Here is a 57671-nt window from a genome sequence, read left to right as displayed (position 1 = left end):
ACTAGCGTATCGATTCCAGAATGAATCCATCATTGAAAAAGAATTTATTAATTAATGAATAAATTAAGATCTCAAGTCAATGAAGGTGTTTTGGAATCGATACACTAGAAAAACATTATACAGAATTATATCTTGAGTTTTAGAGCCTGAAGTTTATAGGCTTAAAAATTAGCATAATCAGTTACCGTGAGAAGTTTATAGGCTTAAAAAAGCGGAATTTAGGTTACAGCAGGAGAAGGCGTGTATATTAATCAAATTATAACACTTATCTTATAATTATTAAATTATCATCTTGAACCAGCTACTATCATAGACAAGTACTGATCGGGGAAAATAGATGAAAAGTAAAATTATATCAATAATAGCAGTTTCCATATTTTCGTTTTCACCCTCATCTATTGTAATATTTAATAAAGCATGTAGAGGATGTAACATCTCAAAAGCTTTTGAAATAACAGCACTCTCGATTTTAATGCTATTAGGTGTCGCAGGTGCATCACCATTTGCATATGTTGCAAATATAGATGGTAACAATGTTTCTGTAATTGACACTGCTACAGACAAAGTTGTAGCTACGGTAAATACGGGAAGCAGTCCACAGGGAATTGCAGTTAGCCCGGACGGAACAAGAGTATATGTGACAAACTGCATGAGCAACAGTGTCTCTGTAATTGATGCAGTCAAAAATAAAGTAATAGATACAGTATACGTAGGAAGTTATCCTACAAGAGTTGCAGTCAATCCAGATGGAACGAAAGTGTATGTGACGAACGTTGAAAGCAAAACTATCTCTGTAATTGACACGGCAACAAACAATGTTACAGCCATAGTAAAAGTAGGTAACTATCCTATGGACGTTGAAGTCGCTCCTGATGGAAAAAAGGCATATTTGATGAACTTCGGCATTCCTCCTGACTACCAAGGTAACGTTTCTATAATTGATACAGTAACAAATACTATTACAGCGACGGTAAATGTGGAAAAAGCTCCACAGGGAATTGCAGTTAGTCCGGATGGAGCAAAGGTGTATGTGGTTAATTCTAACAGTTATCCTTACTACAAGGGTACTGTTTCTGTAATTGACACGTCGACAAACACTGTTACAGCAACAGTAAATGTGGGAAGCTGTCCTATGGGAATTGCAGTCAGTCCGGATGGAACAAGAGTATACGTAGCGGTAGATATGCCTGGTGGATACTCAGGTAAAGGTGATATTGATGTAACTTCAATTAAAGGCAGTGTTGATGTAATTGACACAGCCAAAAACGAGTTTATAGACAGAGTGAGTGTGGGATCAGCTCCTCACGAAGTTGCGGTCACCCCAGATGGAAATGAGGTTTATGTAGTGAACTATGGGAGTAACACTACTTCTGTAATTGACACAGCCACAAACAAAGTTAATACTACGGTGCCTGTAGGAGGATACCCCACTGTTGTTAAAATTGGTCCGGTAACAAAGTTCAGTTCTACTACTGAATCAAACAGTACTTTTTTTTTAAACCCTATAACTCGAACCCAGAACCAGACAAATGATACCGGGATGGCTGCAAACGTAGGAACAGTAGGTAATCAGGAACGAGAATCAATCCCTACTAAAGCATCAAAAGATGCTCCTTTTCTAAGCCCTATTTGGGTACTTGTAGCAGTACTAGGGACAGCTGTATTTGTAAAAAAGATGAAGTAATAATGCAATTATGTTGATACCTCTTGTTATTTAACCCACAGTCCTAAGCAAGGGAAATTTATTTTTTTCCCTTGCTTTTCAATCAGCCTCGAGTCTAACGTTCTAAAAATATTTATATATATTTAACACAGCCATTTGTTATATTGTGTTCCTTAATATCTTTAAAACATGCCTTATTATCCGTTTTCCTTCATCTGTGTCTTCTGGTATGCGTTTTTTACTTTTTTCAAATATCCGAGCTACTTTCCCAGAATTGGTTAGTTTTCTAGAACCCAGATTTTAGTTCGTCGCTTGAACTTGATCACTAACAGGAGAACAACCTTCTGAGAGTTAATCCCAAAGAATTACGAGGAAAATTTTTCAATTTAATCTTCAACAAGTTCAATGGCATCTTCCGGGCAGGCTTCGACACACTGATTGCATTCTATGCAGTTTTCCGGGCGGGCTACAACTGCTCTTTTCACCCTATCTATTTCTTCGATATCAAAAACTTCTGCAGGGCAAACTTCGTAGCAGGCAAGAGCCCCGGTGCACTCTTTATAGTCAATTACTGGATGCATTCTCCCTCCACCGTATTCTTTCCAGATTTAAAGCTCAATTTGCAGTGCTAATACTAATATCGATAATGGTTTCGTTACTCCGACTTTTTACTGAATTTCAACATTTACAGTCTCTGAGGTTTCCCTGTAAGGCACTATCACAAACAGTTTTCCATCACAATATCTGGCGACCGCTTTTTGAGGGACAACCCCACAGCAGAATGCGTAAGTTCCGGCGTATTCAACCCCGGTCTCTTCTCTTTTTGCTCTTATGAAAAAGCCTTCCTCAACCATCTTTAGTTCAATATTCTCTTTCTTTACTCCAGGCAGATTAATCTGGATTTCCAAGTTTCCCTTGTCATCAGAACACGAAAATACATCAGGAGACATTTTCACCATGGCCATACTACCCCCTCCCGAGGAATCTTTCCCCGGAAAACTACATAAAATAATTAATTTCGTCTGTATATCCGGGAATTTGATGTAAGGCGTTAAGGCATCTGCGTTCAGGATCTCATTTTGAAACATAGATGCTTTGACATCAGATATTTGAATATTAGATGTTACGGCACAAGATTTGAATCTTAGATGCTAAGAGATTAGATGTCAGGATCTTAGATTTACGACATTAGATCTCGATTTTTTTATTCAAACTCTTGTCCCTAACCGCCACACAAACCCAATAATAGAGTAAAAATCTCGATATTTATAATTTGTGAATTGATATATTGTTCAGAGACCGTGTCGGACCGTGTCATTCTATTTTTTGAAGGATAAAATCAACGAGTTACAAAGCTTTATTCCGGGATTCCAGAGGTGAGAACATTCAAGCTGGTAATTCTGTGGCTGGTAACTCTGTGGCTGGTAAATTTCTGTTACTTTGTTTGCAATGGCATAACTGTCGTCCGGGGCATTCAGCTCCATAACTCACGGTTTTTGTCAATGAAAGCACGCTGGGTCTCTTTCTTTGAAGACGTATAAATCAGGGCTGCAGGATGGTAAAGTTTCAGGATCATTCTTCCTTCGTGTTCTACAGGAACTCCCCATTCGAGTTTTCTTCCGGGGCAAAAGGACTTCTCGGCTGTATTGCCAAGAAGGATTATGATTTTCGGGTTAAGCAGGATTATCTGGGAAAGCAGGAAGGGTTTGCAGCACTCAATCTCGTTTGTCCTTGGCTTTCGGTTTTCAGGCGGGTGACATTTGACCGTATTTGTTACCATCCAGTCTTCTTCGGAAAGCCCCATGTACTCGATCATTTTATCCAGCTCTTTTCCTGCCCTTCCGTAAAACGGAATTCCAGTTTCATTTTCGTTTTTTCCGGGGGCTTCTCCTATGAAGAAAACTTTCGGATTACAGGATCCTTTTCCTATGACTCTTCTAATTGCACTTTTATGGAGCGGGCACCGGGTGCATTTAATTATCTCCCTTGCAACAGTTTCATATCCCGCTTCCACCATCATTCTTATTCTTTCTTCAAAATCTCTACGGTTATCCTTTTCATATGTCGTCGCCTTCTACCTCCTTTAATATTTTTTTTCTGTAATCCTATACATTATTAAATTATATGGCTAGTTTTTGCTTCAGATTTTTATCTAAAATTCGTAATCCATCTCATGAGACCTGTACACAAACAAACTTATTTATGGAAAAAATTCCATGACAAACATAAACACTATTATAATGATAAAAAATTCTCTAAAATTTACCGTCAAATTTTATTCTCTAATCTATATAAAATCTCATTCACAAAGGTGCGCTGAGGTATGACTTCTAGAAACTTTCTTACAATCGATGATTTTGACACACACGGAAAGACAATTCTTGTAAGGGTTGACCTGAACTCCCCTATGGATCCACAGGGTAATATTCTGGATGATATGAGGATCCGAAGCCATATTGCCACCTTGAAGGATCTTGAGGATGCAAAAGTTGTTTTGCTTGCACACCAGAGTAGGCCCGGAAAAAAAGACTTTACTACAATGAAGCCTCATGCCAACCTGATGTCCAAATACTTGGGAAAACAGGTTCTTTATGTAGATGATATTTTCGGAACTTACGCAAAGACTAGGATTGCTTCTATGGAAAATGGAGATGTCATCCTGCTCGAAAATGTAAGGTTCTATTCCGAAGAAAGCCTCGAAAGAACTCCAGCAGAACAGGCAAAAACCTTTCCGGTTAAAAAACTAGCACCTTTTGTGGATATCTTCCTTAATGACGCCTTTGCCGTGTCTCACAGGTCTCAACTTTCCGTAGTCGGATTTACTGAGGTTCTCCCGACAGGAGCCGGAAGGGTCATGGAAAAGGAGCTCACATCTCTTGATCGAGGGATCAAAGGAGGAGAAAGGCCAACGATTTTCGTGCTCGGAGGAGCAAAAGTCGACGATTCGCTCCGGGTGGCGGAAAATGTGCTTGCAAACGGAGGGGCGGACCGGGTACTCCTGACCGGAGTAGTAGCAAATGTGGCGCTTGCGGCATCCGGTGTAGATATTGGAAAAGTAAATCTAGACTTCATCAAATCTCAGGGCTATGAAGACCAGATCGAAAAAGCAAAAGGTATGCTTGCGAAATTCAAAGATAAAGTTGGCCTCCCCAGGGACGTGGCTTTAAATGACAATAAGAAACGGGTTGAAGTGCCTGTTTCGGAACTTAATTCCAATTCTCTCCCTATAAATGATATTGGGCTTGAAACCATTGTGAACTTTACAAGTGAAATCGAAAGTGCAAAAACTGTTATCTTAAACGGCCCTGCAGGGGTTTCCGAAGTTGCTGATTTTGCCCTTGGAACACACGAGATTATAAAAGCTGCTACTAAATCCGAGTTTTCAATCATTGGCGGTGGGCATATTTCGGCAGAAGTCGATCATCTCGGGCTTGCACACCGTTTCTCTCACATCAGTACAGGTGGTGGGGCATTAATCGATTATCTCTCAGGAGTAAAGCTTCCGGGTGTAGAGGCTCTGAAGGCTGCAGCTAAGAGATATGAGGAAGCTAAGAAATTCTAATTGCCCTGTTTCTTGCAAGTTCTGGTATTTGTGAAAATAACTTTCTATTTGGGAGTCCCTTTCTGCCGAACTCCCTGACTTTTCTTTTTTAAAACAGTTCTTCTCTTCTTCCAGTTCCTTTAAATTGAAATTCTGGAGATATACTTTAACCCGCTCTGATAAACATACTGTTAACTAGCTTCCACGTACATATTATCATACTAACCTTAATAGATCATAGCTGGCTTTGCAGCTAACAATGGTAATGCTGGTAATATTTACAGTTAGTACTGGTAATGATGGAATACTTAAAGTTGATACAAGTAATAATGGTAATAATTACATCTGATGCTGGTTAAGAGCTACAGGCAAGAATTCAAGATAAAATGAGGTGTTGGTTCAAATATGCTTACAGATGTTGAAGGCAGGGATGCAGTTAAACTTGCAAGGAAAACGATCGAATCATTCCTCTCGGAAGAAAGGCTACCGGAACCTCAGGAACTGGGTTTTGAGCTTTCGCCGGTTTTCGGGGAGAAAAGGGGGGTTTTTGTCACACTTACAGAAAGCGGGCTTCTGAGGGGCTGTATAGGGCATCCGTTTCCTGATTCGAGGCTTGAGGATGCGATTATGGATTCTGCAATTTCTGCGGCAACTCGGGACCCGCGTTTTCCTCCGGTTAGAGAAGATGAGCTGGATGAGATAGTTGTTGAGGTAACAATTCTTACCCCACCTGAAAGGATTAATGCTCCTGCAGAAGAGCTTCCTGAGCGTATAGAGATCGGAAAACATGGACTTATTGTAAAGCAGGGCTATTGTCAGGGACTTTTGCTTCCTCAGGTCGCCCCTGAGTATAATATGGATTCTATCGAGTTTCTGGGCCATACCTGCCTGAAAGCTGGCCTTTCGCCTGACGCCTGGCTCAAAGGGGCCGAAGTCTCCTGTTTCGAAGGGCAGATTTTCAAGGAAAAAGAACCACAGGGCGAGGTTATTGAGGAAAAATTGCAGTAAGGTCGAAAGTTTTGATCTCTATTTATTTGCCATGGCCCTAACTTCTACATAAATGACAGATTTAAATGAGGGGTTAAGAAGAGTACAGCTTATTAAAATGGGAAAAAGGTAACCTCACTCCTATTGATGATTTCTAGCGCAGAGGAAAACATTGCTCAAAGGATAATTTCTTGTAACATTACTTGTGGTCGAACTATTACTTTTCCTGCTTTATGGGTGTTTTTCTTGATGTATCCAAGCTTAGAATACAAGTGAATGTGACAGGGATCTCCAAATAGGATTTACGCAGTCGCCTTCTTTGCAGGTAACTCCCGAACTTTTCCATAATCTTATTCTAATGCACACTTCTGATTTTTAACTTCTGATTTTTAGCTAGTTCAAACTCAAAATACACCATGTAGACTCCACAGCTTTAACTATTCATTTTCTAAACTAAAGAAAAAAATTTATATTGTTTGAATATGTATCTTTTTTGTACTGTTGGCAGAGTTCCTGAAGGATTTCTATTCGAGCTTTCCCAAAAGCCATTTTATTCCTAATCATCAAGGATTTCCAGCATTAATTCCGTGATCATGAGCTTGATGATTATCCAAGATACGGGCTCAAGAAACAAATTTTGAATTTTGGGATAGGCTTTTAGCTCAACTGTCTAAAATGCTGCAGGTACTGACAAATATCATGCTATAACTTACCATGGACACATCAGGTAATTTCTAGCTAAGTGGGTCAGCCAACATTGGTATGTTTACTTGTAACTAGAGGAGACAAATAAATGAAAAACCGGATATTAATACTCTTTTTTCTTATGTGCCTTTCTATACTAATAAACGTCCCTACTGTTTTATGTATGACCCCCCCAACGGTCTACGTTTCGGTAGGTGGTGGCGATTTTAACTGCGATGGAACAGACGATCATGAACAGATCAATCAGGCTCTGAAGTTCGTGGCTGAAAACCCTGATTATACAACTGTTCACCTTAACGGATCGTACACGTACGTTATTAATGGTACACTTCTAATCGGCAACGATACCACTCTTGAAGGAGACTCAAATGCTGTTATCAAACTGGCTGATAACGCAGGCTGGAAACAATATGTACCCCTGATTCAGAATAATAGTTCAGGAAACCAGAATATTATTATCAGGGGCTTTGCAATTGATGGAAACAGCGAAAACAACACTAACAAAACTAACAAAGTTATTAGCGGAAATAATTATTATGACCTTATTAACTTGAGCAATTGTCAAAATGTCGATGTACATGATATGTATCTGACTAATAACCTTGGAGATGGTCTGAGAACCCATAATTGTTCTAACATAAAATTTCATGACAATGAGGCATATTTACTCGGACATGATGTTTTGTCTACCATTAAGTCTACAGATGTAGAAGCTTACAATAACAAGATAACCTGCAGTACAAACAGTGGACTGAGAGTTTACAACACAAACAATGTGTGCTTCTACAGTAACAATATTACATCTAAAGGTTCTGGAGGTGCAGGAATTCAGATTCAGAAGGAAGGAAATGGTTTTATTATGGATAATATTGAGGTGTATAATAATACTATATACAGGACTGCACTTTCTGGAATCTGGATTTTTGGATCAGGATCTTATCTCAATTCCTCGACAAATGTCCATGTTCACCATAATCAGATCTATGATACTGGAACCAGTACCAGCAGTGGTAACATTGGGGGAATAGTGTCCGATGGATTCAACGCTACTATTGAAAACAATGTAATCGATGGAGCCTATGGAGCTGGCATTGCACAGAAAAAGGTGTATTCTTCACCTCTGAATGGCTTAGGATATGTTATTATAGCGAGAAATAATATTATAACAAACACTCGAAATTCATCAGCCGGGTACGGAGTTGGCATATCTAATTTCTTTAACGATACACACTCTTTTGTTCTGCAGAACAATTGTTTATATAACAACCCTGGCGGTGATTATTCTTCAAATATATATGCAGGATCGGGGGATATACAGGCAGATCCGCAGTATGCAGACAGAAACAACCATGATTACCATTTAAAATCAAAAACAGGGCGATGGACTGGGGTCGATTGGGTAAATGACAGCGTAAGTTCCCCATGCATTGATGCAGGCTATCCTCTATCGGATTATTCTAAAGAACCGGAACCCAACGGAGGCAGAATTAACATAGGCCCGGATGGAAATACGATTTATGCCTCAAAATCAGAACTATTAACGCCAGTTGCATACTTTACTGCAGATCTTACTGTGAAGTTCATTGACACGTCCACCAACAGCCCAACCAGATGGGAGTGGGACTTTGGAGACGGAACTACCTCAATCGAGCAGAATCCTGAGCACACATTCAGTGAAGAAGGAGCGTACACTGTTACCCTAGTTGCAACAAACGATGGCGGTTCTAGCGATGTAAGATCAATGAATATCACCGTAAAATCTGTACTAACGCCACCAGTTGCAAGCTTCACTGCAAATCCGACCGTAGGAACAGTCCCTCTTACTGTGAAATTCACTGACACATCCACCCACCACCCAACCGAATGGAAGTGGAGTTTCGGAGATGGTCAAACATCAACAGTTCAGAATCCTGAACACACATTCAGTGGTGAGGAAACATACAAGGTTACCCTGATTGCAACAAATGGTGATGGTTCAAGTGCTGAAAAATCAATGGACATTAAAGTAAACCGCGTACTAACGCCACCAGTTGCAGGCTTCACCGCAAATCCAACCGTAGGAACAGCTCCTCTTACTGTGAAGTTTACTGACACATCTACCAACAGCCCAACCAGTTGGAAGTGGAATTTTAGAGATGGTCAAACATCAACAGTTCAGAATCCTGAACACACATTCAATGGTGAGGGAACATACCAGGTTACTCTGATTGCAACAAATGGTGATGGTTCAAGTGCTGAAAAATCAATGGATATTAAAGTAAACCGCGCACCGACACCGCCAGATGCAAACTTCACAGTGAACAAGACCGAAGGAACAACTCCTCTTACTGTGAAGTTTACTGACACATCCACTAACAGTCCAACTGAATGGAAATGGAATTTTGATGATGGGACTTACTCTGCCGATAAAAATCCAATCCATACCTATGCTACTGCAGGAAAATTTACTGCTACTCTGAATGTAAGCAACAAAGATGGTTATGACATCGCAAACAAGACAATAACTGTTACGGAAGTCCCTCTGGGTTCACCAATAGCAAGTTTTACAGCAACCCCTCAGACTGGACGTGCGCCTCTCACAGTTAAGTTCACAAATAAATCCAGCAACGCAGCTACAATAATGTGGGACTTTGGCGATGGAACTACCTCTACCGAGTTAAATCCAAGTCACACCTACACTAGAGGGATTTACGTAGTGAAATTAACTGTAACCAATGGCAAAGAATCAAATGCTGCAACCAAAGTAATAATTGCCGCATAGGAGCAGTAATACAAGAAGATATAGATATGTGCTAGCAAAAGTAATGGCAGGTTTGCCTGCCATTTTATTCTTATTTTTTATCTAGACAATTCTACCATTTTTCTGTAGTCAATCCAGATTGGAAATTTTTATGCGTGGCGAGCTTAGAGCCTATCAGAAAAAATTCTTAAAGTTTCTATAAATTCTTGAGTTTTGCAAAATTTTACGAGCCTGGGAGTGGATGCTCCGAATAAAATAGTAAACGAAAGAATTTTTGAACTTCTGTTTTACTGTGGGCAGTCTGCAGGCTTTCAGAATCCTATTCCTGAGCCTGCCTGCAGGTGTTTCTTGGAGCTTGAGGTTTTTTAGGCTGAAATCAAGTTAAAATCCGGCTTATCCGGATTTGTGGTACCGTGGTACTGAGTATTCTTATCCTGAGTGCCGGTTCATTCAATCTGGATTCTTTTTCCCTCTACGGCTTTTGTTTTCGGTAGGGTGACAGTTAAGACCCCGTTTTTGAGCTGCGCATTTGCTCCTTCTTCGGTTACACCGTCGGGAAGAGGAATTTCACGGTAATAGCGCATGAAAGACCGTTCTTTCCTTAGGTAACCTTCTTTTTCAGCCTCTTCTTCTTTTCCTTTCCCTGCACTGATTACTAGAACATTATCCTTTAGATTGAGCTCAACATTTTCCCTGTCAACCCCGGGCAGGTCGGTTGTCACAACTACCTTATCATCTTCTTCCATAACGTCAGTTAGCGGAGAGAAAGCTTCGGTCCCGAATCGGCTTTCCACTGCAGGAAAAGTCCTGAACATATGTTCCATATAATTCTGCATTCTCCGGACCTCATCAAATGGATCCCAGCTATACATATCACGGTCTGTTCTTTTTATTGGAAATTTCATATACAGATTCCTCCTTATACAATTCCAGGCTCTCTTGATCGCAAGCTTTCCCAATTTCAGATTTTTCGGATTTCAGGATTACTTTTCTTTCAGTTTTCCTGGGTTTTATTTGTCTTTATAGTGGTTTTGATCTGTAAATTTAGTCCAGAACAGTTGTTATCCATCTTCCCGGAGAACAGCCTGGATGAAACGGGAAAGAAACAACGGCGGAGGCCCGTTTTTACTCTTACCCGTTTTTACAGGCACGACAATGAGAGTTCAAGACTCCCACGCTCTTTTCAGAGGAAGGGACAAGTCCGTTTTTGAAGGCGGTACAGGTTCGCCTTCGGTCTGTTCGTAGATATCTATTACGTAACTGATGGGTAACACTTACAGTTCTTGTTTAATTATTCTGTAAGGGGGTTATTGTTCCCAAGTTACTATCCTATAGATAGTACTCTTAATATTTATAATTTTCTCCTAAGCCTCCCTAATAGTTCAAAAAATAGCTTATATTTCAGGAAAATTACAAAATTTTCAGGGGAAATTGATTCCAGAATATATTTCAGAACAAACTCAAGTGGTATATTTATTAATAATGTCAATCTTACCTCAAATTTCAGAGAAATAAAATTGGTACTAAAAAGTAAATCTCTTAAAAATTAAGAAATCTAAAAAAACTAATAAACTTTCACCTTTGCCTTTCTTTACCCTTATAGTTTTTTCCGTATTCTATCAGACAGTGACCTGTTTAATCAATGATATGACCTGGGAGATTATACCAATAACAGGTATAGGTCTGTGAAATCACAAACTTTATCTTTTATCTGAACACGAATTTTCCAGTCCCGAATCAATTATCCTGACGCCACCTAGTTTGTAGGGATTTTAGTTTTCATCCGATAACTCGAAATCAATGAATCGGTATTTGAATAGGGGCTGGGCGATCTTTCGATGAATGAGTTTATCTGGTAGTATATCGATTTTTTTCATCGAGCCAATTCCCATTCCATCAAAATCTGCGCGCAACCAGTATACTCATCAATCTCTTCGCCAGCCGCCACAAACCCACACTTTTCATAAAAGCGAAGTGCATTCTCGTTTTCCCTATAAACTTTGAGGGATAGTCTTCCTTTCAGAGTTTTTGCATATTCGAGAAGAGCCTTGCCAATTCCTCTACCCTGCATTTCCGGCGCCACGAAGAGGGCGCAGACATGTTCCCCAACAAGGGAGATGAATCCTGCGATCTGCCCTTCTTCCTCAAAAATAAAGTTTTCGGCTAGTGGGAGGTACTTATCTTTCATTGCACTCTTTTGCAAAGCCCAGAAAGAGGCCGGAATAAAGAAATGGGCGATGACGGAGGCTTCGTACCAGATCCTTACCATCTCTTCAAGATCGGTTTTCCTGTAGCTTCGGATCAATTTATCAACTTTCCTTTATGTTTCGGATCAACTTGCCGGTTTCCCTATAATTTCTAACATTTATGGATTTCCCTATATTGAAGATCAGTTTACTAGATTTCTGTTTTTTAAGATTTTTTTACTTATGTAAATTTAAAAGAATGCCTTCATAAATCAAGTACTCTAACTTGAAGGCGTCTGAAAATCCTGAAGTGTAGCAACTGTCTATGAAAAATTATGGAAAACACAAGTTATATATATAGTGAAAATAGTCTAAAAAATGACAGACCGAGAAAAGCTTCGGCCTGAAAAAAAGACTTTCATGAAAATGGCTCCGAATTAAAAAGAAAAAGTCGGAAAAGTTTAATTATTTCACTCATTTCACTCCATTGACTCGATTTGGTGGATCAAGTCACTGGTGTATTTTTCGGAGAACTCCACTTGTGGACTGAATGGAATGATCTTTACCAGTTTCCCATATCTGGAAACGTACATGTCAGATCCATGTGAAGTTCCCACTTTTGTAAATGTGTATCCATTCACAAAGGTCATTATTTTAACCTCCAGTAGTTATTATGTTGGGCATTCTATATTAAAATTTTTTTACCTAATAATCGTTATAAATCATAGCTTCTGCAACTGAATCTTTTCTCAATTAATTTCAATTTAGATCTAATTACGTACTTAATTAAAAAGGGCAGTTTTAATACTTTATTTTTATAAAGGTTATCTCAATAACTCCTTTTCAGGCCACATGATTTTCCTTTAATTTATTTCAATTGTTTTTAGTTTTGCTGCCTCAAGTATTTGCTTTTATATTTTGAAAATGACAATTTTGTATATGGTAAAATGTTCCTCCTACTCACCAGGACTGACATAGAAGTATTGAATGGCTCTATTTCAGCCAAACAGTACTGAGCTATGATAACTTACAGCACATAGCGATTTTTAAGGTAGTTCTAAGCTTCAGGGCCTTATTTGCTGATGTACGGAAAGAAACTCGACATATGGGGGATTTTGGGAATATTCGGGCAGAGAACCGGTGAAAACAAAAGCTTTTTTTTCAAATTGTGCATGTATATGGGAGATGAGCACAAATCCCATTTCAACTAAAAACTATAAAGGCAAGAGCGATAAAGGCAAGGTGGTCGTTTCATGGACAGGAGGAAAGGACAGTTGCTTCGCATGTTATGGGGCAATCTCGGAAGGTTTTGAGGTCTCCCACCTCCTGAACTTCAGGGAAATCCAGAGGCGTGGCTCCCATGACATTAATCCTGACCTGGTTTATGCACAGGCTGAAGCGCTTGGAATTCCCCTTATCCATAAAGACTTTATTTCATATGAACAGGAATTCAAAAAAGTTGTCCATGATTTAAGGGATAGTGGGGAGATAATAGATGGAGCGGTTTTCGGGCATATCGACACACACAAGAATCTTGTAGACAGGATATGCGGAGACCTGGGCCTCAAGTTAATAATGCCGATCTGGCAGAGAAATTCTGAACAGATCATAAATGACCTCATAGATTCCGGGTTTGAGGTGATTCTGCTCAGCGTCAAAGCCGATTTGCTAGGGAAAGAGTGGCTGGGCCGAAAGATCGATGAATATTTTATACGTGACCTGAAAAAGCACAATCTTTCAATCGATCCCTGCGGTGAAAACGGGGAGTTCCATACCTTTGTTACCGACTGTCCGCTATTCAAAAACAGGATAAAGGTCATGGAGAGTGAAACAGTTTTGAGGGGAGGCTATTGGTTCCTGGAGATCTCAAAGTTCGAGGCCGAGAAAAAATAAGCCTGCACATAGGCTTTGAAGGCCTGCACATTTTGCTTCATTTTATATTACGCCTTTTTCACTCCAGATCCTACCCTTTATGTATATCCGGTGACCTCGTCTTCAAGAGTAAGTTCTGGTAAATGAAAAAAGTAGTTTGGGGTCAAAAGTAGCCCCGATCAAAGAAAGCTAAGACCAAAAATAGTCCGGAACCAAAAAGTTCAGGAACAGAAATAGTTCGAAGCCACCTAAGAGTTACTTGAATTTTTCTATCATTTTCAACAGTTCGTCTTCATCACTTGCAAGGGCGACTATTGCCATCTCTACCATCAGGTTAACAATCCCGTCAGAGAGAGACCGAAAATCGGTTCGAATCCCGATGACAGGTTTTTCCTTTGCATAAGCGTAGCCTATTTCCCAGGCAGTTCCTGAGTCTACATCCACACCATCAAGGACTGCAACTACAATGTCAGAACCGTCCAGACCCACTACACATTTATTGAAAATGCATTCCTGATTTTGTTTTTCGCGTTCATCTATCGTATCCTCTGCGTCTTCCTGGGGCAAAAAAACCGAAAAGCCCTTATTGAGCAGCAAATCCTTTAATTTGCGGTTATATTCGAGTTCCGCATGGCTGAAGAGGGGGCCTGCAAGATAGATTATCTTCTTCCCGTTCATGATTTTTTTCTTCCTGACACTTAAGAGGCTATATATAGTAAATTTTCCTATAGTAAGAGAGGCTCAAAAGATAAAATCATTTACCTGTGAACTTCCCGTTTCCGGCGCTAAGTGCCTTAGCAATTCTCATTTGGAATATACTTATATATTAAAAAATTTAAGTCTTACTGATTCAAAATTAAAAATATGAATCAATCTCTATAGAATAATGAAGGAAAATCTGCACAATTTAATTTCCTAATAAATATGGAAAGTCCCTGTTATGTTATAAGACTTACTTATGATTTGAGGTTTCTAGCCGGACACTCTGAGCCGGGAAAAGTAAATTTCTGATTATTTACGAAAGTGGGTAGTCAGCAGGTTCGGAATCCGGGGAGAAGTTTTCAGGAAAAATTCTCGATTATCAAAGCAGATTTCCCTTGAGATTTGCTTATGATAAAGCATATCTAATTCACTTTGCAATTCGATTATGAAAGAGTACATTTAATTTCCTTTATAATTCGGTTATGAAAAAGGATATCTGCTGACATTGATTACGAAACTGATCTCTACTTTGAAAAACTGCGTTTAAGAAGAAAAAGGCATGGATCTACAGCCGGAACCAACTTTTCGAGCAGACCATGTAACATCGATTAATAGCAGAAACAGATTTTACATTTGGTTTTTCCAATAACAAATTTAATTATCTTGTGTTGGTATTACACAGACAGTGACACTTATGATCAAGGCTGGAATAATAGGAGCTTCGGGATATACAGGAGGAGAACTCCTGCGTTTGCTTGTCAACCACCCAAATGTCAAGCTGGAGCTGGCAACTTCCCGAAGCTTTGCAGGGAAACCTGTAACGAGCACGCACAGGTATCTTGAAGGTTTTCTCGACCTTAAGTACGAAAATCCGAATTCTGAAGACATCAGGGAGCGTTGTGACGTAGTTTTTCTTGCAGTACCTCACGGATCTGGTATGACCTATGTACCTGAGCTGCTTGACGGTAATACGAAGGTTGTTGACCTTAGCGCGGACTACAGGCTTGAAACTTTGGAATTTGAAAAAATCTACGGGATGAAGCATAGCGACCCAAGGAATGCTGTTTACGGACTTGTAGAGCTCCATCCTGAAGTTGCAGAAGAGAATTTTGTGGCAAACCCTGGATGTTTTCCTACAGGTGCAACTCTTGCAGCAGCTCCGCTTGCAGCGGCTGGACTTATCGATATTGCAGTTTTTGATTCCAAGACCGGAATCTCAGGAGCTGGCATTTCACCTACTCAAAACTCACATTATCCAAATCTCGCGGAAAATATCATCCCATACAAGCTTACAGCCCACAGGCACAGGGCTGAAATTGTCCAGGAACTGACAGGGCTTGACGGAAAGCTCAGGAACATCAATTTCACTCCTCACGTAATTCCATCTATCAGGGGAATCTTTACAACTGCTCACCTTTTTACAAAGGAATCTCTCTCCACGGACGACTTAAAGACAATTTACGAGGAATTTTACAGGGACAGGCCGTTCATAAGGTTCCCTTCGGGAGTTCCTTCCTTAACCGCAGTCAGAGGTTCTAACTTCTGTGATATCAGCTTTGAAGTGGATAAGGAAAATAACAGGGTTGTTGTGCTCTCAGCAATCGATAACCTGGTCAAAGGCGCATCAGGGCAGGCTATCCAGAATATGAACCTCATGTTCGGGCTGGACGAGACACGTGGGCTCTGGCTGCCTGCTGCGGCTCCGTAAACATGACCAAAGCAAGAAAATATAACTGGTGACGGATTAAATTAAAGAATAAAATTTGTCTCAAGGGGTATAGTCAGATGAAGGTAAAAGATGTCATGAACCCGAGCGTTGTTTTCTGCAAGCCTGATGATACAGTCCGGGAAGCGGCAAAAGTCTTGAAGGAAAACAATGTTAGTGGAGCACCTGTCCTTGACGGTGAAGAGCTTGTGGGAATTGTAAGTGAAGCGGACCTGCTAAAAATGCTGATACTCCCCGAAAAGGGGGAACTCTGGCTTCCAAGCCCCTTTGAGGTTATAGAGGTTCCTATCAGGGAACTCTTTGGCTGGGAAGAAACAAAAAAGATGCTCTCTGATGTGGGTTCCACAAAGATAGAAGAAATCATGACAAGGGACGTGTACACAATCTCTTCCGAGGCATCTATTGAAGAGGCATCCGAGCATATGATAAGGCACAGGATCAACAGGCTTCCTGTAACTGAGGACAATCGCGTAGTTGGGATCATTACTCGCGGTGATATTATCGAAGGTCTTGCAAAGCTCTGAGGAAAAAGGAGAGTCTTTCATGAAGGAAATCGAAGGTGGAATCTGTGCAGTAAGGGGCGTATCTGCAAATGGGATTAAAGCCGGTAAAATGGGACTGACTGTTATTCTTGCAGAGGGACCTGCCGCAGGCGTTTTTACAAAAAATAAGGTCACAGCAGCCCCGGTTACCCTGAGTAAAGAGGTAATCGAAACCCAGCACCGGCTTTCGGCCGTAATTGCAAATAGCGGCAATGCTAACGCCTTTACAGGGGATGACGGCTTTCTGGATGCTATGGAAATGGCAACTATGCTTGCCCAAAATCTTGGCCTTGAGGCTGACACGGTTGCAGTTGCCTCAACAGGAGTAATTGGCAGAAGGCTCGACGTTTCCTCAATCAGGGAACGCCTTCCTGAAGTCCTCAAAGGACTGGGCAGTTCTCCGGAGTGCAGCTGGGAAGCTACAAAAGCGATCATGACTACAGACAGGGTCGTAAAAGAAGTAGCTATCGAGATGGACTGCGGTATCAGGATAGGTGCCATTGCCAAAGGTTCGGGGATGATAGAGCCCAATATGGGAACCATGCTCTGTTTTGCATATACCGATGCGAAAGTGCCCGCTGACGTCCTGGATGCTGCTCTCAGAATCGCAGTGGATAAAACTTTCAATATGGTCGTGGTGGACGGGGATACAAGTACGAACGACATGGTACTCCTTACTTCTACTTGCAAGTCTGGAGTCAAGCCCTGTATGGATTGTCTAGATGATTTTGAGGACGGGCTGATTTACGTATTCACCGAGCTTGCAAAAAAAATGGCAAAAGATGGAGAGGGAGCTACAAAACTTATTGAAGCCAGGGTAGTGGGCGCAAAAACACACGATGACGCGAAACTTGCTGCAAAGGCAATTGTACGTTCCCCTCTGGTTAAATCCGCAATTTTCGGAAAGGATCCCAACTGGGGAAGGATTGTAGCTGCTGCAGGCTACTCAGGTGCGGAACTTGAACAGGAAAGGCTTTCCCTCTCTTTTTCAGGAGGAGGAGAAGAGGTTGAACTTGTAAAATCCGGCGAGATTTCCAGTTCATTGGATCTCGAGTTTTTGAAAAAGATAATGGCAAATGAAGAAATTATCATTAATCTTGACCTTAATCTGGGAAAGGAACAGGCAATAGCCTGGGGGTGCGACCTGACCTATGACTATGTCAGGATTAATGCCGAATATACGACTTAATGCTGAAATATCCTAATGCAATGTTGAATACAAGCTTAATGCCAGTATATGACTTACTGCAGTACAGGACTTAAAAAACAGGTCGAAGGAAATAAAAAATGTAAGCAAGATTAATTCTAAATTTAAGCAAGCTCACTTTGGGAAAAAATTCGGTCTCCCCTAATCCCTACAAATTATTTCAGGTTCAGATATATATTTCCAGGGGGTTTGTTAAGTGGATATACAAGAATGGGAACAGCGCTACAACGACGGTTTTTACAATGTCAAAAAGGCCCTTCCTTATCTGGATGGTATGTTTGTAGCTTACAATAGTAATATCGATGCTATCAAACACCTTACAGATAAAGAACTGTCCATGCTTATAGGGCTTTTTAATGAGGCTGACATTCAGGCAAGAGTTGAAACATATCCGAGAGAAATAAAAGAGCCTCTGGATTTCATGGCTCGCCTGATTATTTCTATGAGAGAAGGCAAAGCCGCTGAAATTCCTACTCATACCTCAGATACTCATGAATGGCTGAAAGAGCACCTGGGTTTTGACTATGCGCGCATGGGCGGCCAGGCAGGGATAATTTCCAATCTTCTTGCTCGCCTCGGAATAAAAAAGGTGGTGGCGTATATTCCCTGGCTTTCAGAAGAACAGGCAGAATATTTTGTGGCTTCTGACAATCTTGTGCACCCTAAGGTAGAAGGCGGAAAGGTCGTGCTTAAACCCCCACGGGAAGCCTTCAAAACCGGAATCGAATCAAAAGTCAACTGGATCTTTGAGTATTCCAGAGGCTTGGAAATAACTTGTGGTGGAAGCAAATTCCAGGTGCCGAGAGACAATCGACTTATAATATCCTCCCGCCCGAATTGGATCCGCCTGGATATGGACAGGGAAATCTATGAGCACCTTGACTCACTCTTCCCGATTGACGGAGCAATGCTTTCAGGTTATCAGATGATAAGAGAGCAGTACGAGGATGGGTCTACGTATAAGGACTACGTTTTTCATTCCGTAAAAGCTATTGAGAAACTTAAGGCTTTAAATCCTGAACTCCGTATTCATGTAGAACTTACATCCATTCAGAACCGGGTAATAAGAAAGGCTATCCTGACCGAAATTGTTGCCAAGCATGTTCATTCCCTGGGTCTTGATACTGTGGAAGTGGCAAACGCCCTGAACGTCCTGGGGCATGAGGAACTCTCTTATTCCGTGATAAGAAAAGAAGAGACCGGAATAACCTCGCTTTACCAGGGAGCTGTTCAGCTTTTAAAGGACCTGTCGCTTGAAAGGGTTCATGTGCATTCTCTTGGCTTTTACATCTGTGTCCTTGCAAAAGGTCATCCTCTTACACTTAAAGAACATAGGGATGCCCTACTTTTTTCCTCAACCCTTGCAGGTGCCAAAGCCCTTAAAGGAACAATTGAGAACCTTGAGGACGTAGAAGCAGGGCTGACAGTTCCGGTTTCAATTAAAGGCATAGAAGACCTCGAGAATTTCAAGCTTTACTGCGTAGGGAAGAAACTCTGTACCCCTGAAGAGTTCGAATACGGATATCTCTATGGGCCTGATCATGATGCGGTTTTAATCCCTTCCAAGGTGGTAGATAAGCCCAAAGCAACAGTCGGGATAGGCGATGCGATCTCGGCAGGAGCTTTTGCAGCCATGCTTGCAAGAATGAAGCAGAGGCAAGCGGGAGAATAAATTCTCCTTCATTTAATCCGAAGCCGCCCATTCCGCCCCTCACTCGTTTCCCACCTGCCATACCATTTGCTTCCCATTTGCCTCTCACGTGCTTTCTATTCCATGGATACAGGAACTGGTTAGATGAATATACTTTGCGGATATAATGTCAATATAGATTCAGTGTACCGGATCAGCGGGGCCGAGATTTCGAAACTGCTGGGAACTTTCGAAGCGGCTGAAATCCTTGATAAAATTGAGAACCCCCCCGGAAAAATCTTTTCGGAATCAGATTTTGTGGCAGGGCTTGCCTATTGTATGAAAAACGGGTGTGGTGCCGAATGGCTTGTTTTTGAGCAATCCGTTTTCGAGTTCCTTAAAAGTCACTATTTCGGAAAATCCCTCGTAAGAATGGGCGGAAACGCAGGAATAATGGCAAATGCCCTTTCCCAGTTAGGCGCTTCCAGAGTAATTCCGAATGTTGCAGTGCCCTCCAAAACTCAGCTTTCTCTCTTCTCAAAAAAAGCGATCTACTTTCCGGAAGCCTCCATGCAGATAATCGAAAACGCAAGGAAAGAGCCTGAAGAAAATAAAGGTGCTTTTTCCAGCAGCCAGGAACCCATACATTTTGTATTTGATTTTTCCGAGGGGGAAACATTTTCCTTATACGGAACCGAGGTAAGGGTTCCGAGGGAAAACCGCTTCATAGCGACCTGCGATCATTTAAACCTCAGGCTCTTTGTCAATCCTGCTTTTGAGCAGTATGCCCTTCAACATGCCTGCGAGCTTGACGGCGTACTCATATCTGGGTTTCATCTACTGCTTGAGAACTATCCCAATGGCCTTAATTATAAAGCAATTCTTGATAATACCCTCTCACAGCTAAAAAGCTGGAAAGCCAGAAACGATAAGCTTCAGATTCACCTGGAATTCGGGCACTTTGCAAGTAAAGAAATTGCAAATTCGGTTTTTCTGAAGTTTGCAAAGCTTTCCGATAGTCTTGGGATGAATGAAGACGAGCTTTCAATGTTTTACAATTTGCATGGAGTGCCCGGAGAAAAGCTTATGCATATGGATCCAGATGCTGTAGCCGACGCAGCTTTCAGACTGGCATCAAGGCACGGGATTAAGAATCTCATGATTCATACCAGGGAATTTGTGCTGGCGGTGTTTAAAACTGATTTTAAGTTTAATTCGCCTCTGGGTTCTGAATTTGAAATGGATGAATCCGAAAGTTCAATTTTGCAGACGGCAGCTGGAGAAAAGCTTGAAGCCCTGGAATTCGGAGTTCGGTGTGCTGGCGTGTATGCAGCCTCAGGCAGGCTTGAAGGGAGAAAATTCGTGGAAGAAGAAGCTTCGAAACTTGAGGAAAGCCCGTTTGGAAGAAAACAGATTGAAGCTTTCCTTAGAGCTTTTAATGGAAAAACTTTCAGACAGGGTGCTTATGCTTTCAGGGGAGGTTATACAATTTGCATGCTCCCCACATTGCTTTCCAGATCTCCCGTAACTACGGTCGGGCTGGGAGATACGTTAACTGCAGGGACTTTTCTCAGGGGGCTTGAGCTGGACGTACAGGCTTAAACCCGAAATTTTTGACCTAAATTATACGCTGGACTGCGGGCAGGTCTTCCGCTGGGCGCGGGACGGAGACTGGTGGACAGGCGTTGTCGGAGATCAGGTTCTCAGGCTTTCGCAGGACAATGAACAGCTGATTGTCGATTCAAAGCTTCAGCCTGAGTTTCTTTCTCGCTATTTTCGCCTGGACGACAATCTGCTTTCAATCTACGAAAGTATAAACCGGGACCTTCTGATCGACAGGTCGATCCGCAAATATTGGGGCCTGCGGCTGATCCGGCAGAATCCCTGGGAGTGCCTTATCTCATATATGCTCGCAACGGCCTCAAGCATCTCTACAATTCAAAAAAGAATTTCCCTACTTAGCCAGTTTTTTGGGCAGGAGCTTGAACCAGGTTATTTCAGCTTTCCTGACCCTGAAACCCTTGCAAATGCCGATCCCGCTGAGCTTGACAAATGCAAGCTGGGATTCAGGACCCAGAACATAAAAGCCGCAGCCGAAGAAGTTGCGTCGGGCGAGCTGGATCTTGATGTGCTTTTCCGCCTGGAATATAGGTATGCGCGGGAACGCCTTATGAGGCTTCGCGGCATAGGGGAAAAGGTTGCTGACTGTGTGCTCCTTTTCGCTTTCGAGAAAATGGAATCTTTCCCGGTAGATACTCATGTCAGACAGATCATCCAGCATTACCACATAGATGACAGTTACTTTGAAACCTGCAAAAACATGAGTTGTATGGGAGACTGGGGACGGGAATATTTCGGGCACTACTGCGGGTATGCCCAGGAATATCTTTATTATCAGAAAAGGGTCGAAGGGTTTGTTCAGCTTTATTAATTTACTTCACGGTTGGATCATTACTGGCGTTTATGGCATAGTTTCAATCAAAGTCCTTGTATAAGCAGCTGCTACAATTGCTGCATACTGCTGCCAGTCCTAATTCTCTTGGAATTTTTTGGGTAATCCTCAAGAATTTCTAACTAATTTCGTTAAAACGAAGACAATTTAATAAGTTATATATACAATAACATTTAACCGTTGTAAAGTATCAAACGTAGCTAATTAATTGTTAATATGGATATTTATAGATGCTTAATATCGTGAAACCTTTAGTGTCATCTGATACTACTAATTATTCTAAATTAATATTGTTTTCCTTTTTCTACTTTTAATAAATTTAGGAAAAACCTGATTCATGATGTGTACATTATGAAGAATAATTACGATAGGCAGATTCTGGCTTTGAATGACGAAGAATTGGAGCAGTTTGTCGATGACTGGATTAGTTGCAGGGCTAAGGGTTATATTGAAGTCGCTAGATTCTCTGGCGCTGGGGATTTGGGACGCGATGTAGTAGGATTTCTTTCAAAAAAACGGCATGAAGGGCCTTGGCACAACTATCAATGTAAACAGTATGGAAGGAAACTTCCTACGGAAACAGCGATTTTAGAAATCGGAAAAATGCTTTATTACGCTAACCAGGGAGAATTCTCAGTCCCTGAGCGATATTTCTTTGTTGCTCCCCGTGGTGTGAACCGAAACCTCGAAAAACTCATTTACAACCCCAGTCAATTTAAAGCCAAACTGATTGATGAGTGGGATAAATACTGTTCTACAAAAATAATTGATAGCTCGCAGATCTCTCTTGACGATGGCCTAAAGGCATTCATATGCGCCTTCGATTTTTCTACTATTGAGCGTTTAACCCTTAATAATATCCTGAAAGATGCTTGCATTAAGACTGTGCTTCATAAATGGTTTGGAGAGGAGCTGGGACCAGCTCCCAAAGGTCAGACACCAGCAGAAGTTCAGGATTCAGAACTTCCTTACATAAAGCAGCTTGTCGGCGCATATAGCCAGCGATGCGGACAAAATTTTGCTGACTATAAAGATATTGAAAATCATCCCGAATATAGTATCCATCTATTACGTCAACGTGAACGTTTCTACGATGCTGATGCTTTTAAGCGATTTTATCGCGACAATACAGAGCCGGAAGTTCTTGATTCATTTGAAAAAGATATCTATTATGGGGTTATTGATACTTTTAGTGCTGAACATACAGATTCTTTAGCCCGCGTAGATGCTGTTATGATACAGGCTTCGGTTGTGCACGCATCTGGACCACTAGCTAAGTATGCTCGTGTTCCAATTAAGCAAGGTGTTTGCCACCACTTCGCAAATGAGGGTGACTTGATATGGCATCAATAAAAGATTCGGATGAAACACAGAATACGGTTTTATTTAATAGCCCTCTTGAGACTGGTGTACGTGCGGTAGTTGTTCTTAATGCGGCTCATCCTAAAGCTTTCGACTTATCTCAGATTACATGGTTTGATCATCTAGTTGTCCATACAAGCGATATCGGAGGCCCAAAGAGTCTTCATCCAGATGTGCCATCTCGTAGCGGTGAATTACTGGTTCGTCGGAGCTTAATTGAAGAAAGTTTAACGTTAATGCGTCGTCTACACTTGATTGATGTTCTTGCTGATGAGCGTGGAATTTTTTATCAAGCCAGCGACGAAGCGTACTCTTTTGTTGAGTTGATGCGCTCTAAATATGCCTGTGATTTAAAAGCGAGGTCAGAATGGCTCGCAGAAAATTTCTGTAACATGGATAAAGAACAAATGAAGAAGTTAATTACAGACAAATTAGGTAGATGGAGTATAGAATTTCAACATGAAGAAGTATCTACGGGGTATCGAGCGTGACACACAAAGGATTGATTATTAAACATCTTGTGTTTACCGGACCTAATGTAGAGCCAGCTAGCTTAGATTTCCAGCCTGGAACAAACCTTATTTATGGAGCTTCGAATACCGGAAAGTCATTCACGCTGAAATCGCTTGATTTTATGCTCGGCGGCTCAAAGCCGCTATCCGATTTTAAAGAACGAAAGGGATACGAAGGAATTTGGCTTGGTTTCTCTCTAGAAGGTATAGGCGATTTCACCCTGTTCAGAGCAATCTCAGGGGGACAATACGAGCTTTATAACGGTCTCATATACTCAGCTCAGATTGAACAAAAAATAAGAATACTATCCCCAAAGCACGATTCCAAAACTGATACTAACCTATCTCAGTTCCTACTTAAATATCTAAAATTATCTGGCAAGTTTGTAGCTAATAATGCTGTGGGAGAAAAGCATAGTTTAAGTTTCCGTGACCTTGCGGAAATTCTACTGGTTGACGAGACTAGTATCTATATTGATCGATCACCCATTGAGAGTGGAAACCCTGTTAATCGCACGAAGGAGCGTAGCGTCTTCAGATTTCTTCTCACTGGCGCAGATGATAGTGCAATTGTGGCCAACGTCAAAGAAAGCACCTTCAAAACATCAAAGGCCGCTATGCTTGAAGTAATTGAGGAAATGATTTCCGATGTCGAGTTAAAATTGGCAGAAAACTATCCAAATGTCGATAATCTTCCAGCCCAGATTGAGCTATTAGATGAGAAATTTAAGCAAATTCAGGCAGAGTTGAAATTAGTTCAGGAGCCAATTCTGAAACTTGTTGAGGAGAAACGACTTTTGTCGGTTCAGATTCCAAGAATAAGTACTCGACTAGAAGAAGTTCAACTTCATATCGAACGCTTTAAACAACTCGAAGAAGTTTATCTTTCTGATATTGAAAGATTGAGGGCATTAGATGAGGCAAGTTTTATCTTGTCATTCGGTAGTGAATTGGATTGCCCGCTATGTGGTACACCTATTGAAATGCAAAAACATGCATATTCATTGGAAAATATTAAAAAGATAAGTCATGCATCGCTAGTGGAAATCGAAAAAATTGAACATCAACGCTCAGATCTTGTAGCTACCGTTAATAATCTTAAATATGAGAGAGATAAACTCAAATCCACTCTTCCAGATCTTAAGGAGAGGCTCGCGACAGTTGAGCAGAATATCGTTTCTCTAACTCCAGACGTCAATAAAAGTCACCTTGAACTGAATGAGATTATTAAGGCAAGAGATTATGCAAGACAGGGAGTGTTTCTTCTTGAAAAAAGGGAAGAGTTATTCTTAAAGCGAAAGGAACTGAAAAATCTTAAAAAACCTTCAAATGCAAACAATCCAAAATTAATCCTTCCAGCAGATGAATCGCACGAATTCTGCAAAATTGTCAGCGAGGTACTTAAAAGATGGGAATTTCCCGGCGATTGTGATGTGTCATTTGATTATGATAAATATGATCTGAGAATTGATGGGAAATTGCGTATTGACAATGGTAAAGGTGTTAGGGCTGTAACACATGCAGCTTTCAAGGTCGCACTTCTATTGTTTTGCCGCGATAGAGGACTTCCACACCCGGGATTTGTTGTGCTCGATACGCCGCTGTTAACTTACAGGGATCCTATGAAAGATACGAAATTAGGAGATCTTACAGAGGATGAAAAGGAACTTTCAAAGACTTCTTTAAAAGAAAGGTTCTTCGAACATTTAGCTTCGATACATCATCTCGGCCAGTTCATCATATTAGAGAATGTTGATCCCCCTGAAAACATAGAGAACCTCGCTCACGTGCACTTGTTCTCTGGAAACATTGAAGAAGGCCGATACGGCCTATTCCCAGTGCATACTAATAGCTAAAAACGGATGCAAATAGCAAAAAACGCATTCTGATCCAAAATGTAAACCAGCTAATTGAGCACAACTTCTTATTTCCCATAACAGGTTTACATCCATTTCCTCAAAAAAATCTTGAAATCTGTATCTTCTAACCTGCAAATTCCTGCATTCTCTATAATCTCAAAGCCCTCATTCACGCTTTTATGCATTTGTTTTCCAAGGGAGCAGGTCATGAGTCGGTCTTCGAGAAGCCCTTTTGCCGTCGGGTACTTGCGCCGGATTTCAAAAACATATTTTCCGTTTTCGACATATCCTTCGAAAACGCCTTCAGCCGCCTGATATTTTTCCTTGAATCTTTTGTATATCCTTTTAGAGTCTTCCATATTTCAGCTTCGGCCACTATTGCATGTATTAAGATTAAAGATCAAAGTCTTCTATAATCTTTAGAAATGATTTGTATTCGTCGATATATTTGAAGCCTTTCTTCGTAAGTTTATAGTGCTTTTTTGAATCAACGATCTGAGTTTCTATAAAGTCCTTTTCAAGAAGTTCTAAAATATACTTCTCAAACTGGATTGAACATAAATTGGATTTTCTAAGTAGTGGGGTAGGTTTTATCTGGTTGTGATTATTGCTTATCAGAACTAATATATCATATATTATCTCCAGTCTTTCTCGTTTTTTCATAAGCTTTAACCTCGCTCCGATTTTCACGTAGGCAATTATTTGGAAGGTGTGTATAGAATGTTAATTGAAAAATATTTATTGATCCGATAGGACTCGCTGAATGAAGTTTGTTGCATAAGACAGGATTAGTAGGTTAAATAATGAAATTATTTGAATGCTACTATTTTTCCATTTTCTGTAAACTTTATAAAATCCAGGCATATTAGTAATAAAGTTATAAATCTTAATTTTTGGAATAAAATTATTATTTACGAGCTTGAAAACAGAAAACTTAATCTTAATTTTTAATTAAAACCAGGTGAAACATAGTTAAAGATGATCTATTAATTCTTCAATAATTTCAGATACTAACAGGTTGTCAGATCCAAAAAACGTTTATGTAATTATATACACTGAATAAATATACAAATCGATGTCAATAAAAGAAGGATATAAGTAAAAGAATAAAGTCTTATTTCAAATAGTTCCTTATCCTTTTCAAACTTCACTTTGGGATTGGTTTAGATACTTCTTCACCAGCTCCGTATCTTTCAGTAATTTAAAACTCACAAATCCTCCGGCAATAATATTCGTATAAAATGTAATACCCCTCCATCCTGCCACTGTAATTCCAAGAATATTTGCTGGCACAAAAACTGAAAAGAGGGAAATTGCAGCAAGTTCCGCCACTCCACTTGCACCTGGGGTTGACGGTATAACTATAACAATCATAAGCAGAACCTGTGCTGCGAAAGAAATGAGTATTGAAGGAGCCTGATTAAGACCCATAAGAATTACCGGGAGAGAGGAAAACTCCACAATCCAGTATATAACTGTGTATATCAGCCCAGAATATAGGCCTGCACGCCCTTCTGTCAAAAAGATATTTATGCTTGCATGAAATTCGTCAATTTCCCTGTCAATTGACTTTGATAATTTATGTAATTTGTCTCCAGTTTTCTTACCAAGAAGACGCGCAGTCCATTCCACAAGCCGATGTATGGCGAGTTTAATATAACGAGGTTTCATGGTCGCATATATCATGAGGGCAAAGATAATTATTGAAAGGAATTCCCCTAATATGATCACGATATCCAGACTGGAATTTGACAGTAGACCATGGAGTAAATATAGCGAAAAAGGCACAGCTAACAGGATCAATAGAGCGTCCAGTACACGTTCTCCCAAAATAACTGCAGTAGCCTGTCCAACCGGCATTTTCCTCTGTCTTAAAAGGTGAATTCTCAAAGGTTCTCCACCTATCGAAGCAGGAGTAAGCGCTGCAACAAAGGTGCCGGAAATTACCATTTCGGCAGAAGTTTTAAGATCTATTTTATGCCCGAGTGCAGATGCCATTGACCTTATGCGCAGTCCCCAGATAAAGAAAGAAAACAGATGGATAAAAAGCGCAGCTAATATATATCCAGGCCGAATCTCCCTGGCAATCTCAATTGTTTTCGAATTCATAGTAAGGATGAGGACAAGTACTATTGAAATTATACTGATCAAAATTGAGCTTGCTATCCATTTTGCTTGGTTTTTCATGAAAGCACAATCCAGTTATTAAATCTTATTCAGAATTATTTCAATTCTAGTGTCTTGGCAATTTAATTGTTGAGCATAATCTTAGTAGCTTCTCATCAGAGTACAATGATTTTGAGCTCATTAGATTATCAATAACTAAATTTTCATGACACTAGTAGTCTAATTCTAGTAGTCTAATTCTAGTAGTCTGTTACAACGCCAAAATTATATCTCTTAATTTATTATCTCCAGTTATTATAACAATAATCTTATATTTTAATTTCTGGTATTGTTTGATTCAAGGAGCTTTTTGATCGCTGCAGTAGCATTCAGGTCTTTAGATAACTTTTTCATATCTTCAACTTTCTGATGGATCTTTTTATCTTTTAAAAGCTCTCTTATTGCCTGAAGGATCTCTTCTGGAGACGCATTGTAATCCATGCGTCTACCATAGCCTTCAAGGTCTACTATAGCAGCATTACTTTCTTGCTCACTATGATTTATATCAGGAAACGAAAGCATCGGAACCCCAAAAGTAAGAGCTTCCATTATAGTACTGTGTCCTCCTGGGGCGATCACAAGATCAGAAGCCTTGAGATAAGGAAATTGGTCATTAATAAAACGCTTAATTGTAACGTTTTCTGGAAGGTTTGAGAAAACATCAGGATTTAGGTTAGGTCCTGAAAGGAGAGTATAATTTATATTTCTGTCGAGTTTTGCAACTTCGATAACCTTTCTGAATATGGGCTCTCTATATCCAAATCCCCCTATTAAAGATAATACATGGGGTTTTTGCAAGACTTCAGCCTTCACATCATCAAATTTTTCAAGGGTGAGAGGCCCACTGAAAAACAGATTTTTGGAAACCTTTTCTTCAAAAACAAGATTTAGTCGGCATACGGTATAAGGCATTGGGAAATCCGGAATTATTATCCTGTTAACTATTCTGAAAATGCAGGTATAAAACTGTTTAATTATTCCGCCCATTGTTCTTAGGACAACACCTCCATTTTTAAAGAAAGTTTCCATGTTTGACTGATTAACCATAAGGTAAACAGGAATTACTCTGATTTTTGAGGCAACTACTCCTGTAAAATAACTATCTGTAACTACAATATCAGGTTTCTTTTCTTTTAATAAGCTCAAAACTTTAAAAATGCCAAAAACACTCCCGCTTTTCAGGGTGGATATTACTGACTTTTTCAGATCCAGAGACCCGGAATCGCCTACAAGTTTTATTTCCGGAGGTATCTCAACAGTCTTATATCCTTTTCTCTCAATAAATTCCTTTGAATAGCCATATGCTCCTAAATAAACTTCGTGGCCTGCAGCCAATAACTCCTGGCCCAATGCGGTACAGCGGCTGGTGTGACCTAACCCTTCACCGCATATAAAAATTAATACTTTCATCCTTGAACCTCTTTTTAAAAACTCGAGTAGCTACAAAATAAGAAATAAGAGCGAGTATAATTCCGCCAATCATATCCGTGATCCAGTGTATGCCAAGATATAATATTGAAAAAAGGATGAAAATGGTTGTTCCTACCGCAAAAACTTTGTAACGCCTGAGATCTGTCTTAAAAAGTATAAATATTGTTGCCATTACTGAAAGTGCGGCATGCAGGCTTGGAAAGCAGTTGTTAAGACCGGGACTACAGATAGTTGCTATCCTCAAGATAGCCGGATTTAGTTGATATAGCAAAGGAACCATACCTGGTAACACATGCCCAGTCACATTTACGGGGAAAAATATGTAAAAAATATAAGCTATCAGATATATGAGCATAAAAGTAATTGCATACTCCTTAAGAGCTTCATCATCCTGGCTAAACAGGAATAGTATAAATGTAAAGATCAAAAGGAAAGGAAATCCAAGCAAGTATACAACTCCGCAGAAATATGTCAGCATTGGAGTGGCTAAACTTTGAAAAATACTCACTCTAGTGCCTTCCAGCATTAACATATATTTATCATAATTGAGAGAGGGACTCAGGCCCAGGAGATTTGAAATTTCTCTTTGTGAATCCATGAGTATAAAGATAAATGTTGCCGAAACTGCATAAGGTAGAATATCTGAAATTCCAGAAGACCCAAGATTTCTATAATAATATTTGGGCCGAAGAGGTTCCGGCACAAAAATATAATAGCCTGCTGGCACTGAAAATATCAGAGACAGCATTATTATAAAGTCTAGTTTATTTGAGGATATCATTTAATATGCGCCTCAATGTTTGAATAAATTAATCTGAAAATAGATAATTATAAAATCTCTCTAACTGCTATTCTGTTTATTAGGTTTTTTGTATAGACTAAAACAACTATATATAAAAAGTGGAGAACATGTACACATTTTACTTTTTTTAAATATGCCCATTCACGTTAGCCGGTATAGATTATTTCTACAAATAATTTATTTACTTCTTGTCAATGCATAAAAGTTGCACTGGGCACTCGCTGAAGGAAATGGAACCTATTTACTACCCTGACTCTAATTGAGAAACAGAAAATTTGAAAAAGTGATACTAATTGAAAAATATATATCTTTTATAATAAATAAACCATGACACGTGTAGAACCCTATCAGTCAATGGGTATTAGTATAAAAATTAAAAGAAGAAGGGTTAGGAAACCCTTCAATCAGAAATTTTAGTTATTCCTCCTGACGAGGTAGACAACTCCAGCGAGTCCGACAATTCCAGACAAAACTCCGAATCCTGGGGATTTTTTGCCGTCCTGAGTTGTGTTATTCTCTTGGGTTGGTGCCTGAGTAGAGGTAGAGTTCTCTTCTGGAGTTACGTTTGCGTTCTCTTCTGGAGTTACGTTTGCGTTCTCTTCTGAAGTTACGTTTGCGTTCTCTTCTGAAGTTACGTTTGCGTTTTCACTAGTGCTTACATTACCACCACTTATGCTTGGGCCGGTGGCTGTGTTGTTGTCACTAGTAGTTTCGTTACCGACGGTCTTCTCAACGAATGGGTAGTACCTTAGCTGATCAGCTTGGGTATCAGCGACCTTAAAGGATATTCCCTGGCCGATTTCCACATCAGAGTCCCTGCTAAGAGTCAAGGAATCATCATTGGAAATTGTAATGGTTGAACCACTGATGCCAACATTGTTGAGTTTGCCGTATGAATCGTCAGTATTGATCTTTATTGCATTTGCGTAGTCAATGAGCCAGAGACCGTCGACCTGAGCAATGCTGTCGACTGCACCCTGGAAGACCTGGTTAACATGGACTTTCAGGACAGGAACATTGTCTTCGCCCTGAACACCGTCAACTTCACAGGTCCATACATGGTCGCCAGAATCAGTCGAGACGATCTGGTCATCTACATACTGTCCGTCCTTGTCGAACTCGAGCCAGACTTTCTTACCGTCAACGTCAACCTGCTTGGCTTCAAGAGTGTAGCCCTGACCGAGATCAAGTTTCTCGCCGGTCTTCAGAGTGTACTTGTCATCGCTGTCAACAACCAGTTTGGCGAGCTTGCTAGCGTCGCTGGCTTTGAGTGGTACGTATTCATCTGCAAAGAAGCCGAGAACAGGGTAAGATCCGTTGAAATCTCCAGACTGGTAGTCAACATTACCTACAGTGGTCTTGTAAACGAGATCATTCTTGGGGATCACATTTCCGTCAACTTTAGTAACGTTAAGGGATTCTGTCTGGACATTCTTTTTCAGGTCATAGAAGAAACCTGCAAAATTGGATGCGTCCCACTTAGCAGCGCCAGAAGCAACCTGTCCTCTGACCTGATAAGTTCCAGGTTCTGTGATCTGCTTGTATGCATAGAATCTGAGGTCGTCTGAGTCAGCAACTTTGAAGTACAATCCCTGGCCGATTTCCTGATCAGAATCCTTGGTCAGAGTCATGGTATCGTCGTTGGAAATTGTAATGGTTGGACCATTGATAGCAACGTTGTTGAGTTTGCCGTATTCATCGTCACTGTTGATCTTTATAGCATTTGCGTAGTCAATGAGCCAGAGACCATCGACCTGAGCAATGCTGTCGACTGCACCCTGGAAGACCTGGTTAACATGGACTTTCAGGACAGGAACATTGTCTTCGCCCTGAACACCGTCAACTTTGCAAGTCCAGGTGCTGTCTCCAGAATCAGTTGAGACGATCTGGTCATCCACATACTGTCCGTCCTTGTCTAATTCAAGCCAGACCTTCTTACCGTCAACATCTACCTGCTTAGCCTCGAGACTGTAGCCGTCACCAAGGTCAAGTTTCTCGCCAGTCTTTAAGGTGTACTTGTCATCGCTGTCAAGAACCAGCTTGGCGAGCTTGCTGGCGTCATTAGATTTGAGCGGAATGTACTTGTCTGCGAAGAAACCGAGCACGCTGTAGTTGCCCCAATCTCCGTACTTGTAATCAGTCTGCCCAATCGTGGTCTTATAGACAAGAGCGTCCTTCCCGATAACTCTGTCTTTAGTATCGGAAGTATTCTTAATGGAAAGAGACTCTGTTGTCACATTGTTGTCAATGTCGTAGAAGAATGCTGCAAACTTACTAGCATCCATTGTAATAGCTGTACCGTTACCATATGCATTATTTGCAAGGATATCGGTTAAACTTGAGCCATTGTACACAGGGCCGCGGATCTCAAGGGTATTGTTTGCTGAGGTTGTATTATTACCATCAGCCATTGCGGCGGATGCAAATACAGTCAGAAGCATGAGAGCCGCCAGTGCACTGGCTACAAATCTCTTCATCTTATTGTTTCCTCCATATTTGTTAAGATCTATTATATGTAAGAAGAATTATCGGGATCAATAATAAAAGGGGTTCACCATTCTTCATCAATCAAATTTATATATTTCGTTCATTGTCGAAGATAGTTTCACTTCTCCTCATCCCGAAAATCAGTTTACAGCCTCTTATAAAATAGCTCCTTATAAATCTCTTTTGGTCCTCGATTTATGTAATCTCAGAAACTTGATAAATTTTCGATAAGTACCGACGTAATCGGTAAATTAAATCCGTCAACTACACAAAAATATAATTATTCGAATATTGTACTAATGTTCGACAATTGTACTAATCTTCGAATAATGTACCAGAATCGTTATTATGCGTAACAAAGACTGAAAACTGAAGGTTATTGTGGTGAAAAATCGGGATCAACACTACAAAATATTTTGAACCTTCCTCCCTAGGAGAATGTGGCGGAACCTTCTTCCATAGGAGAATGTGGCGGGTTTCCCAAGTTTCTTCCATGTTTCCCGCCACCATAAATAATTTCAACTTTTGTTCAGTAAGCATAAAAGTTATCGTCCATTATTATCCGGTTGATTTTTAAGAACGTATAATTCAGCTGACCTCTTAATGAAATTTGAGCTCGCAATTCAACATTCTCTTGCAAGCGTATTTTGAATTTGGTGTATAGATCATCCACGTTAACTAACCAAGATATCTCAATAGAGTTTAAAACAAGTGAAGTAGGACTCTGATAACGAGACTAACCTAAAACTTTGATCGTCCAGCAATACCTGATTGATGTTTTCCTTATATTACCTACAGCATGGTTTGTGATCCAATTTAAGTGCCATATTATAAGTTTCTTAAAAAAGTGTTAAGTTTACCGGAAAAGAATAGCTGGAAGCTGTATTTTGATCACGTTGAAATAATATCAACCAAACGATGGACGACCAAACTACTTAGATTTCTTGAATTCCCACATTTCGATAAAACCATCAACCAGAGTATCAAGAAAGCTTTCTTTGTAGCTTATAAGGAGTTCTGCAATTGCGGGAGGGTCAATGATTGTGAATTTACTTATTCTGCCGGTTTTTTCCCTTTCAATTATTCCGGCTTCAACAAGTTTGTTCAGATTCCAGGAAATAGTTGAAGGAGAGAGGCCAACAGCTTGAGAGAGTTCTTTGTTATTTAGGTCTGGATTATTGAGAAGTTGAAGAAGGATGTGCCTGCAACCGGATCTTCTTAAGAAAGACATTATTTTTCTCTCGGTTTCGCTTAAGCTCCTGTCTTTTATGAAATAACGTACATAATCTCCATCATTCGAAGCCCTTATCAGATTTTTCTTTTCCATATACTGAAGGTGGTACTGCAGGTTGCCAACTACCATCTGCAACCTCCTCTCAAGTTCCCTGAAGTGAATCCCAGGAGATTTTTTTATTTGTTCATAAATTTTTCTTCGTGTTTCGAGTTCAAATTCCATTTTTACCCTACTCTTTTGTGATCATAGAAAGGAAAAATAAAGCAAGCACTACGAAGTTTAGTAAACTTCCCCAAACTTCGGGATATTCACCCGCGTGAGGGAAAAAAATATCTGCTGCATCCAAGAAATTCATTGTTGAATAGAAAAAAAACGCTGAAGATAAAATAAAAAGCTTCTTTCTACGCTCTCGACAATATGCAAGAAGGGAAATAACAAAAAGGATTAACGCTAATAAACTTGATACAAGTTGGATTATTTGATCGGGTTCAGTCAGCATAGATTTCAGTTACCTCCATCAATACATTAAATAAGATCAAAGATTGAAAAGTCAACTTTTGAAATGCATTCCATAAATAAGAAATTTGTAAATGTTTTTGGGGAAATTTTATTAATTTTATATATCTAGCCAAAATAGTTTATCATACCACAATGAAGTATTTGAAATCTATGCCATATTACTAATAATGCTTACACAAAAATAAAAACTTCAGATGAAGTCCTTTATAAATCTTAAGGTAGGAAACCCCTAGGTCTTTAGCCTAGGGGATGAATGCCGTCAACTTTAACCTTGATTTCTAATGTAAGCTTCAGCTGTTTCTTTACTCACGTTCCCTATAGTTGAGGCAAAATAACCATCACTCCATAATGTCTTTTCTCCCCAATAGAATCTTTTCAAATATTTACCTTGACTTCTCCATAATCTAATTGTGGTTTCTTGTTTCAGCTTTCTAACTATAGACAGTATAGAAACTTTTGGTTCACTTTTCACAAGTAGGTGTATATGGTCCTTGTCTGTTTCCATCTCCAATATTTCAAAATCTGACTCTTTTTCAATATCAGCTACAGTGAGCTTAAGCTCATTGCTAATAGGCTCTAAGACTTTTCTTCGATACTTGCAAACAAGAATAACATGATACATTAGCAGATATTTGCTATGGTTTTTGTGTTCATACCCTATATTTACCGAAATCTATATAAATTGATAAAGCATATAATAGTTTGTATGATGAAAGCGTACCGTTTTAGACTATATCCTACAGTAGAACAATCTATACAATTAGATCAACACATTGGTAGCTGTAGGTTTGTCTACAATTGGGCACTTGATCAAAAAATTAAAACTTATGAACAAACTAAAAAATCTATATCAAGATTTGACTTAAACAAATTAATGCCTTCTTTGAAAACAGAAAACCCTTGGTTAGCTGACGTTAACTCTCAATCCCTACAGGGAATGACTAAACAAGTTGAGTCAGCTTTCACACGATTCTTTAGAGAAAAGAAAGGTTTTCCTAAATTCAAATCTAAAAAGAATCCTGTTCAAGCTTTTCCAATACCTCAACACTATTCTGTGAATTTTGAGACCGGTGTAGTGAAACTTCCAAAGATAGGGGAGATTAAAGCAGTGTTTCACAGAAACTTTGTTGGAGAGCTTAAAACAGCAACTGTTTCTAAAACATGCACAGGAAAATACTACATTAGTATTCTTGTGGAAAATAATGAAGAGCTTCCATCTAGACAGTCCTTCACAGAAGTAACCACTATAGGAATAGATGTAGGAATCAAAGATTTTGTTGTACTATCAAACGGTGAAAAGATCGAGAATCCTAAATACTTGAAAAACTCTCTTCAGAGGCTTAAAATACTTCAGAAAAGAGTTTCAAGAAAACAAATAGGTTCTAAGAATAGAGAAAAAGCAAAGCAATTGTTAGCAAAACTATATGAGAAGATAACAAATCAGAGAAATGATTTTCAGAACAAACTCTCTTTTAAACTCGTTAGCGAAAACCAAGCTATAGCTCTGGAAACTCTGAATGTTAAAGGTATGGTTAAGAATCATCATTTAGCACAAGCTATAGGAGATTCTGCTTGGAGTAGTTTTGTAACAAAGTTAGAGTATAAAGCTGAATGGTACGGAAAAACCATTCTTAGAATAGGACAGTTTGAGCCATCCTCTAAACTCTGCTCAGTCTGTGGATACCACAATTCAAACTTAACTTTGAAAGATAGAGAATGGGTCTGTCCTGACTGTAAAACAAAGCATGATAGGGATCTCAATGCCGCTATCAATATTAAAAAATTCGCACTTATGGATCAAAACCTAATAGGGATTTAAAACCTGTTTAGCACCTACGGAACGTGGGGAAGAGCCTAGGGACTTGCTTTCAGTAGAAAGGGGGATGAACTAGGAAGCCACGAGGTCTTTAGCCTCGTGGTAGTTCACTAATAGTAGGTTTATTTTTCAGTAGGTTTATTTTTCTGATAATTCGAGTACTGTATCAATATTCGAGTACTGTACCAGAATCAATATATTTGTAATTATTTATCCAAGTGTGGCTATGTTTCTGAATTTATGGATATTTTTACAAATAATTAGTAAAAGATGATTCGAAAATGATATCGGGCAACGATGAGGAAAATTCCTCTAATTTTTGTGAAGTCGCTTCCTCTTTATTACGAAGTCGACAGATGTTGAGTAAAGTTCCAGAAGTTACGATTTTCTTTTGGATTATTAAGGTCATGGCTACAACCGTAGGTGAAACAGCTGCAGACTTCCTTACCTTTAATCTAAACTTTGGCTTGACCCTCACAACCGTTATCATGAGCAGTTTCTTGCTTATTGCGCTGTTCTTTCAGTTCCGATCAAGAAAGTACGTGCCAGGGATCTATTGGCTAGCCGTTGTGATGATCAGCATTGTCGGTACATTGATTACTGACAACCTTGTAGACAACTATGGAGTAGCTCTAGAGACAACTACCATCATCTTCACCTTCGCACTGGTGGCGACATTTGCAGCTTGGTATGCAAATGAGAAGACATTATCCATTCACTCTATCTATACGACTAAGAGAGAGGCATTCTACTGGTTGGTTATCTTGTTCACATTTGCCCTAGGTACTGCTGCTGGCGACCTCACATCAGAAGGTCTCAATGTGGGTTATTGGAAGTCAGCACTTATGTTCGCTACACTTATTGGAATCGTGACCATAGCCTATTATCGCTTTAATTTGAATTCAGTGGCAGCCTTCTGGATGGCTTATATATTGACACGTCCTCTCGGTGCCTCTATTGGTGACTATCTATCGCAGCCTCTTAATGCGGGTGGTCTTGCTCTGAGCACGATGGGAATAAACGCAGTTTTTCTCGTGACTATTTTGAGCTTAGTTCTCTATCTTACTAAGACTAAAAAAGACGAGAGCCATATTGTGGAGTAGAGATTACTCCGACAATATGAGTGATGATATTAACACGAAGGAGATAGAATATGTCAGCAAATTTAATGGAATATTTCAACAAAACACCCAGACTTGGCTTACTCAGCACATCTAGCAGTGATGGAAAAGTCGATTCAGCAATCTTTGGCTCACCTCATATGATCGATGAAAAGACGGTTGTAGTGGCAACGGCTAAGAATCGCACCTTCACAAATCTTCTGGATAATCCAAATGTCATCTACATAATCATGGAGTAGTGTACAGATTCTTCAAACGCAGTGAAGATGAACATGGAATCAGGAAGTTCAGTCATGGACTGGAAGGGGATCCGGGTTTATATGAGGATGAAGGAATATGCGACTTCCGGAGAAATGCTTGAAATGATCCGAAGCCAGACCGCTAATCTCGCCGGCGAGGAAGCCGCAAAAATGATATATGCTACGGTGACTTTCGAGATCTATGAGGTTAGGCCATTGGTGGATTTTGGGCAAGGTTGGGATAAATCCGTCTGAATCTCAAATTTTTACTTATAAATTACGAGATTTTTGCACCACAACCAAATTACCTAACTGGCTAGCGTTTAATATGATTAGTAATCAAGCTAGCCAATTTAATTACATCTAATTTTTAGTTATTGTTCTACTGTTTAGTTGTAGTCCAGTAGGCAGTCTTATAGACTGTGACTATTTATAGACAACAACCCAGTGGTTGTTCCTGTACTCTTTGTGATCTTCTCTGTGTTTTTCCTAGTGACCAGGATGAAAGTGGTTATGACGGTAGTTATTCCTATACTCTCTGTGATCGTCTTTCTGTTTGAAGTCGCCGTTGTCAGGGGCTGCGCTTCTGATAATTCGAGTGCTGTACTAACATTCGAATAATGTACCAGAATCAATATATTTGTAACTATTTATCAAGAGTGGTGGATCATAAATAACAAGGAGAATATTATGGTAAATATTCAATCCGATAAATTCAATACAAGCGAAATAGTTCGCAAGGTTCCCGAAATAACACTTATGTTCTGGATCATCAAGATATTTGCCACCACTCTTGGTGAGACTGGTGGGGACGCAGTTACCATGTCTATAAACCTGGGCTATCTTGTTGGCACGATGATCTTTACTTTGTTTTTTGTCGCCACTGTTATCACACAGATCCGTGAAAAGAAGCTCAACCCCTACATCTATTGGATAACCATCATCGCCACGACAACGTTAGGTACGACATTGGCTGATTTTTGTACGCGGTCTTTGGGAATCGGATATGCGGGCGGATCCACCCTGCTTTTAGTGCTTCTCGTTGGATCATTGTTCATTTGGAAGCGCGCAATGGGATCTGTTTCTGTAGATACCGTTAACTCTCCGAAAACGGAGATGTTCTATTGGGGAACGATCATGTTCTCTCAAACCTTGGGCACAGCCCTTGGTGATTGGACTGCTGATACTATGGGCTTAGGCTATTCCGGCGCTGCTATAGTATTTGGCACTCTGCTATTACTTGTTGCAGCGGCATACTTCTGGACCAAAATATCCCCCACTGCCCTTTTCTGGACTGCGTTCATTCTTACGCGACCTCTCGGAGCAGTAGTTGGCGACTTTCTGGATAAACCGATCAGTTCTGGCGGATTGGCATTAAGCCGCTATTCAGCATCAGCAGTGTTGCTTATTTGTATTCTGTCTTTAATCGTTTTATCTGAACGAAAAGCTAAACTGCAAAAATGCTATGAGTGATGTATTAATAAACATCCTGTAGAAGTGTCCATATGGAAAATTTAAACTATTTTATCGATTTATTTTTGCATCTTGACACATATTTAAGTGCAATAACAAATGAATATGGTCTATTAACGTATTTACTGTTGTTTGCTATTATCTTTTGTGAGACAGGTCTGGTGATAACTCCTTTCTTACCGGGTGATTCTCTTGTCTTTGCAACAGGAGCTCTGGCTGCCAGTGGTTCGTTCAATTTATTTACTATATTTGTTGTTCTATGTCTCGCAGCTGTTGCAGGAGATACTGTCAATTATCAAATAGGTCATCTAGTAGGAAATCGAGTAACAAGTTATGAAAATATACGGTTTATTAAACAGGAACACCTTGACCGTACACATGCATTCTTTGAGAAATACGGAGTGAAAACAATAATTCTAGCTCGCTTTGTTCCTGTTATCCGGACTTTTGCACCATTTGTAGCAGGAATAGGAACAATGCCCTATTCGACATTTATTAGCTACAATGTCGTTGGGGGAGTTGCATGGGTAATGTCATTCTTTTTTGGAGGATACTTTTTCGGAAACTTGCCAGTTGTAAAAGATAACTTCAGCTTTGTAATACTTGGAATAATTTTTGTTTCACTACTTCCAGGTGCTATTACATATATTCAGAGTAAACGTGATCCAAAAAAGACATGATAAAGTGAAGGACTAGTGGACATCCCGAAATTTGTTCTTTATCATCAAAAGTTTTCAGGGTTGTTTTTGTGATCAGGATCTGATTGACTATTCGAAATATAATATTCAAGCAGCAAATTTTGAGTTTTGAAACAAACTCTATAGCAATCTTTTTACACCCATTTCCTCAAAAAAACCCTGAAATTAGGATCTTCCAATCTGCAAATTCCGGCATTCTCTATAATCTCAAAACCTTCATTCACGCTCTGATGCACCTGTTTCCCAAGGGAGCAACTCATGAGCCGGTCTTCGATAAGCCCTTTTGCCGTCGGATACTTGCGCCGGATTTCAAAGACGTATTTCCCGTTTTCGATATAACCTCCGAAAACGCCGTCTGCCGCCTGATATTTTTCCTTGAACTTCTCGGCGTGTACTTTAACCCAAACCGGAGGGCCGATGTGTTTTTTTACGTGGGGAAGGGTACCTGAGATGAGTTCCAGCATAACTGCAGTTTCGGTTTTGCCTGACCAGACACCGGTTTTTATCACTGTAAACTCATATTCTTTCAGAAGGGTGGCTACTGCCTGCTCCATTTTATAGAGCTGCGGAAAGAGCACATCCTCTACCACATCCGGGGTTTTGAAAACGATCGTAAGCTGGGTGCTCTTCCGGTTTTCAAGCCTTTCCAGGATTTCGCTGTCCTCAAGGGGCAGGAGAGGAACTGGAAAAAAGAAACTGAGTTCGGGGTTTTTCAGTAACTCCCGGCAGTGGTCTATGAACATGCAGAATTTGTCAAGGGAAAGGGCTGCTGCCACATTTCGCCTGGGGTCGGTCGGGTCGACCACTACAAGAGGCTCTTCGTGCTCGATTTCCGAGTGCTGCATTATATCGATTTTCTCGCCTGGCTTCCAGGAACAGGCTGCACAGACGGTATTTTCAAAGGAGCCGTAGTGGATTACCAGAAGTTCGGTCAGGTAGCCTGAAAAGCCCTGGGTCTTGAGTTCCGAGCCATATACTCTGCCTCCGCGCATGAATTGCTTCAAAAGCAGAACCTCATCTTCGTGCCCTTTTATGCGAGGCTTGACAAAATCGTTGTGAAAAGGCGTTCTGTCAACTGCAGATTTGATCTGGGAAGCCGAGGGAACCCTGAAACAGGGGACAAGATCCACATCAAAGCCTTTGTAGATAATGTTCAGGTAAGGGTGTTCAGCATGGCGGTCTTCAGCATGCTCAGAATGTTTTGCTACTTCTCTTGCAATTGCCATGCCCAGGGTCTCCAGTTCCTTTCTAGAGGTTTCTTCAGGAAAGCTTATAAAAACATCAATATCGTGAGTGCCTGAAAGCCAGGTGCCTCTGGCAGCGGAGCCCACCATTTTTACAAGCACGCCTAGTACGCTAAGTTTCTCTGCTGCCATTTTTACTTGCGAGGCGAGTTCTTCCTGGATCGAAAGAAGTTTTTCTCTTTCAGGTTCAGTGGGTTTTATTCTCTCAAGGACTGCAAGCTTTAATTCTTCGGGAATGCCTGTATACGTTTCCATGCCAGAGACGGCTCCATATTTTTATTCTGCAGAATGAATCTTTATGAATCTTATAATGGATCTTAATAGATCTTATTACGCTGATTTCTGCTTGTAAGTGTCAGAAATCGCTTCTTCAAACTTATAATTTGTGTATACCAAGTTCAAGTTGATTTTCTAGGAAAAAAGGAATTTTTGAATTTATCTTCAGACCTTTATCTCAAACGTGAATAAAAGCCGACTGTGATAATATATTTTCCTGGCTTTACTCGATTTTCATACTTACAATTATTACCTCTGAATTGTTATGTTATCAAAAATTCTTCTGAAAAGGATTTTAAGGTTTTTACGGCATAGGATTCCTTATTTTATTATCTCTTATTTTTTTATTCCTTGATTTTCAAAAATATTTTATCTAATCTCCAAAAATTTTTTATTTGATGCATGAGATATTAAAAAATACGTATAGTTGAATACCTATTTAACTCAAATAAGCGGGGGTATCCTGTTCAGGGCGTATTCCGGATGTTCAGGAAATTGTTTTCCTATTTTTTCCTTTCGGAGGCCTGAAAGTTACGCTCCCGGTTCATAAAATATAGAGGAGGTTTAATTTGGGGATTAAGAGCTACATCAAGATTTTATGCGTATTTCTTGCATTAGGGTTGCTGTGTCTAAGTGCAGCTGCCCAGGCTTTAGATTCTACAGGCAACCGCATCTGGGATGAAAATGCAACTCAGAACCTTACCTACACATGGACGCCTCAGACTTACTCGGGTTTTTACTATGATCTGGATACCGGAGAAGGTTCCGAGAATCTGACAGTTCAGCTCAGTAAGGGCAGCCGGACAATCGAAGAGGGCAATCTGCAGTACGAAACAGTACCCATACAGACCGATTTTGAGTATGGAAATTGGGGTTCTTATGAAGTTATAGGGTTTATGGCAGAGCGCTACTTTGCAGGATACACCGCAAACTCAAGCTTTGGAAATAAAGAGATTAGCGTTATCTCGGGTGGACAACTTTCAAAAATTCTGATGGACACTGATGATAGGAAATCCCTGTATACGGGTTCCTCTCTTGTTCTTGAAGAAGGATACTCCCTGAACATAGTTGAGGTTGATATTAACGGAAATACCGTCTGGGTACAGCTTGAAAAGGACGGCAAAGTAATCGATGAAGCCTTCCTGTCCTCTAATAGCGACTATGTATATACAGCCGACCTCGGAGATACCGAAGATGTACCCATAATTGCAGTCCATTTTGCCCAGATCTTCAGCGGCAGAGAGACCAATGCGGTTTTCGTGGAAGGGATTTTCCAGATATCAGACCAGTATGTTAAAATCCAGAATGGCGATGAGTTCGGAGAAATGGAGGTAAGTTCCACCTCAAGTTCAGGCATAAAAATGAGAAATAGCGATTCGATCTCGCTTAGCAAGGGCGACATTGTTGATATTATGGGTAAACTGAATTTTGTCGTGGCCGATGCCAATGAACTTCGTTTTGCCCCAATAGTTGAAACCTCCGAGCCCGGAACCTATGAACTAAGGGGAACTGTACACGATGATAAGTTTGATACTATGATCTGGACGCCTTTTAACTTCGAAGGTTTCTATTATAACATCGACGAAAATATTTCCACTGAAAGCCTTACCATTGAAAAACTCGATGGCAGGACAATTAATGATGAAGCCCTTGTCTATTCTACGAAGCCTGCAAATGTCAAATTTGAACATGAGGGCTGGGGAAGTTATGAAGTTATAGGCTTCGTGGCAGAGAAATATTTTGCAGGATATCCTGCAAACACTCTTGGCAACTCTAAGGGCGTAAGTGTACTTTCGGACAGTGTACTTTCAAAAGTTCTGATTGATGACAATGACAAAAAGTCCCTATTTACTGGTTCTTCTTTAGCCCTGGAGAACGGCTACTCCCTTAAAGCAGCCGAGGTCGATGTTAATGGGAAAAGCGTACTTCTCGAGCTTTATAAGAATGGAAAGCTCCTGGACTCGGGAATAGTTTCCCAGAACGGGGACTATGTTTACGAAGCTGATATAGGAGGGGCTAAAGATGTTCCGATGATCGCAGTTCATGTAAGTACGGTCTTCCGTTCCACCGAAACAGATGCCGTATTTGTAGAGGGAATCTTCCAGATCTCGGATGATTATCTGGAAATCTCGGAGGGAGATTCTTTCGGTGAAATGAAAATAACTTCGATTTCCGACTCAGGCATCACAATGAAAAATGAGGACTCAATCTCCCTTTCAAGGGGCGATGTTGTAGACCTTATGGGCAACGTCAAATTCAGGGTCGCCGATGCTTCAGTCCTGCGTTTTTATCCCTTTGTCGAAATCGAGACCGGAGCAGGAGACCAATTGGACATTGAAATGCCCGATGCACTTGCAGTTGGGAAGCCGACCGAAATCCTGGTAAAGGCGAGAAATGTTTCAGTCGGCGGTGTTGAAGTCTCTGTTGGAAACGACAGTATAGGCACTACTGGAGACGGCGGAAATCTCACCTTCACCCCCGGCAAGGAAGGCAGTTTCACTGTAACTGCGAGTCGGGAGGGTTACGTTTCCGGAACTAAGCACGTGGATGTCCTTGCACAGGGTGTCCTGAAACTTTTGGTTTCAGTTTCTCCTGAAACTGTCCGTGTAGGAGACCAGATTAACATAAAGGTAACGGACTCCGTGGAAAACAAGCCTGTTGACGGGGTGGATGTCTTCTTTGGAGGACAGAAAATTGACGCACAGACAGACGCAAAAGGTATCACATCTTACTGGGTTACTGCTCCTGGTACGTATGTGATAAACGCTACAAAGGTTGGTTATGAAGAAGGAGAAACCCAGATCGAGGTGGCGGAGAAAGTAGCACAGTTTACGTTCTCAAACCTCACGATACAGCCTGCTTCAGTTGAAGCCGGAACCGCAGTAAATATCAGGGCGAATGCTATGAACAATGGAGACATCACAGGAGAATCCACAGTGGAACTGCTGGTTAATAACGAATCGGTTGATTCCGAGAATGTAACCCTTAACCCGGGTGAGAACAAGTCAATCGAATTCTCACACACAGAGGATAAGCCAGGGACGTATACTGTTGAAGTAGGAGGCCTGAGCAAAAGTTATGAGGTGACAAAAAGAGCTCCTTTCTTCAGTGGGATGGCTACGCTTGGAATACTTGCCACAGCATTTGTTATCTTGCGGAAGAGAATAAACTAATCAACGCTCTGGATTTCGTATTAAAGCTACGGATTGATCCTAAAAGGTAAACGCGGCTTTAATATAGCTTGAACACCTGTACTGCGGTGGAAGCTGGAAATCAGATTCAAAATTTCCGGCTCTCCACTTCTTTTTTCTGTCTTAATCCTGATTGAAATTCCTTTTTTCTTTGGCCGGAATTCTTGGTTGGAAGTAGAACTTTTACAAAATAGTTGTTGATCTATTACAAGGTTTATTACAAAACAGTGGCCGGTTTGATGCTTGAAACGATAGCTTAAAATACTGAATTACAATTGTAGAACTGAATGCTTGAAGCTTTGAGTACCTTTATTGCCAATTACGGTTACCTGAACCTCTTTGTCCTGAGCTTTCTGGCTTCCACGATTTTGCCTTTAGGCTCGGAAGCGCTGGTGGTAGCTCTCATATATCAGGGCTTTAATCCTTTTGCTGTCGTTCTGGTAGCGACTTCAGGCAATTATCTCGGATCGTGCACAACGTACTATCTAGGGCTAAAAGGGCGTCCGGTACTTGAGAAATTCCTTTCTCCTTCTCCTGAGAAGCTTGAGAAAAGTGAAAAGCTCTTTAAAAAATATGGTCTTTACATTCTTCTTTTCACCTGGGTGCCAGGTATTGGAGACGCGATTACCATGGTTGCCGGGCTTATGCAGCTTCCTTTTCGATATTTTTCTATTTTTGTTTTTCTTGGGAAATTTGGACGTTATTTTGCTATTGCTTATCTAACGGCCTTTTTCAGCAATTGATTCAGGTTTTTCGAGACAAACTTAACCTATTAGTTTTCTCATATTTTATTCCTTTAATTAATTTTTTTTTAATTTTTATCCCTTAAAGTAATTCTTTTCTTCCGTATAATGCATCCAGGTAATTCTTCTCTCTGCGGGAAAAACAGATATCTTTATATAATTCCTGGTACAATATTAAATTGTTAAAACAAATTTAATTGATTTTATTGCTTTAATTTCTTTTTATTGCCTGCCTTCCAGGTCTTTAAAAACGGGCTCAATGTCTGATTATAACCTCCATTTTTATTTTTTTCTCATTTCTTTTCCCTTTTTGCTTTATACACAACTTGACTTTACCTGAAATAAATCTAATTATTTCGATGAATTTTTCTTACTTTTGTTTTTCGGAATTATCTGAGCTTTGAATTTATTGAGCTTACTACATAACCACAATTTGCTTCTTTTAATCAGTTTTTCAGATAAGGCTGGTTTTGCGCTGCGAGGATATTTTGAAACCGTTAATGACTAAAAAGTAAAACAAGAGTAAAATGGCTTTTGGATATATTAATAAAGTAACAGGTTAGCTAGAAGGTTGGTTTGAGATTGGTTATTGTTTAAGAGATTGGTTAATGTTTAAGAGATTGATTATTGTTTAAGAGATTGGTTATTGTTTAAGAGATTGGTTATTGTTTAAGAGATTGATTATTGTTAAAATCCATACGAGATTATGAAAAAAGTATTCCAAACCCCAATTTATACACTCGTGTTATCTTGTTTTCTAATTTTTTGTCCTGCTTCAGTTTAATTTGTGCCAATAACTTTTTTATATTCCTGCCTCTTATTTCCAACTATGTCTCTTTGCAGCAAAACCAGAGCTTTAAGTCTTTTCATTCTTGTTATGCTTTTATTTGTCCCGATAGCAGGAGCAGTCTCGAATGCAGGCGATATCAAAAAAGCTGACCTTTATAAGGCTCCTGAGAATTCTACTACCGAAAATGCTCTCTTTGCAGAACTGAGTGCAAAAGCCGAGTTTTACAACGCGAATTTCGATAAAGTTCCTGAAGTTCTGCAGAGACTTGTAGCCAGTGAGGAAATTGCTGGGAAAATCAAACTAGAGAACGGCGAGATGCTTTATGTGACTTTACTCATGGGGGGAGGACAAATAAGGGATCTTTACAGCTATGCCACTCCTAATGATCCGAACTCAAAGTTTGGGCCTTCTATTACAGTGGAAACCGATGAAAAAACCATTAAAAAAGTGCTTGATTCGAAAGAGCCCTTAAAAGAAGCCGTAAAAAGCATGAATGACGATTCTCTAAAGGTGGAAACCGAAGGACTTTTCCGAAACCTGATGCTCTCAACTTTAAAGACATTTTATAGATAAAATAGATTTATTCCTGAGCTTTAGAAATAATTAATTTGAAACACCCCTTTCCTTTCCGGGAAAAGGGAGTTCTATTTTCTTCTAAAAATTTCTAGGTTTAGTTTTCAAAATTCCTGATTTGTTTTAAGAACTTCTGATTTTATCTTCCTGAATCTTGATCCCAAGTCAACGTTTGACAACCTCTCCAGGATATGTATATCTTCCTTTTTCCATTATCGTGCCAATATTTATACTTGTATTGATGCCAGTATGCACGTCATCTCCCATAATCACTCCGAGTTTTCTCCTTCCCGAGTCAATAATTCTGCTTTTTACCATTACTTTTATATTTTTCCCGTCATGGCGGAGGTTTGCAACCTTCGTACCCGCTCCAAAGTTGCATCGGTGTCCGATAATGCTGTCTCCGACATAACTCAGGTGTCCCACGTGAGTACCTTCCATGATAATCGAATTTTTTATTTCTACAGCGTTTCCCACCCTAACATGGTTTCCGATTGCAGTAGAAGGGCGGATAAAACAGTTAGGCCCGATATCGCAGTTCTCTCCTATTATTACTGGGCCTTCGATATAAGAGCCGTTTCTGACAAGAGTGTCCTTTCCGATTACAACCTCTCCTTTTATAGTCGCATTCAGTTCCACGGTACCTTCGCAGCTGCTCTCAAGGCCTTTTAGGAGGTACTCATTTGCTTTCAGGAGGTCCCAGGGATATCCTATATCTATCCATCTGCCTTCGAGGGAACTATAACCCACAGCTGCTCCACTGTCGATCAGCATCTGGATGGAGTCCGTAATCTCAAACTCATTTCTCACTGAGGTCTGGGTTCTGTCAATAAAGTCAAAAATAGAGTCCCTGAAGAGATATATTCCGGCATTTGCAAGGTTAGTAGGAGGATTTTTAGGTTTTTCTATTATCCTGATAACTCTACTACTATCGGTTTCAAGTACTCCGAAATCCGACGGGTTTTCTACCTCCTTTACACAGATGACAGCTTCCTCTGTCCTTGAAACCAGGGCTTTTAAGTCCTCCTGTTCTATGAGCATGTCTCCGTTAAGTACAAGGAAAGCCCCGTCAACATAGCCTTTTGCACAGCCTATAGCATTTGCAGTCCCTAGTTGCTCCTTCTGCTGTACGTACTCTATGCTTACTCCCCATTTGCTTCCATCTCCGAAGTACTCCTTTATCTGCTTTTCGAGATAACCGGTAATGAAGATAAAGCCTTGAATGCCTGCTCCTATGGCTGAATTTAGTATATGTTCGAGGATGGGCTTATTTGCAACCTGGAGCATGACTTTAGGACAGCCGGAAGTTAGAGGTTCCATCCTTGTGCCTTTACCTGCCACAAGGACAACCGCTTTCATTCAAGTGCCTCCTTTACTATCTTTTCAGCCATCTCGAAAATCTCATCAACGTTTTCCCGGGCCTCAGCCGTGATTCTAACTTTTGCTTCAGTGCCCGAGGGGCGGACAAGTACCCAGCCGTTTTCCATCTCCACGCGAATGCCGTCTATATCAAGAACTTTTCCCAGGGGCTCGAGTTTAGCCTTAACTTTTTTCATAAACTCTGTCTTCTTCTCGTTTGCGCAGGGGAAAGCTTCTCTTTTTGTGGCATACCTGGGAAGCTCTTCTCGAAGCTCGCTTAATTTCTTCTCCTTTACAATCTCGACAAGTTTTGCTGCTGCGTAAATCCCATCCGGACAGTATGAAATCTTCGGGAAAATCCAGCTTCCTGAAGGTTCGCCTCCATAGATAGCACCGCACTGTTTTATGCCCTCTGCGACGTAAACGTCCCCGACTCTTGTCCTCACAATCTCCGAACCCTGAAGGGAATCGTCAACCATCATTGAAGTGTCCACAGGCACGACGACCGTTCCTTTCCTACCACTGCACTCATATCGCCCGAAAATTGCAAGCATTTCGTCTCCTGAAACAAAGTTGCCTTTCTCATCCACTGCCATCATCCTGTCCGCATCGCCATCATGTGCAATTCCAAGATTAGCCCCGAAATCTACAACAGCTTTTTTGAGCATGGAAAGGTTTTCATCGTTTGGCTCAGGTTTTCTCGCAGGGAAGTGGCCATCAGGCTGAGCGTTCAGGGTTATTACCTCACAGCCCAGCTCCTGAAGGAGATAAGGAGTAATTGTTCCTCCTGCCCCACATCCGCAGTCCAGTACGACTTTCAGGCTGGAATTTCCTACAAGTTTTTTGATCATATTCATATGAGCCCGGATAGCGCTTCCGTCTTCCTCAAATTTGCCTATCAGGTTCCAGGGAACCCTGGAAAAGTCCTTATCTTCAATCGCCTTTTCGATCTCTTCCTGCTGTGCCGAGTCAAAGGCCATGCCGTCAGGATTCCATAGTTTGATCCCTACATACTCCGAGGGATTATGGGAAGCGGTAACCATTACACCGCATTCGTATTCTCTGGCTGCATATGCCAGGGTTGGGGTAGATACAAGGCCTATCTCTGTAACAGCACAGCCTGCTGCAGTCATTCCTGCAATCAGGGCATGTTCGATCATAGGGGCCGAAACTCTAGGGTCCCTCCCGATAACTGCAGTCTTTTTACGGCTTCCCAATACAAGCCCTACGTTAAGTGCAAGTTCGGGCGTAATTTCTTTGTTTGCTATCCCTCTTATTCCTGAAGATCCGAAGAGTTTCATATATCCCATTCCGAAATTTCCTGAAGTGTATTTTCTTGAATTCTTTGATTTTTTGATCTAATTTTCTGCCTTTCCATTATTCCACGGTAACACTTTTTGCAAGATTGCGTGGTTTGTCAATCGAGCATCCCCGCGCAAGAGCAGTATAATAAGCAAGCAGTTGGAGGACTACAACACTGAGTAGCGGAGAAAGCAGTTCGCTACTTTGAGGAATTGTAAGGACAACATCCGCATATTTTCCAATCTCGGTATCTTTGTTATCTGCCACTGCAATAACCGTAGCATCCCTGGCCTTTACTTCCTTTATATTGCTCAACACCTTATCGTAAGTCTGCCCTCTTGTTGCAATGGTAACTACAGGGGTTCCTTTCTCAAGCAGGGCAATCGGTCCATGCTTAAGTTCGCCTGCGGCAAAACCCTCAGCATGCAAATATGAAATCTCTTTTAACTTGAGAGCACCTTCAAGAGCAATCGGATAGTTAAGGTGCCTGCCGAGGAAGAAATAGTTATTTGCGTGAGCAAAATTCTCCGCACATTCCTTCACTGCTTCTTTCTGGTTAAGGATCTGCTGAATCTGACCTGGTATTTTTCTTAGACCTGTAATGAATCCTTTTACATAATTAGGACTTAGCTTGCCTCTTGATAGTGCGAACTTTACGGCAAGTAGATAAAGAAGTGTAAGCTGGGTACTGAAGGTCTTGGTCGCGGCAACTCCTATCTCAGGTCCTGCTCTGGTATAGAGTACACTGTTAACTTCTCTTGTAATGGTGCTCCCTACAACGTTTGTAATCGCAAGCGTAGGGCAGTTGTAGGACATTATTTCCCTAACAGCCGCGAGGGTATCTGCAGTCTCTCCTGATTGGGTGATTGCAATGGCAAGAGTTCCATCGCTTATAACTGGGCTTCTGTACCTGTATTCCGAGCATATATCTATATCGCAGTGAATTCCTGCAAGCTGCTCAAAAAGGTATTTTCCAAGCAGTCCTGCGTGCCAGGAGGTTCCACATGCCAGAATCTGAACCCTTGAGAGCTTCTTTATCTCATCCTCTGTCATATTAAGTTCTTTGAGAGAAATCGTTCCCTCAAGCTCCGAAACCTTTCCTGCGAGTGTATTATGAATCGCACTAACCTGTTCGTGGATCTCCTTGAGCATGAAGTGTTCGTAACCGGCTTTTTCAGCAGCTTCAAAGTCCCACTCAATCTTTTCTATCTTCTTTTCGCGGACTTTTCCTTCTCTGTCAAAGATCTCTACACTGGTAGGAGTCATAACTGCGGTTTCAAAGTCATTTACGAAAATGACATCCCTTGTATAATTCAAAAAAGCTGTTACATCCGATGCGGCAAAGTTCTCTCCCTTGCCGAGTCCTATAACAAGTGGGCTGTCTTTCCGGGCAAGCACGAGTTTTCCTTGTTCGTCAGCACAGAGAACTGCAAGGGCATAAGAACCTTCAATCTCTTTTAGCGCTTCCCGCAGTCCTGTAAGAAGTTCGCATTTTGCTTCTCTTCCATCGGGCTTTCCGTATATGTGCTTATGCAGGAGGTGTGCGACAACTTCGGTATCAGTTTCCGATTTAAATTCATATCCTTCTGCAGTCAGTTGCTCTTTCAATGCCATGTAGTTCTCTATGATTCCGTTATGTACAACCGAGATCTTACATGGATTTCCGGAGGTATGCGGATGAGCATTTATTGTGCTGGGTCGTCCGTGGGTTGCCCAGCGGGTATGCCCTATTCCAATGTTGCCACTTATTCTGTCTGGGATTGTGGCTTCAAGGTTTACAATTTTACCTACTGACTTATAAGTATCGATTCCGCTGCCCAGAATTGAAATTCCAGCAGAATCATATCCACGGTACTCGAGTTTTTTGAGAGATTCTATGATGACAGGTGCAGCAGAGTTTTCCCCTGCATATCCTACAATTCCACACATTTTTCCACCTTTTTAGGATTAAAGAACAACCGAATGACGGGACAGATCCCTGTATATGGTATTTCCAGATTCAACCTGACAGTCAACAGCTATTGTTACTCCGGCCTTCACAAGTATGCTATTCCCAATCCGGTTGTCGTCTCCGAAGATGGTGCCGAGTTTGGGAGCTCGATGAATAGTTCCGTTCATAATAATCGACAGACCTTCTTTTTCTTCAACAAAGAAACCTGAGCCAATTGTATTGTTGCTTCCAATTATGGAATTAGAGATTTGCCCATGCGAGTATATCCTGCAGTCATTCATTATTATGCTGTTCTGTATTTCGGTAAATGACCTGATCGATACATTGTCTCCTATTGTTGTGGAGGGCAGAATAACTACATTGGGGCCGATATCGCAATTTTCACCTATGACTACAGGGCCTACAATGTAAGTTCCTGAACGAATCCTAGTATTCTTTCCTACTGCCACCTTTCCACTGAGGAAAACTCCCTTTTCAATTTCTCCTTCAAGCTCCAGGTTCCTGGAGGAATTTAAGACTATGGCATTTGCTTTTAATAGATCCCAAGCATGGACAGCATCAAGCCATTTTGATTCGGTGGGAACGGAAGTAACGATTTTCCCTTCGTCAATCATAAGCTGGAGAGTATCGGTTATTGCATATTCTCCGTTTTCGGATATCGGGGTCTTTTCAATGGTTTCAAAGACTTGCGGCGTAAAAATGTAAATTCCGGTATTTACAATACGGCTCAGGTCTCCAGGCCTTTTTTCCAGGATTTTTGTAACTCTCTTTTTTTCTTTAAGAACCACACCATAACCCGTGGTCTCTTCCATCCGAACAGTCAGAAGGCTTGCATCTCCTTCATAATTATTCAGAAGGTCCGCTATAGTTTTCGGTTCCACCAAGTTGTCTCCATTGAGCACAAGAAATTCTGAGTCCTCGGGGCCAATCCACTTTTTTGCCTGCTCAATTGCATGTGCAGTACCCAGCTGAGCTTTCTGTTCAACGTACTTTATTTTTACTCCTAAATTCAGCCCGTCTTCAAAATAGTCCATTATGCGTTCTTTTTTATATCCAACAATCAATATAATGTCAGTTATTCCATTTTTTTCAAGCGAACCTATTACATGCTCTAAAATAGGCCTGTTGGCTATAGGAAGCATTACTTTCGAACGAGTTAGAGTAAGAGGCCTGCAGCGCAGCCCTTCTCCTGCTGCAAGGATAATAGCTTTCATAATTTAAAGAACCTTTTTTAGAATTTATACATTACCTTCAAAAGTTTTAAACAAGATTACTATTCTTAAATATATCTAGAGTACGGTGTCTGTATAAGGGACAGCTAACAATAAAAAAGTAATCCCTCTATAATTAAGAAATAAGTTCTTCTACAGGATAAACAACTCTATAATATAAATTCAGAAACTCTAAAAAGAATTCTATCCCATTTTTAGCTTTTACAGGGCATTTATCTTTTTGAAGGCATCGAAACTTATTTATCTCATAACTTAGGCATGTATTTCCTACTTTTTATGCCTTATGCTTCCTAACCTTTGAGAAGCAGGGCAATTCTTGAAGAACTTTTTCTACCATTATTTTAATCAACTACTACACATTTGATAAATAGTCGCGACAACTCTCATAAAATATTGGTATAATTTTTGAAATCCTTCAAAGTGCTCTATATCCTATAAATCCAAAAAATAAAAAACCTTAAATAGTATTGAAGTATCTGGAAAATCTATTATGGAGTAACTTTTTCGGTCAGCCCTGAGAATCTGCGTTAATATATTTGATTTTCTCATTTCTCTTTTTCTGAACTCGATTCTTCAATACACCATAGAATATGAATATATCTTCGATAACCGTAATTAACAGTTTTTCTTAGTCAGTTTATTTAATCTCAAAAAGTGGCGACAGTCTAAATAATCAAAAATTAAATCTTTATAAAGTGATTCTTATCGTGGAGGGTAAAAAGTAAAGGACTCTTGGCGAGAGATGCCAGGTCGTTTCAGAGATATACGGGCAAATGTTGATGGTCGTGTTGACGATCATACTGCTGCGTCACTGGTGTATCCCAATATTCCGGAAAGTTCATCCAGGGCAAATCTCTTGATCGAAGCCCATAATTTCTCGCAAAATGAGACGACGTCAACGCAGAATGCAACGAAGCCAGGCAGTTATTTAACTGAGGCTTCTTCAGGGTTCGGGGACAGTATTTCTCCTGCAGGAAAAACATATATGCTTGCTGGCAGCAACGTAATCTTCAGTATAACGCCTGCTGACAACTATAAAGTTCTTGAAGTTCTAGTGGACGGGAATCCCGTTGGGCCGGTTCCACCTATATCTTCAATAATCTGTTTTCCAGCCATAGTATCCAGGCGAGTTTTAACGTGAATTTTAATGTGATAGACAACAATACGGTAGTACCGACGGGCAACTTCACGGTCAATGCAACTGTACCTGGTTGTGCTTTTATTAGGGAAGCTGATGTGCATGGTCAAAGAACGATGGTAGCGTTTCCAATTACTTGCTGCCTCAAGTTAGGGAATTATACTTAAAATCCCTGGGAGATTACATGAATCCATCGAATGGGAATTCACTAATAAAGGAAATCCTTGCTTCTGGGAATCTCCAATTTCCTTTATGGCAGATACGAATGTAACGGTCGAGGCTTGTTCCTGGGAATATGATAACCTGCAAAAAATCCTTACAGTTAGCACTTCGGTTCATCCGTCCAATTTCAAGGTTCTTAAGAATGGAGACTGTGTTCCTGATATCTCCGGATTTCAATATCAAGACTCAATTGAAAAATTTGTAAAGAAAAATGTCGATAACGGTAGTATCAAGCTCAAGGAAAATGAAGCTATATATATTTTTGAGCTGGGTAATGAAAACCTGAGCAGCTCTGGTGCTGATTTTCAGGATCTTGTCGTTTTGATTTCAGTAAACGGAGTCGAACCCCCAGAGTCTGCACTTTATACAAAATATAAAAAAAATTATATTAAATGCTAATTTAATATGTGTATGTAACATTAATTAAGTTTTTATTTTTTGACTCCATATTTAGCGGCATTTCATGGTGCGATTTTAAAGGTACCAAAAGTAACTTTTTGATCAAATAGACAATTGTAGATCACTTTTTTGCATTTAACGTATTTTAGTCAATTTTGGCAAAACCTCAAATAAGTTTAAGTACAGCATGCACTCATAGTCTCTTTAAAAAATTTGAATGAAAACTTGAAGTAACTTCAAAATTGAACTCAAGCAGGACGCAGGTATTATGCATTAGGAATTTAAAAACAGTTCTAAAATAATAGTTTCCCCTTCATAAGAGTGAGTCTCAGGGGCCAATTCTTCAGGGTTTCGTAGTCTTTAATAAGAGCTATACTGTATACTGATTGCGGCCTTACTATCAATACTTTCACTCTGCTTTCCTTAACTTTATATGCTGTGGCGTTATAGTTTAAAACGCCTCTCTATACAATAAAGATAAACAAGAGGCTTGAGGTAGGAAGAATGAAACAAATAGCTGAATCTATTCGAGATCGATTTTTAAAGCTTGGCATCGATGTACCTGTAGAGGATATCGAAAACAGACTTGACGAACTGATTACGAAATTTAAAGTTCCTTCAAACGAGGCCCAGCGCAGCGTGACCAATTACTTTTTGAAGAAATACTCTATTCCTAAAAATGAATTTTATGTCAGGCAGGCTGAACCGCATCTTACAAAGATTATAGATATTTTGGAAAATGGGCAGTGGGCAAACCTTAAGGCAAAGGTTGTCCAGCTCTGGGAAAATACTCATGAGTCCATCTCTCAGGTAGGGCTCCTGGGGGATGAAACGGGAATTATAAAGTTTACCGCATGGAAAAATGCCGAATTGCCTGAGCTTGAACAGGGAGAGAGTTATTTCTTCAGGAGCGTTGTTGTAGGAGAGTACAATGGTAGGTTCCAGGTTCAGCTTAACAAGAATACTTCTATAGAAAAACTGGATGAGACCATTGTAGTTGGAGGCGGGGACTTCATACCAGCTCCAAGAGAGTCTGAACTCAGGAACGTCTCCGACCTTGCTGGAGGCCAGTGGACTACAGTCAAAGGAAAAGTGGTTCAGCTATGGGAAAACTCTCACGAATCGATTGAGCAGGCAGGGCTTATAGGGGATCCTACAGGGGTTATCAAATTCACTAACTGGGCCAGTTCCGAACTTCCTGACATGGAAGAGGGCAAGAGCTACATGTTAAAAAATGTAGTTGTCAACGAATGGGGCGGTAAGATCCAGATCCAGCTTAACAGGTCAAGTTCCATAGAAGAACTTGACGAAGATATCAAAGTCGGCTCCTTAACTTCCACATACTTCGGAGCAATGGTGGATATTCAGACCGGTTCAGGCCTCATAAAACGCTGCCCTGAGTGTAAAAGGGCTCTGGTTAAGGGTGCCTGTCCAGAGCATGGAAAAGTAAAGGGGGAATACGACCTGAGGATAAAAGCGGTTCTGGATTCCGGAACTTCTACTCAGGATGCCCTGATTAACAGAGAACTTACTGAGGAGCTTGCAGGACTTTCTCTCGATACTGCAATTGCAATGGCCGCAGATGCCCTTGATCCCGGGGTGGTGCTGGATAAATTAAAACAGGAGCTGCTGGGCAGGTACTATACCGTAACCGGGCACAAGCTTGATCGCTATATCCTTGTGGATTCCATTACTCCCAAGACTTCTCTGGATAGAGATATGCTTGATGAAATGCTTACGCTTAATGAAACTCTTACCAAGCCGGAGGTGCAGTAAATGCCAGGCTTTTTCAGAGAAGCAGCCCGCAGGGTTTTTGCCCAGGAATTGAAGGATTCGAACCTGACCTCAAGGGACGAAAGTGATCAATATGCTCCACAGTACGTCCTGACGCCCACAGGAGCTAAAGTAAATCGAATCTTCATTGTTGGCACACTTATCGAAAAGGAAGATATCGGTACTGATTCCGAATACTGGAGGGGAAGGGTTTCAGATCCCACAGGTTCCTTCCTGGTCTATGCCGGACAGTACCAACCTGAAGCAGCTCAATTCCTTGCCGAGTGTGAACTGCCAGCTTTTGTAGCAATTGTGGGCAAAACTAGCACATATACTACAGATGATGGAAATGTCCTGACTTCTATCCGTCCCGAGTCTATCCAGCAGGTAGATGAACTTACCCGGAACCTCTGGGTGCTTGATACTGCAAAGCAGACTCTTGAGAGGATAAGGGCAGTTGAGGCAGAGGAAGATCAAAACTCAAAAATTGCAAAAGAACACTATTCGACTGATACCAGTTACTACCGTGCAATAGTCAAAAAGGCTCTTGAGTCCCTCAAAGAAATGGAATGAAATCGAAAAGAATAAAAACCATACTATCAAAATCGGGGGTAAATACCCCTTAATCTTTTTATTCAGAAAATCAACGTTATTCTCAAAAATCTTTACTCTTTTTTCTCTTTTTTCCCGAGTTTTCTATTTAATTTTAAACTTCTTCTATATTAAATAAGCAGTTCTTGTTGTCAACAACCTCAGAGTCAGAAGAGGGAAAATATACATAAATAAACGAGACATGGTATAAAATAAGTAACTTGTGTTTGAATGAAACTCAGGGGTAAAATAATTAAATTGATATGCGAGATGATCCTGTGAAAACCTATCTTCTGGTCTGGTTCAGCAGTGAAGGAGCCCGTCCGTCAGAAATAAACCAACGTCTAATGTCTCTGGGATTTGAACCCATGAAGGGCAGCTACGATTTTGTATACAACTGGAATAGCAATGTCAGTGTTGAGAAAATTCTCGAATTTGGAGATAAGGTATATCTAAGCCTTCAGGGCACAGGTGCCATGTTCAAACTGGAAACATTGTAAACCTAGCTTGCGTTGAATACCCTAACCCTGCTTAGCAAGGCATATGCCGGATCTCAAGCAGCAAATAAGCTACTGCTCAGGGTTATTCTACAGGATAGTCCAGATTGTGATTCTCTTCAGCAGTCCCTACCAGTTTCAGATGCTTAAGCCTTTTTATTGTTCTGGTTTTCTTCCTGCTTGCGTTTTTCCAGGGAATCCCGGAACTTTATATAGTCACAGGTATCTCCCTCAAGAGCAATTATCCTACCGTTAATATTTCCTTTTTCGATTACGAGTTCTACAACACTTGGGTTTGACATTCTGGGTCTGGTAGGAGAACCGGGACAAACAAGCACAATATCCCTTTTCTCTATCAAGGGCCGGTGAAGGTGACCGAAAATCAGAATGTCTACCTCCATTTCTTTTGCGAGGTAACCCTGCGCAGTTGTATCTGTAACCGAAAGTCCTGCCTCATGCACAACTCCAATTTTTACACCGTTGACCTCGAATTTCAGTCTTTCGGGAAGGAGTCTTTTAAGCTCGGAAGTGTCATCATTTCCAAAAACTGCCTTCAATTTGCCGGTGGCGTTGAAAGCCTGATAGGCTTCCATAGTACTAAAGTCCCCGGCATGAACTATAATATCACACTCTTCAAGGAATGTTTGAAGTTGCGGAGGAATCACTCCGGTCTTCAGATGAGTATCGGAAAGCGCGATCAGCTTCATGGATAAATCTC

Annotated in this window: 51 protein-coding genes; 30 read left to right on the top strand and 21 right to left on the bottom strand. The window is 40.5% G+C overall.

Annotation, left to right across the window (positions count from 1 at the left end; translation table 11 throughout):
* Nucleotides 1-337: 337 nt before the first annotated feature.
* Nucleotides 338-1684, top strand: coding sequence for a YncE family protein (locus BP621_RS12010; protein WP_292390242.1), 1347 nt, complete (start codon nt 338-340; stop codon nt 1682-1684).
* A gap of 365 nt (nt 1685-2049) precedes the next feature.
* Here the strand turns inward: BP621_RS12010 and BP621_RS12005 are convergent, their stop codons facing one another.
* The 3 genes from BP621_RS12005 to BP621_RS11995 all read right to left on the bottom strand — a co-directional run bounded on the left by BP621_RS12005 (nt 2050) and on the right by BP621_RS11995 (nt 3683).
* Nucleotides 2050-2244 carry a 4Fe-4S dicluster domain-containing protein gene (locus BP621_RS12005; protein WP_292390240.1) on the bottom strand — a complete coding sequence of 65 codons (195 nt, stop codon included), beginning with the start codon at nt 2242-2244 and terminating at the stop codon, nt 2050-2052.
* Between the two features lie 87 nt (nt 2245-2331).
* Nucleotides 2332-2628, bottom strand: a complete 297-nt coding sequence (locus tag BP621_RS12000) for an Hsp20/alpha crystallin family protein (protein ID WP_292390238.1) — start codon at nt 2626-2628, stop codon at nt 2332-2334.
* Nucleotides 2629-3137: 509 nt separating this feature from the next.
* Nucleotides 3138-3683 (bottom strand): uracil-DNA glycosylase, encoded by a 546-nt coding sequence (locus BP621_RS11995; protein ID WP_292390235.1) that lies wholly within the window; start codon nt 3681-3683, stop codon nt 3138-3140.
* A gap of 303 nt (nt 3684-3986) precedes the next feature.
* Here BP621_RS11995 and BP621_RS11990 point away from each other — a divergent pair, with 303 nt between their 5' ends.
* From BP621_RS11990 to BP621_RS11975, 4 genes are all read left to right on the top strand, one after another.
* Nucleotides 3987-5225, top strand: a complete 1239-nt coding sequence (locus BP621_RS11990) for a phosphoglycerate kinase (RefSeq protein ID WP_292390231.1) — start codon at nt 3987-3989, stop codon at nt 5223-5225.
* 384 nt (nt 5226-5609) lie between these two features.
* Nucleotides 5610-6212, top strand: a complete 603-nt coding sequence (locus BP621_RS11985; RefSeq protein ID WP_292390229.1) for a TIGR00296 family protein — start codon at nt 5610-5612, stop codon at nt 6210-6212.
* An 847-nt stretch (nt 6213-7059) separates the two neighbouring features.
* A complete protein-coding gene (locus tag BP621_RS11980; RefSeq protein ID WP_292390226.1) occupies nt 7060-9657 on the top strand; it encodes a PKD domain-containing protein in 2598 nt (865 codons plus the stop codon).
* Nucleotides 9658-9849: 192 nt separating this feature from the next.
* Nucleotides 9850-10005: a hypothetical protein gene (locus BP621_RS11975; RefSeq protein WP_292390225.1), complete on the top strand. Its 156-nt coding sequence runs from the start codon at nt 9850-9852 to the stop codon at nt 10003-10005.
* A gap of 77 nt (nt 10006-10082) precedes the next feature.
* Here the strand turns inward: BP621_RS11975 and BP621_RS11970 are convergent, their stop codons facing one another.
* Nucleotides 10083-10541, bottom strand: coding sequence for an Hsp20/alpha crystallin family protein (locus tag BP621_RS11970; RefSeq protein ID WP_292390223.1), 459 nt, complete (start codon nt 10539-10541; stop codon nt 10083-10085).
* A 184-nt stretch (nt 10542-10725) separates the two neighbouring features.
* On the opposite strand from BP621_RS11970, the gene BP621_RS11965 reads away from it, so the two are divergent.
* Nucleotides 10726-10881, top strand: a complete 156-nt coding sequence (locus tag BP621_RS11965) for a hypothetical protein (protein WP_292390221.1) — start codon at nt 10726-10728, stop codon at nt 10879-10881.
* Between the two features lie 628 nt (nt 10882-11509).
* Here BP621_RS11965 and BP621_RS11960 read toward each other — a convergent pair.
* Nucleotides 11510-11941, bottom strand: coding sequence for an N-acetyltransferase (locus BP621_RS11960; RefSeq protein WP_292390219.1), 432 nt, complete (start codon nt 11939-11941; stop codon nt 11510-11512).
* Between the two features lie 1066 nt (nt 11942-13007).
* Here BP621_RS11960 and BP621_RS11955 point away from each other — a divergent pair.
* Complete coding sequence (locus tag BP621_RS11955) at nt 13008-13715, top strand: diphthine--ammonia ligase (protein WP_292390216.1); 708 nt, start codon at nt 13008-13010, stop codon at nt 13713-13715.
* Nucleotides 13716-13949: 234 nt separating this feature from the next.
* On the opposite strand, the gene BP621_RS11950 is transcribed toward BP621_RS11955, so the two are convergent.
* Nucleotides 13950-14372: a nucleoside 2-deoxyribosyltransferase gene (locus tag BP621_RS11950; protein ID WP_292390213.1), complete on the bottom strand. Its 423-nt coding sequence runs from the start codon at nt 14370-14372 to the stop codon at nt 13950-13952.
* Nucleotides 14373-15090: 718 nt separating this feature from the next.
* On the opposite strand from BP621_RS11950, the gene argC reads away from it, so the two are divergent.
* The 9 genes from argC (at nt 15091) to BP621_RS11905 (ending at nt 25683) form a co-directional block, all read left to right on the top strand.
* A complete protein-coding gene (gene argC, locus BP621_RS11945) occupies nt 15091-16104 on the top strand; it encodes an N-acetyl-gamma-glutamyl-phosphate reductase (RefSeq protein ID WP_292390337.1) in 1014 nt (337 codons plus the stop codon).
* 77 nt (nt 16105-16181) lie between these two features.
* Nucleotides 16182-16646 carry a CBS domain-containing protein gene (locus tag BP621_RS11940; RefSeq protein WP_292390209.1) on the top strand — a complete coding sequence of 155 codons (465 nt, stop codon included), beginning with the start codon at nt 16182-16184 and terminating at the stop codon, nt 16644-16646.
* 19 nt (nt 16647-16665) lie between these two features.
* Nucleotides 16666-17853, top strand: a complete 1188-nt coding sequence (argJ, locus tag BP621_RS11935) for a bifunctional ornithine acetyltransferase/N-acetylglutamate synthase (protein WP_292390207.1) — start codon at nt 16666-16668, stop codon at nt 17851-17853.
* 214 nt (nt 17854-18067) lie between these two features.
* Entirely contained in the window at nt 18068-19543 is a 1476-nt protein-coding gene (gene pfkC, locus BP621_RS11930; protein WP_292390204.1) for an ADP-specific phosphofructokinase, read from the top strand.
* A 123-nt stretch (nt 19544-19666) separates the two neighbouring features.
* The gene (locus tag BP621_RS11925; protein WP_292390202.1) at nt 19667-21103 is read left to right on the top strand and encodes an ADP-dependent glucokinase/phosphofructokinase; all 1437 of its coding nucleotides are present in this window, start codon (nt 19667-19669) and stop codon (nt 21101-21103) included.
* Entirely contained in the window at nt 21081-21932 is an 852-nt protein-coding gene (locus tag BP621_RS11920; RefSeq protein ID WP_292390199.1) for a DNA-3-methyladenine glycosylase family protein, read from the top strand. Before BP621_RS11925 ends, BP621_RS11920 begins: the two co-directional genes overlap by 23 nt.
* 405 nt (nt 21933-22337) lie before the next feature.
* Nucleotides 22338-23306 (top strand): ABC-three component system protein, encoded by a 969-nt coding sequence (locus tag BP621_RS11915; protein WP_292390197.1) that lies wholly within the window; start codon nt 22338-22340, stop codon nt 23304-23306.
* Nucleotides 23294-23806, top strand: coding sequence for an ABC-three component system middle component 2 (locus BP621_RS11910; RefSeq protein WP_292390194.1), 513 nt, complete (start codon nt 23294-23296; stop codon nt 23804-23806). The genes BP621_RS11915 and BP621_RS11910 overlap by 13 nt, the downstream gene beginning before the upstream one ends.
* The gene (locus BP621_RS11905) at nt 23803-25683 is read left to right on the top strand and encodes a hypothetical protein (RefSeq protein WP_292390191.1); all 1881 of its coding nucleotides are present in this window, start codon (nt 23803-23805) and stop codon (nt 25681-25683) included. The genes BP621_RS11910 and BP621_RS11905 overlap by 4 nt, the downstream gene beginning before the upstream one ends.
* A gap of 86 nt (nt 25684-25769) precedes the next feature.
* On the opposite strand, the gene BP621_RS11900 is transcribed toward BP621_RS11905, so the two are convergent.
* The 9 genes from BP621_RS11900 to tnpA all read right to left on the bottom strand — a co-directional run bounded on the left by BP621_RS11900 (nt 25770) and on the right by tnpA (nt 34986).
* Entirely contained in the window at nt 25770-26045 is a 276-nt protein-coding gene (locus BP621_RS11900) for a hypothetical protein (RefSeq protein ID WP_292390189.1), read from the bottom strand.
* Nucleotides 26046-26079: 34 nt separating this feature from the next.
* The gene (locus BP621_RS11895; protein WP_292390186.1) at nt 26080-26349 is read right to left on the bottom strand and encodes a winged helix-turn-helix domain-containing protein; all 270 of its coding nucleotides are present in this window, start codon (nt 26347-26349) and stop codon (nt 26080-26082) included.
* Between the two features lie 477 nt (nt 26350-26826).
* Nucleotides 26827-27873, bottom strand: coding sequence for a lysylphosphatidylglycerol synthase transmembrane domain-containing protein (locus BP621_RS11890; protein WP_292390185.1), 1047 nt, complete (start codon nt 27871-27873; stop codon nt 26827-26829).
* A gap of 255 nt (nt 27874-28128) precedes the next feature.
* On the bottom strand, nt 28129-29262 hold the full coding sequence (locus tag BP621_RS11885; protein ID WP_292390183.1) for a UDP-N-acetylglucosamine--N-acetylmuramyl-(pentapeptide) pyrophosphoryl-undecaprenol N-acetylglucosamine transferase: 1134 nt from the start codon (nt 29260-29262) through the stop codon (nt 28129-28131).
* Complete coding sequence (locus tag BP621_RS11880) at nt 29234-30064, bottom strand: phosphatase PAP2 family protein (RefSeq protein ID WP_292390182.1); 831 nt, start codon at nt 30062-30064, stop codon at nt 29234-29236. The genes BP621_RS11885 and BP621_RS11880 overlap by 29 nt, the downstream gene beginning before the upstream one ends.
* Before the next feature lie 434 nt (nt 30065-30498).
* On the bottom strand, nt 30499-32562 hold the full coding sequence (locus BP621_RS11875) for an S-layer protein domain-containing protein (protein ID WP_292390180.1): 2064 nt from the start codon (nt 32560-32562) through the stop codon (nt 30499-30501).
* Nucleotides 32563-32887: 325 nt separating this feature from the next.
* A complete protein-coding gene (locus BP621_RS11870; protein WP_292390179.1) occupies nt 32888-33067 on the bottom strand; it encodes a hypothetical protein in 180 nt (59 codons plus the stop codon).
* Nucleotides 33068-33503: 436 nt separating this feature from the next.
* Nucleotides 33504-34028, bottom strand: coding sequence for a winged helix-turn-helix transcriptional regulator (locus tag BP621_RS11865; protein ID WP_292390176.1), 525 nt, complete (start codon nt 34026-34028; stop codon nt 33504-33506).
* A gap of 562 nt (nt 34029-34590) precedes the next feature.
* On the bottom strand, nt 34591-34986 hold the full coding sequence (gene tnpA, locus BP621_RS11860; protein WP_292390336.1) for an IS200/IS605 family transposase: 396 nt from the start codon (nt 34984-34986) through the stop codon (nt 34591-34593).
* Between the two features lie 45 nt (nt 34987-35031).
* On the opposite strand from tnpA, the gene tnpB reads away from it, so the two are divergent.
* The 6 genes from tnpB (at nt 35032) to BP621_RS11830 (ending at nt 39654) form a co-directional block, all read left to right on the top strand.
* Nucleotides 35032-36144: an IS200/IS605 family element RNA-guided endonuclease TnpB gene (tnpB, locus tag BP621_RS11855; RefSeq protein WP_292390173.1), complete on the top strand. Its 1113-nt coding sequence runs from the start codon at nt 35032-35034 to the stop codon at nt 36142-36144.
* 278 nt (nt 36145-36422) lie between these two features.
* Nucleotides 36423-37244 (top strand): hypothetical protein, encoded by an 822-nt coding sequence (locus BP621_RS11850; RefSeq protein WP_292390171.1) that lies wholly within the window; start codon nt 36423-36425, stop codon nt 37242-37244.
* Between the two features lie 50 nt (nt 37245-37294).
* Complete coding sequence (locus BP621_RS11845; RefSeq protein ID WP_292390169.1) at nt 37295-37501, top strand: pyridoxamine 5'-phosphate oxidase family protein; 207 nt, start codon at nt 37295-37297, stop codon at nt 37499-37501.
* A gap of 54 nt (nt 37502-37555) precedes the next feature.
* Nucleotides 37556-37756 carry a hypothetical protein gene (locus BP621_RS11840; RefSeq protein WP_292390167.1) on the top strand — a complete coding sequence of 67 codons (201 nt, stop codon included), beginning with the start codon at nt 37556-37558 and terminating at the stop codon, nt 37754-37756.
* Nucleotides 37757-38191: 435 nt separating this feature from the next.
* Nucleotides 38192-38974, top strand: coding sequence for a hypothetical protein (locus tag BP621_RS11835; RefSeq protein ID WP_292390164.1), 783 nt, complete (start codon nt 38192-38194; stop codon nt 38972-38974).
* Nucleotides 38975-39006: 32 nt separating this feature from the next.
* Nucleotides 39007-39654: a DedA family protein gene (locus BP621_RS11830; RefSeq protein ID WP_292390162.1), complete on the top strand. Its 648-nt coding sequence runs from the start codon at nt 39007-39009 to the stop codon at nt 39652-39654.
* Between the two features lie 152 nt (nt 39655-39806).
* On the opposite strand, the gene cca is transcribed toward BP621_RS11830, so the two are convergent.
* Entirely contained in the window at nt 39807-41171 is a 1365-nt protein-coding gene (cca, locus tag BP621_RS11825; protein WP_292390160.1) for a CCA tRNA nucleotidyltransferase, read from the bottom strand.
* 590 nt (nt 41172-41761) lie between these two features.
* Here cca and BP621_RS11820 point away from each other — a divergent pair.
* The 3 genes from BP621_RS11820 (at nt 41762) to BP621_RS11810 (ending at nt 46489) form a co-directional block, all read left to right on the top strand.
* Nucleotides 41762-44365: an S-layer protein domain-containing protein gene (locus BP621_RS11820; RefSeq protein ID WP_292390159.1), complete on the top strand. Its 2604-nt coding sequence runs from the start codon at nt 41762-41764 to the stop codon at nt 44363-44365.
* Between the two features lie 305 nt (nt 44366-44670).
* Nucleotides 44671-45126 (top strand): YqaA family protein, encoded by a 456-nt coding sequence (locus tag BP621_RS11815; protein WP_292390157.1) that lies wholly within the window; start codon nt 44671-44673, stop codon nt 45124-45126.
* A gap of 877 nt (nt 45127-46003) precedes the next feature.
* Nucleotides 46004-46489, top strand: coding sequence for a hypothetical protein (locus tag BP621_RS11810; RefSeq protein ID WP_292390156.1), 486 nt, complete (start codon nt 46004-46006; stop codon nt 46487-46489).
* A gap of 165 nt (nt 46490-46654) precedes the next feature.
* Here BP621_RS11810 and glmU (BP621_RS11805) read toward each other — a convergent pair whose 3' ends face one another.
* The 4 genes from glmU (BP621_RS11805) to glmU (BP621_RS11790) form a co-directional block, all read right to left on the bottom strand.
* On the bottom strand, nt 46655-47848 hold the full coding sequence (gene glmU, locus BP621_RS11805) for a bifunctional sugar-1-phosphate nucleotidylyltransferase/acetyltransferase (protein ID WP_292390153.1): 1194 nt from the start codon (nt 47846-47848) through the stop codon (nt 46655-46657).
* Nucleotides 47845-49149 carry a phosphoglucosamine mutase gene (gene glmM, locus BP621_RS11800; protein WP_292390333.1) on the bottom strand — a complete coding sequence of 435 codons (1305 nt, stop codon included), beginning with the start codon at nt 49147-49149 and terminating at the stop codon, nt 47845-47847. The genes glmU (BP621_RS11805) and glmM overlap by 4 nt, the downstream gene beginning before the upstream one ends.
* Nucleotides 49150-49225: 76 nt before the next feature.
* Complete coding sequence (gene glmS / locus BP621_RS11795; RefSeq protein WP_292390152.1) at nt 49226-51079, bottom strand: glutamine--fructose-6-phosphate transaminase (isomerizing); 1854 nt, start codon at nt 51077-51079, stop codon at nt 49226-49228.
* A gap of 18 nt (nt 51080-51097) precedes the next feature.
* Nucleotides 51098-52315, bottom strand: coding sequence for a bifunctional sugar-1-phosphate nucleotidylyltransferase/acetyltransferase (glmU, locus tag BP621_RS11790; RefSeq protein WP_292390151.1), 1218 nt, complete (start codon nt 52313-52315; stop codon nt 51098-51100).
* 760 nt (nt 52316-53075) lie between these two features.
* Between glmU (BP621_RS11790) and BP621_RS11785 the strand changes: the two genes are divergently transcribed.
* The 5 genes from BP621_RS11785 to BP621_RS11765 all read left to right on the top strand — a co-directional run bounded on the left by BP621_RS11785 (nt 53076) and on the right by BP621_RS11765 (nt 56956).
* On the top strand, nt 53076-53474 hold the full coding sequence (locus BP621_RS11785; RefSeq protein WP_292390150.1) for a hypothetical protein: 399 nt from the start codon (nt 53076-53078) through the stop codon (nt 53472-53474).
* A 249-nt stretch (nt 53475-53723) separates the two neighbouring features.
* Entirely contained in the window at nt 53724-54092 is a 369-nt protein-coding gene (locus BP621_RS11780; protein WP_292390148.1) for a hypothetical protein, read from the top strand.
* 504 nt (nt 54093-54596) lie between these two features.
* Nucleotides 54597-55868, top strand: a complete 1272-nt coding sequence (locus BP621_RS11775; RefSeq protein ID WP_292390146.1) for a replication protein A — start codon at nt 54597-54599, stop codon at nt 55866-55868.
* A complete protein-coding gene (locus BP621_RS11770; RefSeq protein WP_292390145.1) occupies nt 55869-56438 on the top strand; it encodes an RPA family protein in 570 nt (189 codons plus the stop codon).
* Between the two features lie 296 nt (nt 56439-56734).
* Complete coding sequence (locus BP621_RS11765; RefSeq protein ID WP_292390331.1) at nt 56735-56956, top strand: hypothetical protein; 222 nt, start codon at nt 56735-56737, stop codon at nt 56954-56956.
* Between the two features lie 143 nt (nt 56957-57099).
* Here the strand turns inward: BP621_RS11765 and BP621_RS11760 are convergent.
* A partial coding sequence (locus BP621_RS11760; RefSeq protein ID WP_349682077.1) for a metallophosphoesterase occupies nt 57100-57671 on the bottom strand: 572 nt, incomplete at its 5' end.

Origin of the sequence: Methanosarcina sp. UBA5, from assembly GCF_002505485.1 — an archaeon.
Lineage (GTDB): Archaea > Halobacteriota > Methanosarcinia > Methanosarcinales > Methanosarcinaceae > Methanosarcina.
Note: the sequence above shows the minus strand (reverse complement) of the source record. Positions and strands in the feature narration are given on the sequence as shown.

Excerpts from the sequence above, each read along its gene's own strand:
- BP621_RS12010 (WP_292390242.1), top strand. The coding sequence starts at position 338 with ATGAAAAGTAAAATTATATCAATAATAGCAGTTTCCATATTTTCGTTT.
- BP621_RS12005 (WP_292390240.1), bottom strand. The coding sequence starts at position 2,244 with ATGCATCCAGTAATTGACTATAAAGAGTGCACCGGGGCTCTTGCCTGC.
- BP621_RS12000 (WP_292390238.1), bottom strand. The coding sequence starts at position 2,628 with ATGGCCATGGTGAAAATGTCTCCTGATGTATTTTCGTGTTCTGATGAC.
- BP621_RS11995 (WP_292390235.1), bottom strand. The coding sequence starts at position 3,683 with ATGATGGTGGAAGCGGGATATGAAACTGTTGCAAGGGAGATAATTAAA.
- BP621_RS11990 (WP_292390231.1), top strand. The coding sequence starts at position 3,987 with ATGACTTCTAGAAACTTTCTTACAATCGATGATTTTGACACACACGGA.
- BP621_RS11985 (WP_292390229.1), top strand. The coding sequence starts at position 5,610 with ATGCTTACAGATGTTGAAGGCAGGGATGCAGTTAAACTTGCAAGGAAA.
- BP621_RS11980 (WP_292390226.1), top strand. The coding sequence starts at position 7,060 with ATGACCCCCCCAACGGTCTACGTTTCGGTAGGTGGTGGCGATTTTAAC.
- BP621_RS11970 (WP_292390223.1), bottom strand. The coding sequence starts at position 10,541 with ATGAAATTTCCAATAAAAAGAACAGACCGTGATATGTATAGCTGGGAT.
- BP621_RS11965 (WP_292390221.1), top strand. The coding sequence starts at position 10,726 with ATGAAACGGGAAAGAAACAACGGCGGAGGCCCGTTTTTACTCTTACCC.
- BP621_RS11955 (WP_292390216.1), top strand. The coding sequence starts at position 13,008 with ATGAGCACAAATCCCATTTCAACTAAAAACTATAAAGGCAAGAGCGAT.
- BP621_RS11950 (WP_292390213.1), bottom strand. The coding sequence starts at position 14,372 with ATGAACGGGAAGAAGATAATCTATCTTGCAGGCCCCCTCTTCAGCCAT.
- argC (WP_292390337.1), top strand. The coding sequence starts at position 15,091 with ATGATCAAGGCTGGAATAATAGGAGCTTCGGGATATACAGGAGGAGAA.
- BP621_RS11940 (WP_292390209.1), top strand. The coding sequence starts at position 16,182 with ATGAAGGTAAAAGATGTCATGAACCCGAGCGTTGTTTTCTGCAAGCCT.
- argJ (WP_292390207.1), top strand. The coding sequence starts at position 16,666 with ATGAAGGAAATCGAAGGTGGAATCTGTGCAGTAAGGGGCGTATCTGCA.
- BP621_RS11925 (WP_292390202.1), top strand. The coding sequence starts at position 19,667 with ATGAATATACTTTGCGGATATAATGTCAATATAGATTCAGTGTACCGG.
- BP621_RS11910 (WP_292390194.1), top strand. The coding sequence starts at position 23,294 with ATGGCATCAATAAAAGATTCGGATGAAACACAGAATACGGTTTTATTT.
- BP621_RS11900 (WP_292390189.1), bottom strand. The coding sequence starts at position 26,045 with ATGGAAGACTCTAAAAGGATATACAAAAGATTCAAGGAAAAATATCAG.
- BP621_RS11895 (WP_292390186.1), bottom strand. The coding sequence starts at position 26,349 with ATGAAAAAACGAGAAAGACTGGAGATAATATATGATATATTAGTTCTG.
- BP621_RS11890 (WP_292390185.1), bottom strand. The coding sequence starts at position 27,873 with ATGAAAAACCAAGCAAAATGGATAGCAAGCTCAATTTTGATCAGTATA.
- BP621_RS11885 (WP_292390183.1), bottom strand. The coding sequence starts at position 29,262 with ATGAAAGTATTAATTTTTATATGCGGTGAAGGGTTAGGTCACACCAGC.
- BP621_RS11880 (WP_292390182.1), bottom strand. The coding sequence starts at position 30,064 with ATGATATCCTCAAATAAACTAGACTTTATAATAATGCTGTCTCTGATA.
- BP621_RS11875 (WP_292390180.1), bottom strand. The coding sequence starts at position 32,562 with ATGAAGAGATTTGTAGCCAGTGCACTGGCGGCTCTCATGCTTCTGACT.
- BP621_RS11870 (WP_292390179.1), bottom strand. The coding sequence starts at position 33,067 with ATGGAAGAAACTTGGGAAACCCGCCACATTCTCCTATGGAAGAAGGTT.
- BP621_RS11865 (WP_292390176.1), bottom strand. The coding sequence starts at position 34,028 with ATGGAATTTGAACTCGAAACACGAAGAAAAATTTATGAACAAATAAAA.
- tnpB (WP_292390173.1), top strand. The coding sequence starts at position 35,032 with ATGATGAAAGCGTACCGTTTTAGACTATATCCTACAGTAGAACAATCT.
- BP621_RS11850 (WP_292390171.1), top strand. The coding sequence starts at position 36,423 with ATGATATCGGGCAACGATGAGGAAAATTCCTCTAATTTTTGTGAAGTC.
- BP621_RS11845 (WP_292390169.1), top strand. The coding sequence starts at position 37,295 with ATGTCAGCAAATTTAATGGAATATTTCAACAAAACACCCAGACTTGGC.
- BP621_RS11840 (WP_292390167.1), top strand. The coding sequence starts at position 37,556 with ATGGACTGGAAGGGGATCCGGGTTTATATGAGGATGAAGGAATATGCG.
- BP621_RS11835 (WP_292390164.1), top strand. The coding sequence starts at position 38,192 with ATGGTAAATATTCAATCCGATAAATTCAATACAAGCGAAATAGTTCGC.
- BP621_RS11830 (WP_292390162.1), top strand. The coding sequence starts at position 39,007 with ATGGAAAATTTAAACTATTTTATCGATTTATTTTTGCATCTTGACACA.
- cca (WP_292390160.1), bottom strand. The coding sequence starts at position 41,171 with ATGGAAACGTATACAGGCATTCCCGAAGAATTAAAGCTTGCAGTCCTT.
- BP621_RS11815 (WP_292390157.1), top strand. The coding sequence starts at position 44,671 with ATGCTTGAAGCTTTGAGTACCTTTATTGCCAATTACGGTTACCTGAAC.
- BP621_RS11810 (WP_292390156.1), top strand. The coding sequence starts at position 46,004 with ATGCTTTTATTTGTCCCGATAGCAGGAGCAGTCTCGAATGCAGGCGAT.
- glmU (WP_292390153.1), bottom strand. The coding sequence starts at position 47,848 with ATGAAAGCGGTTGTCCTTGTGGCAGGTAAAGGCACAAGGATGGAACCT.
- glmM (WP_292390333.1), bottom strand. The coding sequence starts at position 49,149 with ATGAAACTCTTCGGATCTTCAGGAATAAGAGGGATAGCAAACAAAGAA.
- glmS (WP_292390152.1), bottom strand. The coding sequence starts at position 51,079 with ATGTGTGGAATTGTAGGATATGCAGGGGAAAACTCTGCTGCACCTGTC.
- glmU (WP_292390151.1), bottom strand. The coding sequence starts at position 52,315 with ATGAAAGCTATTATCCTTGCAGCAGGAGAAGGGCTGCGCTGCAGGCCT.
- BP621_RS11785 (WP_292390150.1), top strand. The coding sequence starts at position 53,076 with ATGCCAGGTCGTTTCAGAGATATACGGGCAAATGTTGATGGTCGTGTT.
- BP621_RS11780 (WP_292390148.1), top strand. The coding sequence starts at position 53,724 with ATGGCAGATACGAATGTAACGGTCGAGGCTTGTTCCTGGGAATATGAT.
- BP621_RS11775 (WP_292390146.1), top strand. The coding sequence starts at position 54,597 with ATGAAACAAATAGCTGAATCTATTCGAGATCGATTTTTAAAGCTTGGC.
- BP621_RS11770 (WP_292390145.1), top strand. The coding sequence starts at position 55,869 with ATGCCAGGCTTTTTCAGAGAAGCAGCCCGCAGGGTTTTTGCCCAGGAA.